The sequence below is a fragment of the Chromobacterium haemolyticum DSM 19808 genome (assembly GCF_000711885.1).
Classification (GTDB): domain Bacteria; phylum Pseudomonadota; class Gammaproteobacteria; order Burkholderiales; family Chromobacteriaceae; genus Chromobacterium; species Chromobacterium haemolyticum.
In genome coordinates this window covers 1-46598 of sequence record NZ_JONK01000035.1, presented here as the reverse complement: position 1 = coordinate 46598, position 46598 = coordinate 1, and the positions used below count along the sequence as shown (strand labels likewise).

41 protein-coding genes and 1 tRNA gene are annotated in these 46598 nt (G+C 63.0%); 30 read left to right on the top strand and 12 right to left on the bottom strand.

Features of this window, described 5'->3' with window-relative positions; all coding sequences use genetic code 11:
* The 7 genes from BR71_RS17490 to BR71_RS17460 all read left to right on the top strand — a co-directional run.
* On the top strand, positions 1-543 hold a 543-nt coding region (locus tag BR71_RS17490; protein ID WP_156039023.1), incomplete at its 5' end, for a condensation domain-containing protein.
* Positions 540-6218 carry an amino acid adenylation domain-containing protein gene (locus BR71_RS17485; RefSeq protein ID WP_208854897.1) on the top strand — a complete coding sequence of 1893 codons (5679 nt, stop codon included), beginning with the start codon at positions 540-542 and terminating at the stop codon, positions 6216-6218. The genes BR71_RS17490 and BR71_RS17485, both read left to right, overlap by 4 nt.
* Positions 6215-7387 carry an acyl-CoA dehydrogenase family protein gene (locus BR71_RS17480; RefSeq protein ID WP_043640535.1) on the top strand — a complete coding sequence of 391 codons (1173 nt, stop codon included), beginning with the start codon at positions 6215-6217 and terminating at the stop codon, positions 7385-7387. The genes BR71_RS17485 and BR71_RS17480 overlap by 4 nt, the downstream gene beginning before the upstream one ends.
* Positions 7384-8349 carry a phosphotransferase family protein gene (locus tag BR71_RS17475; protein WP_043640531.1) on the top strand — a complete coding sequence of 322 codons (966 nt, stop codon included), beginning with the start codon at positions 7384-7386 and terminating at the stop codon, positions 8347-8349. Before BR71_RS17480 ends, BR71_RS17475 begins: the two co-directional genes overlap by 4 nt.
* Positions 8350-8399: 50 nt before the next feature.
* Positions 8400-9305 carry an NAD(P)/FAD-dependent oxidoreductase gene (locus BR71_RS17470; protein WP_081862721.1) on the top strand — a complete coding sequence of 302 codons (906 nt, stop codon included), beginning with the start codon at positions 8400-8402 and terminating at the stop codon, positions 9303-9305.
* 55 nt (positions 9306-9360) lie between these two features.
* Positions 9361-10275, top strand: coding sequence for an alpha/beta hydrolase (locus BR71_RS17465; RefSeq protein ID WP_043640524.1), 915 nt, complete (start codon positions 9361-9363; stop codon positions 10273-10275).
* Positions 10272-11036, top strand: coding sequence for a thioesterase II family protein (locus BR71_RS17460; RefSeq protein ID WP_043640522.1), 765 nt, complete (start codon positions 10272-10274; stop codon positions 11034-11036). Before BR71_RS17465 ends, BR71_RS17460 begins: the two co-directional genes overlap by 4 nt.
* A 68-nt stretch (positions 11037-11104) precedes the next feature.
* On the opposite strand, the gene BR71_RS17455 is transcribed toward BR71_RS17460, so the two are convergent.
* Genes BR71_RS17455 through minC form a run of 4 tightly spaced genes read right to left on the bottom strand, consistent with a single transcriptional unit; the run spans position 11105 to position 13863 of the window.
* Complete coding sequence (locus tag BR71_RS17455; protein WP_019104117.1) at positions 11105-12043, bottom strand: LysR substrate-binding domain-containing protein; 939 nt, start codon at positions 12041-12043, stop codon at positions 11105-11107.
* Between the two features lie 3 nt (positions 12044-12046).
* Positions 12047-12304 (bottom strand): cell division topological specificity factor MinE, encoded by a 258-nt coding sequence (gene minE, locus BR71_RS17450; RefSeq protein WP_019104116.1) that lies wholly within the window; start codon positions 12302-12304, stop codon positions 12047-12049.
* Positions 12305-12307: 3 nt separating this feature from the next.
* Complete coding sequence (gene minD / locus BR71_RS17445; protein ID WP_019104115.1) at positions 12308-13120, bottom strand: septum site-determining protein MinD; 813 nt, start codon at positions 13118-13120, stop codon at positions 12308-12310.
* A 26-nt stretch (positions 13121-13146) separates the two neighbouring features.
* A complete protein-coding gene (minC, locus tag BR71_RS17440; protein ID WP_043640519.1) occupies positions 13147-13863 on the bottom strand; it encodes a septum site-determining protein MinC in 717 nt (238 codons plus the stop codon).
* 382 nt (positions 13864-14245) lie between these two features.
* Between minC and BR71_RS17435 the strand changes: the two genes are divergently transcribed.
* Positions 14246-14812 (top strand): phasin family protein, encoded by a 567-nt coding sequence (locus tag BR71_RS17435; protein ID WP_019104113.1) that lies wholly within the window; start codon positions 14246-14248, stop codon positions 14810-14812.
* 46 nt (positions 14813-14858) lie between these two features.
* Here BR71_RS17435 and BR71_RS17430 read toward each other — a convergent pair whose 3' ends face one another.
* Both BR71_RS17430 and ppa read right to left on the bottom strand, forming a co-directional pair.
* Entirely contained in the window at positions 14859-15587 is a 729-nt protein-coding gene (locus BR71_RS17430) for a hypothetical protein (RefSeq protein WP_043640517.1), read from the bottom strand.
* A gap of 337 nt (positions 15588-15924) precedes the next feature.
* Complete coding sequence (ppa, locus tag BR71_RS17425; RefSeq protein WP_019104111.1) at positions 15925-16452, bottom strand: inorganic diphosphatase; 528 nt, start codon at positions 16450-16452, stop codon at positions 15925-15927.
* A 131-nt stretch (positions 16453-16583) separates the two neighbouring features.
* Here ppa and coq7 point away from each other — a divergent pair, with 131 nt between their 5' ends.
* Positions 16584-17204, top strand: a complete 621-nt coding sequence (coq7, locus tag BR71_RS17420; protein WP_043640513.1) for a 2-polyprenyl-3-methyl-6-methoxy-1,4-benzoquinone monooxygenase — start codon at positions 16584-16586, stop codon at positions 17202-17204.
* Positions 17205-17438: 234 nt separating this feature from the next.
* Here coq7 and BR71_RS17415 read toward each other — a convergent pair whose 3' ends face one another.
* From BR71_RS17415 to BR71_RS17400, 4 genes are all read right to left on the bottom strand, one after another.
* Positions 17439-18473: a DUF475 domain-containing protein gene (locus BR71_RS17415; protein ID WP_043640510.1), complete on the bottom strand. Its 1035-nt coding sequence runs from the start codon at positions 18471-18473 to the stop codon at positions 17439-17441.
* A gap of 120 nt (positions 18474-18593) precedes the next feature.
* On the bottom strand, positions 18594-19802 hold the full coding sequence (locus BR71_RS17410) for a DUF1615 domain-containing protein (RefSeq protein ID WP_043640506.1): 1209 nt from the start codon (positions 19800-19802) through the stop codon (positions 18594-18596).
* A 67-nt stretch (positions 19803-19869) separates the two neighbouring features.
* Positions 19870-20604, bottom strand: coding sequence for a substrate-binding periplasmic protein (locus BR71_RS17405; protein WP_081862720.1), 735 nt, complete (start codon positions 20602-20604; stop codon positions 19870-19872).
* A gap of 133 nt (positions 20605-20737) precedes the next feature.
* Positions 20738-21439 (bottom strand): peptidoglycan DD-metalloendopeptidase family protein, encoded by a 702-nt coding sequence (locus BR71_RS17400; protein ID WP_043640504.1) that lies wholly within the window; start codon positions 21437-21439, stop codon positions 20738-20740.
* Positions 21440-21553: 114 nt separating this feature from the next.
* On the opposite strand from BR71_RS17400, the gene BR71_RS17395 reads away from it, so the two are divergent.
* The 3 genes from BR71_RS17395 (at position 21554) to tdh (ending at position 24749) form a co-directional block, all read left to right on the top strand.
* Positions 21554-22276: a substrate-binding periplasmic protein gene (locus BR71_RS17395; protein ID WP_081555630.1), complete on the top strand. Its 723-nt coding sequence runs from the start codon at positions 21554-21556 to the stop codon at positions 22274-22276.
* A gap of 198 nt (positions 22277-22474) precedes the next feature.
* Entirely contained in the window at positions 22475-23674 is a 1200-nt protein-coding gene (locus BR71_RS17390; protein WP_043640499.1) for a glycine C-acetyltransferase, read from the top strand.
* A 49-nt stretch (positions 23675-23723) separates the two neighbouring features.
* Positions 23724-24749 (top strand): L-threonine 3-dehydrogenase, encoded by a 1026-nt coding sequence (gene tdh, locus BR71_RS17385; protein WP_043640495.1) that lies wholly within the window; start codon positions 23724-23726, stop codon positions 24747-24749.
* 201 nt (positions 24750-24950) lie between these two features.
* Here the strand turns inward: tdh and BR71_RS23075 are convergent, their stop codons facing one another.
* Positions 24951-25757: an SPOR domain-containing protein gene (locus BR71_RS23075; RefSeq protein ID WP_052370756.1), complete on the bottom strand. Its 807-nt coding sequence runs from the start codon at positions 25755-25757 to the stop codon at positions 24951-24953.
* Positions 25758-25893: 136 nt separating this feature from the next.
* Here BR71_RS23075 and ndk point away from each other — a divergent pair, with 136 nt between their 5' ends.
* The 17 genes from ndk to BR71_RS17295 all read left to right on the top strand — a co-directional run bounded on the left by ndk (position 25894) and on the right by BR71_RS17295 (position 43966).
* Positions 25894-26319, top strand: coding sequence for a nucleoside-diphosphate kinase (gene ndk / locus BR71_RS17375; RefSeq protein ID WP_043594449.1), 426 nt, complete (start codon positions 25894-25896; stop codon positions 26317-26319).
* A 98-nt stretch (positions 26320-26417) separates the two neighbouring features.
* Entirely contained in the window at positions 26418-27512 is a 1095-nt protein-coding gene (rlmN, locus tag BR71_RS17370) for a dual-specificity RNA methyltransferase RlmN (RefSeq protein ID WP_019104100.1), read from the top strand.
* A complete protein-coding gene (gene pilW, locus BR71_RS17365; RefSeq protein WP_244269658.1) occupies positions 27509-28252 on the top strand; it encodes a type IV pilus biogenesis/stability protein PilW in 744 nt (247 codons plus the stop codon). Before rlmN ends, pilW begins: the two co-directional genes overlap by 4 nt.
* Positions 28253-28254: 2 nt before the next feature.
* Positions 28255-29187: a RodZ domain-containing protein gene (locus tag BR71_RS17360; protein WP_043640492.1), complete on the top strand. Its 933-nt coding sequence runs from the start codon at positions 28255-28257 to the stop codon at positions 29185-29187.
* Between the two features lie 13 nt (positions 29188-29200).
* On the top strand, positions 29201-30484 hold the full coding sequence (gene ispG, locus BR71_RS17355; RefSeq protein WP_043640484.1) for a flavodoxin-dependent (E)-4-hydroxy-3-methylbut-2-enyl-diphosphate synthase: 1284 nt from the start codon (positions 29201-29203) through the stop codon (positions 30482-30484).
* Between the two features lie 56 nt (positions 30485-30540).
* Positions 30541-31812, top strand: coding sequence for a histidine--tRNA ligase (gene hisS / locus BR71_RS17350; RefSeq protein ID WP_043640481.1), 1272 nt, complete (start codon positions 30541-30543; stop codon positions 31810-31812).
* Between the two features lie 14 nt (positions 31813-31826).
* Positions 31827-32456, top strand: a complete 630-nt coding sequence (locus BR71_RS17345) for a YfgM family protein (RefSeq protein ID WP_019104352.1) — start codon at positions 31827-31829, stop codon at positions 32454-32456.
* A gap of 4 nt (positions 32457-32460) precedes the next feature.
* Complete coding sequence (bamB, locus tag BR71_RS17340; RefSeq protein ID WP_019104353.1) at positions 32461-33600, top strand: outer membrane protein assembly factor BamB; 1140 nt, start codon at positions 32461-32463, stop codon at positions 33598-33600.
* Positions 33601-33613: 13 nt separating this feature from the next.
* Complete coding sequence (der, locus tag BR71_RS17335; RefSeq protein ID WP_043640478.1) at positions 33614-35041, top strand: ribosome biogenesis GTPase Der; 1428 nt, start codon at positions 33614-33616, stop codon at positions 35039-35041.
* 89 nt (positions 35042-35130) lie between these two features.
* A complete protein-coding gene (gene hfq, locus BR71_RS17330; RefSeq protein ID WP_039756760.1) occupies positions 35131-35388 on the top strand; it encodes an RNA chaperone Hfq in 258 nt (85 codons plus the stop codon).
* Between the two features lie 97 nt (positions 35389-35485).
* Positions 35486-36616, top strand: a complete 1131-nt coding sequence (gene hflX, locus BR71_RS17325) for a ribosome rescue GTPase HflX (protein ID WP_043640549.1) — start codon at positions 35486-35488, stop codon at positions 36614-36616.
* Positions 36603-37817: an FtsH protease activity modulator HflK gene (hflK, locus tag BR71_RS17320; RefSeq protein ID WP_052370755.1), complete on the top strand. Its 1215-nt coding sequence runs from the start codon at positions 36603-36605 to the stop codon at positions 37815-37817. Before hflX ends, hflK begins: the two co-directional genes overlap by 14 nt.
* Before the next feature lie 3 nt (positions 37818-37820).
* On the top strand, positions 37821-38702 hold the full coding sequence (gene hflC / locus BR71_RS17315) for a protease modulator HflC (RefSeq protein ID WP_039756762.1): 882 nt from the start codon (positions 37821-37823) through the stop codon (positions 38700-38702).
* A 126-nt stretch (positions 38703-38828) separates the two neighbouring features.
* Complete coding sequence (locus tag BR71_RS17310; protein ID WP_043640475.1) at positions 38829-39980, top strand: ATP phosphoribosyltransferase regulatory subunit; 1152 nt, start codon at positions 38829-38831, stop codon at positions 39978-39980.
* A 34-nt stretch (positions 39981-40014) separates the two neighbouring features.
* Complete coding sequence (locus tag BR71_RS17305; RefSeq protein WP_019104360.1) at positions 40015-41310, top strand: adenylosuccinate synthase; 1296 nt, start codon at positions 40015-40017, stop codon at positions 41308-41310.
* A 102-nt stretch (positions 41311-41412) separates the two neighbouring features.
* Positions 41413-42462 carry an oxidoreductase gene (locus BR71_RS17300; RefSeq protein WP_043640471.1) on the top strand — a complete coding sequence of 350 codons (1050 nt, stop codon included), beginning with the start codon at positions 41413-41415 and terminating at the stop codon, positions 42460-42462.
* A gap of 112 nt (positions 42463-42574) precedes the next feature.
* Positions 42575-43966 carry an MFS transporter gene (locus BR71_RS17295; RefSeq protein ID WP_043640468.1) on the top strand — a complete coding sequence of 464 codons (1392 nt, stop codon included), beginning with the start codon at positions 42575-42577 and terminating at the stop codon, positions 43964-43966.
* A 49-nt stretch (positions 43967-44015) separates the two neighbouring features.
* On the opposite strand, the gene BR71_RS17290 is transcribed toward BR71_RS17295, so the two are convergent.
* Positions 44016-44102 (bottom strand) — tRNA-Leu (locus tag BR71_RS17290).
* A gap of 67 nt (positions 44103-44169) precedes the next feature.
* Between BR71_RS17290 and rnr the strand changes: the two genes are divergently transcribed.
* The coding region (gene rnr, locus BR71_RS17285; RefSeq protein ID WP_425265950.1) for a ribonuclease R at positions 44170-46598 on the top strand (2429 nt) is incomplete at its 3' end.

Below are 46598 nucleotides of genomic sequence, written 5' to 3'. Positions count from 1 at the left end.
GTGTCGCGCACCGTGGGCTGGTTCACCAGCCTGTATCCGCTGCGGCTGCCGCTGAGCGGGGAGCTGTCAGGAGACCTGAAACGGGTGAAGGAGCGGATGCGGAGCGTGCCGGACGGCGGCCTGGCTTACCACGCGCTGCGTTACGGCGGCCGCGGGTCGGAGCTGGGCGGTCACGCGCGCACGGTGTGTTTCAACTACCTGGGCCAATGGCGGCTGGAGGAGGGCGGCGAGCCGCGCTCCACGTGGTTGGGCGAGCCGCCGGGCGGGACGCGCGGGGCGGGGATGACGCGGCGCTACGGGCTGGACGTGGTGGCGCAGGTGCACGAAGGGCGCTTGCGGGTGGACTGGCTGTATAGCGCGGCGCGACAGCGGGAAGACGCGATCAAGGCGCTGGCCGAGGGTTTCCGCGCGGAACTGGACGCGGTGCTGGCGCATTGCCAGTCGCCGGAGTCCGGAGGGCTGACGCCGTCGGACCTGCCGCTTGCTCATCTGGACCAGAACGATATCGACGAAGTGTTACAGCTACTGAACGAACAGTTATGAACCAAACATTATCGAATACCGCACAGCAAGCCCGCTCGAAAGTCGAGACCATGCTGCCGTTGACGCCGACGCAACAGGGCCTGCTGTTTCATACGCTGAAGGCGCCGGAGTCCGGAGTCTATTACGAACAGGTGGCTTGCTCCTTCCACGCCGCGCTCAACGCCGCCGATTACCGGCGCGCGCTGGAGGCGGTGGTCGCGCGGCACGGCGTGCTGCGCACCGGCTTTTTGTGGGACGGCCCGTCCAAGCCGGTGCAAGTGGTCTTCCGCGACGTCGAACTGCCGTGGGTGGAGGAGGACTGGCGGGCGTTTGACCAAGAGGAGCAGCAGCGCCGTCTCGCCGCCTATCGGGACGCGGACCGGCGTCCCGGTTTTCACCTGAGCCGCGCGCCGCTGATGCGTTGCGCCTTATTCCGCACCGGAGAGGAGCGCTACGAGTTCGTGTGGAGCTATCACCATCTGCTGCTGGATGGTTGGTCGGTGCAGATCGTGCTGGGGGAGGCGCTCGCCTTTTACGACACTTACCGGCGCAGCGCCGTTCCGGCTATGCCGCCGCCCCAGCCGTACAGCGCCTTCCTGCGCTGGTTGGACGAACAGGACGGCGCCGAGGCCGAGGCTTTCTGGCGAGCGCGGCTGGGCGATGTGTGCTCGGCCACGCCCCTGCCGTTCGCCGACGACGCGCGTCCGGACCGCGCGCCCGGCCACGGTCTGATAGAACGCGAGCTCGACGCGCGCACGAGCGAGGGTTTGCAGCGTTTGGCGCGAGAGTGCGAGCTCACGCAGAGCACGGTGATCCAGGCCGCCTGGGCCTTGTTGTTGGCGCGCGCGAGCGGCCGCGACGACGTGGTGTTCGGCACCACCGTGTCCGGCCGGCCGGCGGCGCTGCGCGGCGTCGAGCAGATGGTGGGGCTCTTTGTCAACGCGCTGCCGACGCGCGCGTCCGTCGACCTTGAACTGACGCTGGGCGACTGGCTGCGGCGGCTGCATCGCCAGCACGTCGACACCGAAGCCTATGCGTATACCCCGCTGCACGCGATTCCGGGCTGGAGCGGAGTCGCTCCCGGCGCGCCCTTGTTCGAGAGCCTGGTGGTGTTTGAGAACTACCCGGCGCGGGCGGATGCGAAACGCTATCGCGAGCAACTGGGCGTGAGCGATGTCGAGGTGGTCGAGCAGACCAATTACCCGCTGACCGTGGTGGCGATTCCCGGCGAGCGTTTGAGCCTGCGTCTGCATTTCGACCGCCAGCGGATTTCGGCGGCGTCGGCGGAGCGGGTCGTCGAGATGCTGGCGGGGGTGTTGGGCCAGTTCGAACGCGGCGGCCCGGCGCTGAGCGTCGCGCGGGTGTCGCTGTTGGGCGACGAAGCTGGCGGCGCGCTGGCCGCGCGCTGGAACGCGGCGGCCCGTCGCGCGGACGATGCGGAGCGCCAGTGCCTGCATCGCCGTTTTGAGGCGCAAGCGCGCTCGCGGCCGGACGCCGTCGCGCTGAAATGCGACGGCGAGACGCTCACTTACGCGGAACTGGATCGCCGCGCCAACCGGCTGGCCTGGCGGCTGGACGCGGCCGGGGTGCGCGGCAACGCGCCTGTCGCGCTGGCGTTTGGGCGCGGCATGGACAGCGTCGTCGCGATTCTGGCCGTGCTGAAGGCGGGCGCCTTTTACGTGCCGCTGGATCTCGACCATCCCTCGGAACGCCTCGCATGGATGCTGGACGATATCGGCGCCGGCGCGCTGATCTGCGGCGAGGAGGCGCGAGATCGCTTCGGGGACTTCGGCGGGGTTCTGATCGGGATGGGGGATGCGGCGGCGCCCGACGAGCGCGAAGACGCGCCGCCGCCGCGAGACACTTCGCCCGCGGACCTATGCTATGTGATCTACACCTCGGGTTCGACCGGGCAGCCTAAAGGCGTGTGCGTGGAGCACCGCAACGCGGACCATTTGTTCGCGGCCACGCGCCGGAGCTACGGCATTGGACCGTCGGACGTATGGACCTTGTTCCATTCCTATGCCTTCGATTTCTCGGTATGGGAAATCTGGGGCGCCTTGCTGCATGGCGGACGGCTGGAAATCGTGCCTTACCGCTGCTCGCGCACGCCGGACGAATTTCTCGCGCTGCTGGAACGCGAGGGCGTCACGATGCTGAGCCAGACCCCCAGCGCTTTCAAGCAACTGCTGCGCGCGCTGGACGACGCGCGGCGGCCTTTGCCGGCCGGCTTGCGCTATGTGTTCTTTGGCGGCGAGGCGACGATTCCCAGCCAGTTCGCCGCCTGCCTGAACGATGCGGGCGGGGTGGCGCTGGTCAATCTCTACGGCATCACCGAGACCACGGTGCATGTCACCGAGCGCGTATTGGGCCCGGGCGACGCGCAGTCGTCGCGCAGCCCTGTGGGCCGGCCCTTGCCGGGCTACCGCGTCTACCTGCTTGACGCCGCCGGGCATCCGGTGCCGCCGGGCGTGCCGGGCGAAATTCACGTGGGCGGGGAGGGCGTGGCGCGCGGTTACCACAATCGCCCCGAGCTCGACCGCGAGCGTTTCATCGCGGACCCGTTCCTGCCCGGCGAGCGGCTTTATCGCAGCGGAGACCTAGGGCGCTTCGACGCGCGCGGCGAGCTGGACTATCTGGGCCGCATCGACGACCAGGTCAAGATCCGCGGTTTCCGCATCGAGCTGGGCGAAGTGGAGGCGACGCTGGCCGGGCATCCGGATGTCGCCGCGGCGGCGGTCATGGTCGACGACGCGACCATAGACGGCCACGCCCAATTGGCGGGTTTTGTGGTGGCGCGCGGTTCGGCGCGCGTGTCCGGTTCCGCGCTGCGGGACTGGCTTGCCCAGCGCCTGCCGCCGCACGCGGTGCCGGCGCGTGTGGTCGAGATGGACGCGATTCCGCTGACGAGCAACGGCAAGCTGGATCGCCGCAGGCTGGCCGGCGCGCTGGCGGCGGACGCCGACGCGGCGCGTCCGCGCATAGCGCCGCGCAACGCGGTGGAGCAGGCGCTGGTCGGTGTGTTCGAGTCCGTGCTCAAACGCTCGCCTATCGGCGTTACCGACAACTTTTTCGAGCTGGGCGGCGACTCCATCCTGAGCATTCAGATCCTGTCCGCCGCGCACAAGGTCAACATCGATTTTTCGCTGGACGATTTGATGCGCTCGCTGACCATAGAGCGGCTCGCGCCGCGCGTCCGGCAGGCGGACTCGGCGCCGCCGGCCGCGAGCGCACCGCCGCTAGATGCCGTCCACGAGGACGCCTATCCGCTCAGCGCAATGCAGATGGCGATGCTCGCCAACGAGATGCGGCACGGCCAGGACTCGGCTTACCACAACGTCAACGGCCAGCGTCTGGCTCTGCCATTCGACGCTGCCGCGCTAGAGGCGGCGCTCCGCGGCGCCTTTGAACGCCATCCGGCGCTGCGCACCGCTTTCGACCTCGCGGCCGACGAGGAGCCGCTGCAGTACGTGCATCGTCAAGTGCCTTTGCCGCTGACGGTCTGCGATTGGCGAGGCCTGGACCCGGAGCGGCAGGACGCGCGGATTCGAGATTGGCGCGAAGCCGAGCGGGGCCGGCGCTTCGACGTCGAGCGTCCGCCGCTGATCCGCTTCGCCGTGTACCGCTTGAGCGAAGAGGCGATGCACATCGGCGTGACCAAGCACCACGCGATTCTGGACGGCTGGAGTTTCAACCTGCTGCTCTCCGAGCTGATCTCCGACTATTCGGCGCGGCTGGCCGGCCGGCCGCTGACGCTGGCTGCGCCCGCGAGCCGGTTCCGCGATTTCGTCGAGCGGGAGCGCGAGGCGGCGCGTTCGGAATCGCTGCGCGATTGGTGGCGCGCGCGTCTGCAATCCTTGCCGGTCACACGGCTGGCGCGGGAGCCGGGCGGCGACGCGGAGCCGGTCGAAGTGCCCATTTCGGCGGCCCAGTCGGCTGGCCTGGAAGCGCTTGCCGCGAGCGCGGGCGCATCAGTGAAAAGCGTGCTGCTGACAGCCCATCTGCTCGCCTTGTCGCGCATCGCAGGCGCATCCTCGGTGACCAGCGGCGTGGTGTTCAACGGCCGCAGCGAGGGTGTTGACGGCGATCGGGTGCTGGGCCTGTTCCTGAACAGTCTGCCGCTGGGTTTCGACTTTCCGGCCGGCGCCTTCGACGCCGTCGCGTTGGTGCGCGCGGTGCAGTCGGCCGAGCTGGAAGTCTTCAGTCGCCGGCGCTATCCCTTGATCGAATTGCATCGACAGGCCGGCACGGTGTTCGACGCGCTGTTCAACTTCACGCATTTCCGCGCTCTGGAGGAAGCGGTGCGCGACATCGAGGTTTCCGACGGCTATGCGAGCGATATGACTAATGTGCCGCTGGTGGTGCAGAGCAGCTTCGACGGCCGGCAGCGCGCACTGCGGATCACGCTGGTCCCGTCGCGCGGGTATTTCTCTACGGCGACCGTCAACCGCTTCGCGGCTCTCTACGCGGACGCCTTGCGAACGCTGCTAGGCGAGCCCGCGGCAGAGGGCGCAGGCGCCGTCGGCGCGATAAGGGCGGACGGCGGAGAGCGCCGGAGCGGGGCCTCTACCGCCGCGACGCCGGCCGCCGCCGGGAGGGCCGCGGCGGCGCGGCCTAGCGGCGCGGCCCTGCGACGCGAGCTGAGGGCGCTATGGGCAGCCGTGCTCAAGCGCGAACCGCCGTCCGACGACAGCGATTTTGTGGCGTTGGGCGGAGACTCGCTGCTGATGTTGCGGATCTGCTCCCGCGCCGGCCGGGCGTTTGGGCTGAACTCAGCGGTGGTGGCTCGCTTGCTGACGGCACAGACGGTGGCCGAGCAAGCCCGCGTCATTGAGACAGACGGCGCGGGCGAAGACGGCGCCCGGGTCGGCTCGCTCGTCGCCTTGTCCTCGCAGGGCGACGCGCCGCCGCTGTTCTTCGCGCCTGGCGCGGGCGGCCATGTGCCGTATCTGCGCGCGCTCGCGGCCGAGTTGCCGAATGCCTTCTCGGTGTGGGGCATGACGCTGCCCGGCGACGCCGGCAGCGTGGAAGCGATGGCGACGGCGCTGATCGCGGACATCCGGCGGGTGCAGCCTTACGGCCCGTATCGTCTCGGCGGTCATTCCTTTGGAGGTTGGGTCGCTTTTGAGGTTGCCCGGCAATTGGCCGGACAGGGCGAGGCGGTGGACTGGGTCGCGGTGGTGGACAGTTTGCCGCCGGGGCCGGCGGCGCAGTCGCGGAAACAGGATTGGCAAGGCGGCCGTTGGGTCGCGGAGATCGGCAACAGCTTCGCGCGCCTGGCCGACGCCGAACTGGTGTTCGACGAAGGCGAATTCGACGCGCTGGACGATGCGCGGAGAGTCGAACATTTGCGCGAGCGCTTGGTCGAGGCGGGCGCGGTGCCGGAGGCGCTCGGCCTGCCCGAATTCGCGGCGCGCGTGCGCGCCTTCATTGTGCATTCGCTGACCGATTACACACCGGCGACGCCTTATGCGGGAGCCTTGCACGTGATCGTGGCCGCCGACGGGGATGGTGAAGCGCTCATCAACGGCTGGCGTCAGGCGGCTTCGGGCGCGGCGACGGTGGTTCGCCTGGCCGGCGACCATATCGGCATCATGCGCCGCCCGTTCGTCAACGGGCTAGCCGCCGCTTTGCGCGCCGCGGAAGCCGCCGCGCGCCGATCCGTTTCCGTGAAGCAAACCGAGGAAGAACAATGAATACACGAGTGAAGGCATTCGCCGCCGTTGAAGCGGCGCTGGCGGAACCGGAGGCGGCGCTCGCCAACGGCGATTTCGAAACCCTTGAACGGCTGATGAGCGGCATCCGCGAGAGCAACCGGATGAAAGGCGTCTGGCTGCCGCAGGTGCCGCGCGCGGACGGCGGCCTGGGCTTGAGCCTGCTTGAGCTGGTGGAAGTAGGCGAACTGCTGGGCGCCTCGCCGCTGGGCCATTACGCGGTCAACTACCAGGCGCCCGACGCCGGCAATATCGACGTGCTGCTGGAGTACGCGACTCCCGCGCAGCGCCGGCGCTGGCTGGAGCCGCTGCTGCGCGGCGAGCTGCGCAGCTGCTTCGCGGCGACGGAGCCCGAGTCCGCCGGATCCAACCCCTCCTCGCTGAAAACGACGGCGGTGTACAAGGACGGCGGCTGGCACTTGAGCGGCCGCAAATGGTTCGCGTCCGGCGCCGACGGCGCGGGCTTCGCCATCGTGCTGGCCGTCACCGACGAGGCCGCGCCGCTGCACGCGCGCACCAGCACCTTCATTGTGCCGACCGACGCGCCGGGCTTCCACCATGTCCGCAATCTGCGCGTGATGGGCGACGAAGGCTGCGGCTGGGCCAGCCACGGCGAACTGGAGCTGGACGATTGCCGGGTGGGTGAGGATGCGATGCTGGGCAAGCCGGGAGAGGGCTTCGTCGTGTTGCAGGCCCGGCTCGCCACCGGGCGGCTGCATCATTGCGCGCGCTGGATTGGCGTGTGCGAGCGCGCGTTCGCCATCATGTGCAGGCGCGCATGCCGTCGGGAGCTGGCGGCGGGAGAGCTGTTGTCCTCGCGCCAGACCGTGCAGAACTGGATCGCCGAGAGCCGCGCGTCGATAGACGCCGCGCGGCTGCTGGTGACTCAGGCGGCCACGCGGTTGCAAAACCGTCATGAGCGCGCGCAGATCGACATCTCGATCGCGAAATTTTTCGTGGCCGGCGCAACGCAGACCGTGCTCGATCACGCGCTGCAGGTGCAAGGCGCGCTGGGCGTCAGCGGCGACACGATTCTCAACGTGTTGTGGCGGCATGAACGAGCGGGGCGGATTTACGACGGCCCGGACGAAGTCCACAAAGCGCTGGTGGCGCGCCATGCGCTGGCCGGCTTCCGCCGGGAGCTGACATGAGCGCGCGAATAGCGGAGCGGGCGATGGCGGCATTGGGCCGCTCCGGCATGGGCGCGCGCGCGACGCACGTCGGCGGCGGCCGGGCCAGCGAAGTGTTTTTGGTGCAGGGGGGCGACAGCGAGCTCATCGCCTACTGGCTGCCGGAGGGCGGCGCGCGGGAAGCGCGGCGTCGTTTCGCGCTCCTTGAGCGGATGGCTGGCCAGTTCCGGCTCGCGCCCAGGCCGCTGGCGGTTGATGAGGACGGCGACGCCGCCTTGTTGCTGGTCGAAAAACTGGAGGGCGTCGCGCCGGCGGCTTGCGGGCCGCTCGCTCCCGACACGGTGCGCCGGCTCGCGGAAAACTTCATCGGGACGCTGGCGAGCCTGCATGCGCTGGAGGTCGCGCCCGCCGATCGGCCCCCCGACTATCTGCGTCGCATTCTGAGCGAGTGGCGGCGGCGCTGGAACGCGGAGGAGGCGGGCGGGGCGATAGACGCCGACTTCAGCGCCGTGGCCGACTGGCTGACCGAGAGTATGCCCGAGACCGCGCCCGCGGCCTGGCTGCACAACGACTACAAGCTGGACAACATCCTCGTCGATCCGGGCGACCCCGCGCGGGTGGTGGGCGTCGTCGACTGGGAGCTGGCCGCAGTCGGCCATCCGCTGGCCGACCTTGGCGCCGCGCTCGCTTACTGGATAGAGAGCCGGGACTCGTCGCTGTTGCGGCTGGACGCGCCCGGGCCGAGCTGCGCGCCGGGCGCGCCGACGCGCGAGGCGCTGGTCGATTTGTACGCGGCGGCGGCCGGACGCGAGGTGACGGCTCCCGCCTATTGGTATGCCTACGGCCTGCTGCGCTTGGCGGTAATCACGCAGCAACTGGCGCTGCGGCGCCGGGACGAAGGCCAGCGGGTGCCGCGCGCCAAGCTGATCGTGCGCTGGCTGCTGGACCGCGCGGCGGAAGCATGCGGCGGCGGCCGCCTATGAAGGCCGCCCGCGCGCCATCCCATTCATTTCCAATCAAGGACACTCGACCCATGAATTCCGAAACCTCCCCAATGTTGTTCGACGTCGTCGTGATCGGCGGCAGTCACGCCGGACAATCCGCCGCGCTGCAGATCGCGCGCGCGCGCCGCCGCGTGCTGGTGATTGATGCCGGCGCGCGCCGCAACCGCTTCGCCTCTCAATCTCACGGCGTGATCGGCCAGGACGGACGTTCGCCGGACGCGATCGCCGCGGACGGCAAGGCGCAACTACTTGCTTACCCTAACGCGCAATGGCGGGAGGACAGCGTGGTCCGGGCGGAGCGGAGCGACGCCGGCTATACGCTCATCTGCGCATCCGGGCAACACTACAGAGCGCGCCAGCTGGTGCTCGCCTTCGGCGTGGTGGACGAGCTGCCGGAACTGGAGGGCCTGGAGGAACGCTGGGGGAAAAGCGTGTTCCACTGCCCCTACTGCCATGGCTACGAACTGGATGGGGGCCGCATCGGCGTGCTCGGCGGCGGGCCCTTGTCCTATTTGTCGGCGATGTTGATGCCGGAGTGGGGGCAGACCGTTTTTCTGACCGACGCTAGCTTCGAGCCGGACGAGGAGCAGCGCGAGGCGCTGGCGCGGCGGGGCGTTGAGATCGTGCGCGACCGGATCGCGCGCATTGTCGACCGCGCCACCGTCGAACTTGCCGATGGGCGCCGGATCGCGTTCGACGGGCTGTTCACGATGAACCGCATGCGCCTGTCCAGCCCCGTCGCGGAACAACTGGGCTGCGCGATAGAGGAGGGGCCGCTGGGGCCGTATGTGCGGACCGACGACGCAATGGAGACTTCCACGCCGGGCGTGTTCGCTTGCGGCGACATCACGCATCGGGGCGGCACCGTGGCGCTGGCCATCGGCAACGGCGCGCTGGCGGGCATCGCCGCGCATCGCAAGTTGGTGTTCGGGTGAGGCGCGCGCGGGGCGTGGCGGCGCGTTTCTCTTTCTAGCTACCGGAAATAGATCAATGAGTTGGCAAAACCTATGTTTTTCGTGGCTGTTGCGCAGAACGGCCAAATCTCTGACCCGCAAACCCGGCCTGACCGCTCAGGAAATGCGCGAGCGCAGCGCGAAATGGGCTCGCGGCGAAGCAAAGCCGCCGCGCGGATGGCGGGTGCGCAAGCTGGACGCGCAGGCGTTGCGAGGCGAGTGGATAGAGCCGGAGGCCGCCGAGCGGCGCGAGGCGACCGGGCGGGTCATTCTGTATCTGCACGGCGGCGGCTATTGCTTCTGCTCCCCGGTCACGCACCGGGGCGTGGCCGCCGCGCTGGCGCGGGAAGCGGACGCACGGGCGTTTTCGCTGGATTACCGGCTTGCGCCGGAACATCCGTTCCCCGCCGCCGTCGACGACGCGCTGGCGGCGTATCAGGCGCTGCTGGACGAGGGCGTGGCGGCGGACCGGATCGTGATCGCCGGCGATTCGTCGGGGGGCGGGCTGGCGCTCGCCTTGCTGCTGTCGCTGCGCGACGCGGGCGCGCCCTTGCCGGCCGGGGCGGTGCTGTTCTCGCCGTGGACGGATTTGGCGGCGACCGGAGCGTCACTGGAAGCGAACGATGCGTCCGACGTGATGCTGAGCGCGGTTGCGGTGAGGAATTTCTCGCGTTACTACCTTGGCGACGCCGCGGCCGATCATCCCATCGCCTCGCCGCTCTACGGCGATTACGCTGGCCTGCCCGATTTGTTCATCCAGGCCAGCGACACCGAGGTGCTGCTGGACGACGCCGCGCGCGTGGCTCGCAAGGCGAGCGCGGCCGGCGTCGCGGTGGACTTCAAGGTGTGGCGGCGGCTGCCGCACGCATGGGCCACCTTGGCGCCCATGCTGCCGGAGGCGAGGGCGGCGATCAAAGAGGCCGGCGGTTTCGTTCGCAAGGTGGCGCCATGAACCGCGAATGGAAGCCGGCGCCGGGCGGCGCGTGGGTGGACGCCGCGCCGGCGGGCCGGCATGCGGCGCTGCGCCTGTTTTGCTTTCCGTATGCGGGCGGCGGCGCGGCGGTGTTCCGGGGCTGGGAGGAGCGGCTTCCGGCCGAGGTGGATGTCCGTCCGATGCATCCGCCGGGGCGGGGGCGGCGGTTTCACGATGCGCTGCGCTACCGGCTGGATCAGCTGGCCGACGAGGCGACGGACGCGATTGCGCCGTTTCTGGACCGGCCTTACGCCTTGTTCGGGCACAGCATGGGCGCGAGCCTGGCGTTTGAAGTGGCTCAACGGGCGCTGGCGCGAGGCCTGCCGTCGCCGTCGTGTTTGATCGTTTCCGGTCGCGCAGCGCCGCACTTGCCCGCGAGGGATCGGCCGATCCACGCTTTGCCGGACGAGCAGTTTCTGGACGAGGTGATGAGGATGAACGGCACGCCGGCGGAAGTGCTGGAGCACCCGGAGCTGGTTCAGATCATTCTGCCGGTGCTGCATGCCGATTTCGAGGCGATAGAGACCTACCATCCCGAGCCGCGTCCTCCGCTGAGCTGCCGCATCCTTGCCCTTGGCGGCAGCGAAGAGGTCCGGGGCGCGGAGGCGGCGGCTTCATGGCGAGGCTACACCACCGGCGGCTTCCGCAGCGAGATCCTTCCCGGCGATCACTTCTTTCTGAATGGGAGGCCGGACAGTTTGTTCGCGATACTGAACGAGGAGCTTGGCCGATTTTTGTGACCAGTGGCTGGGCGGAAAAAAACCGCTGAGGCACGGGGCGCAGCGGTTGGGGCGGTTTGGGCACCGGCTCAGGGCGTTGGCGTTGCGCCTTCCAGCATGGAAACGCCTTCCAGCCCGGAGCGGAACACCGCCTGTTGCAGGGTGTCGATCGCCTTCTTGCGGAAGAACTGCTTGCGAGTCACCAACAGCACGCGGCGCTGCGGCGCCGGCGTCTTGAACGGCACCACCGACAGCAGCGACTCATCGGTCGGGCCTATCGAGGTCGACGGCATCACCGTGACGCCCATGCCGCTGGCCACCATGTGGCGGATGGTGTTGAGCGAGCTGCCTTGCAGATTGGCCGCCAGCGTGCCGCCATGGCTTTGCCGGCTGGCGAGGTCGCTGCAGGCTTGCAGCACCTGGTCGCGGAAGCAATTGCCCTGGGTCAGCAGCAAGACGCTCTCGTCTGCCAGTTGATTGGCGGCGATGGCGCCCAGCTTTTCCCAGGGGTGGCCCTTGGGCGTGGCCACGACGAAGGGCTCGTCGTACAACGGGCTCGCCACGGTGCCGGCTTCGTCGAAGGGATCGGCGACGATGATGGCGTCCACCTCGCCCCGCTTGAGCATTTCCGAGAGCCGTGAGGTGTAGTTCTCCTCCAGGATCAAGGGCATGTCAGGCGCCAGGATGCGCAAGGCCGGGATCAGGCGCGGAAGCAGATAGGGGCTGATGGTGAAAATCACCCCCAGCTTCAGCGGGCCCACCAGCTCGTTCTGATGCTCGCCGGCCAGGCGTTTGACGGTTTCGGCTTCTTCCAGCACGCGCTGCGATTGCTCGATGATGCGCTCGCCGATCTCGGTGACGCTGACTTCCTGGCCGCCGCGCTCAAACAGCGTGACGCCCAGTTCGTCCTCCAGCTTCTTGATGGCGATGGACAACGTCGGCTGGCTGACGAAGCAGCTTTGCGCGGCGCGGCCGAAGTGGCGCTCCCGCGCCACCGCGACGATATAGCGAAGTTCGGTCAGCGTCATGGCTCAGCGCTGGTGCTCCGGCAGCACGATATTGACTTCCAGCACTTCAAAATCGTCCTGACGCTCCACCTGTACTTTGATGTCGTCCAGATTGACCGCGACGTATTTGGAGATCACTTCCATCAGCTCGCGCTGCAGCGCCGGCAGATAGTCGGGCGCGCTGCGGCCGTTGCGTTCGTGGGCCAGGATGATTTGCAGCCGTTCTCTGGCAATGGCCGCGGTTTTCTGGCGCTTGCCAAAGATCATTTCGATCAGGGACATGACTTAACCTCCAAAGAGGCGTTTCAGAATGCCCACCTTGGGGGCATCGAGGAAACGCATCGGGCGCTCTTCGCCCAGGAAACGGGCCACCACGTCGGAATAGGCGTCGGCAACGTCCGAGCCTTTCAGGTGGATGGCCGGGGTGCCGGAGTTGGAGGCTTGCAGAACGGTCTGCGACTCCGGAATCACGCCCAGCAGCGGCACGCGCAGAATCTCCTTCACATCGTCCACAGACAGCATTTCGCCCTTGTCGACGCGGCCGGCGGAGTAGCGGGTGATGAGCAGGTGTTCCTTGACCGGCTCGCGGCTTTCTTCCGCGCGCTTGGACTTGGAGGACAGAATGCCCAGGATGCGGTCGGAGTCGCGCACAGAGGAGACTTCCGGATTGGTGACGATCAGCGCTTCGTCGGCGAAGTACAGCGCCATCAGCGCGCCTTTTTCGATGCCGGCCGGAGAGTCGCAGACGATGTATTCGAAGCCGGCTTCGGCCAGGTCCTTCAATACCTTCTCCACGCCGTCCAGCGTCAGCGCGTCTTTGTCGCGGGTTTGCGAGGCGGGGATGATGTAAAGGTTGTCGCAGTTCTTGTCCTTGATCAGCGCCTGGTTCAGGCTGGCTTCGCCGTTGACGACATTGATCAGGTCATAGACCACGCGGCGTTCGCAACCCATGATCAGGTCCAGGTTGCGCAGGCCGACGTCGAAGTCGATGACGACGGTTTTGTGACCGCGCAACGCCAGGCCGGAGGAGAAGCTGGCACTGGTAGTGGTTTTACCGACGCCACCCTTGCCGGACGTCACAACGATGATTTTTGCCACAGTCGATCCCTTTGAATAATGGCTTGTTACTCGCCGAGCGCGGACATGACCAGGCGCTCGTTCTCGAGATAGATTTGAGTCGGCTTGCCCAGAATGCTGTCGGGCAAGGCTTGTTCGATAGTTCGATAGACCCCGGCGATGGACACCAGTTCGGCTTCCATGCTGCGGGCGAAAATGCGGGCGCCGGCGTTGCCGCGGGCGCCGGCGAGAGCGCGACCGCGCAAGGGCGCGTAGATATGGATGTTGCCGTCGGCGATGACTTCAGCGCCGGCGCTGACCATGGCCAGCACGATCAGGTCGCAGCCCTTGGCGTAAATCTGCTGACCGGCGCGCACGGGACGGTCCACGATCATGGCGCCGGTCGCCTGGGCGGGTTCCGGCGCGGCGGGTTTGTCGGCAGGCTCCGGCGCGTTCTGCGCCGAGCGCGGCGGCGTGGCGCTGCTGGTGTAGCCGAGGCCGAACTGGCTGGCGACGCCGGCCAGCGCGGTGCTGGGGTGGCGCAGGGCCACCGCGCGGATGCCGCGGCGGCTCAGCATGGGCAGCAGGCGGCCGTAATCCAGTTCGGCCGGGGCGGGCAAGGCTTCCACGTCGAGGACGAAGGCTTCTACCGGCGCGTCGTGGCCGGTGCCGAAGCGCGCATCCAGCGCCTGGCTCAGCTCATCCAGGTCGTCGGTGCGCAGCAAGAGCGCCAGCAGATCCAGGCTGGCGGATTTTATGTCGAATGCGTTGGCCGCAGGGCTCATTGTACTTGGCTTTATGTAGATAGATTTATTCTATGGGGCGAGTGTACTGGGTTGCTGACGGGCTTTCAATGGCGTTGCTCGGCTTGGGGCCAAAAGGTGGAAATCGGCTAGCGTAACGGGCTTGGGCGCGGGCAAGTGTTGCAATTGCGGGAAACATTGCTAGAAGCGGGAGGGAAGGGCCTTGCTGTCATGTCCCTGGAATGTTTGTGTTGTAAAAATCCATGAAAAATAGTGGTTTAGCGGCTTGTGCGTTGCAACATTTTCTTGACTCGAGAAAGACGAGTCGCCACAATGGCAATTGTTGCGATGCAACATCAAGAGCGCAGGTTAAGTTCGCTGTCGTTGCTGAGCTGTCAATTTTGGATATTTTTTAGGAGTCGTCATGTTTACCACTACTCAAGAATTCTCCGCTCTCGGCCAGTCGCAGTTCGACAAGGCCGTGCGTTTCTCCTCCATCGTGCTGGCCGGCGCTGAGCGTTTGGCCGCGCTGCAACTGGATCTGTCGCGCAAGCTGCTGGCAGACAACGCCCAGGCAATCAAGGCGCTGAGCGAAGCCAAGGATCCCAAGGCTTTCGCGGAAGTGCAGAGCAGCCTGGCACAGCCGTCCATCGACCAGGCTTTCTCCGTGGCGCGCAATGTGTACGACGCCGCGCTGGCCACTCAGAATGAACTGGCCGCTTTTGTCGAAGAGCAGATCGCCGAAGGCAACCAAACCCTGCTGAGCAATCTGGATCGTTTGTCCAAGAACGCGCCGGCGGGTTCCGATGCCGCGGTGACGGCTCTGAAAAGCCTGGTGAACACTTCCAACGCCGCTTTTGAAAGCGTGTCCAAGACCGCCAAGAAAGTCAGCGCGGAAATCGCCGAAGCCAGCGTTGAAGCCGCCACCAACTCCGCCAAGGCCGCCAGCGCCGCTGTTGCCCGCGGCAAGAAGGCGACCAGCGCCGCCTGATTCCGGCCCTTGTCGTTAAAAAAAGCCCGCATTCGTGCGGGCTTTTTTAGTTTTCGGGAGCCAGAGGCGACTGGGTCGCAAAGTCGCTCCACAGCCGCTCCCAGGCGTGTCGGCAGCCGTTTGCCTGGAGAATCAGCGAGGCAAGGCTGGCGGCGTAGTGGTTTTGCTGCCGAGGAGGCTCGGCGAAGTCCTGACGCGCCGTCGCGCTGTCCGCGGTCAGGTTTTGTTCCGTCAGATAGCGCTGAGACAGGCGCACCAGCTGTTCCCATAGCTGCCACTGTTCTCGCAGCGAGGCTTCCCAGTCCGGCACGGGCTGAGTCACCGGGCTGGGCGGTGCATGTCGTCTCAGCATGAACAGCAAGGCCTCCCAGACTTGACGGGTATAGCGCGCGCTGCCCGCCGGGCCACAACGCAGCCAGGCGGCCGGCAGCGGAGCCAGCGCGTCCAGCAAGGTCAGGGCGGCGGGCGGCGGAGCGGGTTCGGCCCCCAGCAAAAGCATGAAGCCGAAGTCGGCGCCCAGGGGCTGCCAGGCGCCATCCAGCTCCAGCAAGGAGATGCCTTGTTCGAAACAGAGCCGCAGCCGGGATGGCAAGGGAGCTTGATGCAGGGGGTCGATATTGATCCAGCAGCCGGAGGACAGGTAAAACCCTTGCCAGTCGGAAGGCAGCCAAGACGGCAGTCCGCTTGCGTCCGCGGTCGCGGACACTCCTCGGCTGGCCAGGCGTTGCTGGAGCCAGTGGAGTTGCGGTGCTGAGCCTTGGGCGATATAGGTCACTATGGTTCCGGTTGGGCTGCCCGACGCGATGACGGCGGGCGGCGGGGTGTTGGGCGAGCGACTGCGGCATCGCCGTCCTGAGCGCGCCCCGGCGCTCCTCATTGAACGATACCTGCAATGCGGCGATGGGTAAAAGAATTATTTATGGTATTTAGTAACAATCACTTGCTTTACTAACCGGATGCGGAAAAGGCGTCCAAGCTTGAGCGATTGTAGCAAATAATAATGGCATATTGCGTTGCAATATCAGCGTAGGCGAATGTGCGCGGATGGGAAGAACGGGCATGAAAAAACCGGCGACCCGCGCCGGTTGTCTTTCAGGGCAAGCGTCGCGCGCTTATTTTTCGAAGCGGGCGATGCCGTCGACCAGTTCGGCCTTGGCGTCGTCCAGCGTGCCCCAGCCTTGCACCTTGACCCACTTGCCTTTTTCCAGGTCTTTGTAGTGCTCGAAGAAGTGAACCATCTGGTTGCGCAGCAGTTCCGGCAGGTCTTCCAGCTTCTGGATGGACTTGTACATCGGGCACAGTTTTTCCACCGGTACGGCCACCAGCTTGGCGTCAACGCCGGATTCGTCTTCCATCTTGATCAGGCCCAGCGCGCGACAGCGCACCACCACGCCCGGCGGCAGCGGGAACGGCGTTACCACCAGCACGTCAACCGGGTCGCCGTCGCCGGCCAGGGTTTGCGGCACGAAACCGTAGTTGGCCGGATACATCATGGACGTGCCCATGAAGCGGTCAACCACCAGCGCGTTCCAGTCTTTGTCGAATTCGTACTTGATCGGGGCGGCGTTGGCGGAGATTTCGATGACGACGTTGAAGTCGCCCGGCATGTCTTTGCCCGGGCCGATGCTAGCGAGATCCATCAGGGAATCCTTGTTGAACGTGTTGAACACAATGTTTCGATAAACCGCGCAATTATAGCAGTAGCTGCCGCGCTGCGTATCAGGCGGGTATAATCGCCGGCGATTGTGTTAGCGCGAGAAAGAATGGATTGATGCTGGACAAATGGATCGTCGAGTTCGACAAGGGGCTGCGCACCCTGTTCGCTTCCGCGCAAAGCCTGAGGCCGCATCCGGACGCGGCGCTGGACGAGGCGGAGCTGGCGGCGGAGGAAAAGAAACACGCGCTGGGGCTGATGCGGGTGAACCATTGCGGCGAGGTGTGCGCTCAGGCTTTGTACCAGGGGCAGGCGCTGACGGCGCGCACGCCTCAGGCGCGCGAGGCCTTGCGCCAGGCGGCGCAGGAAGAGGTGGAGCATCTGGCCTGGACCGAGAGGCGCATCCGCGAATTGGGCGGCCGGCCCAGCGTGTTCAATCCGCTGTGGTATACCGGCTCGCTGGCGATAGGCGTGGCCGCCGGGGTGCTGGGCGACAAATGGAACCTGGGTTTTCTGGAGGAAACCGAGCAGCAGGTGGGCGCGCATCTGGACAGCCATCTGAGCCGTTTGCCGGCGGCGGATGTCAAGAGCCGCGCGATTGTCCAGCAGATGCGTGACGACGAGTTGAAGCATGCGGACATGGCCCATGGCCTGGGCGCCGCGCAATTGCCGGCCCCGGTGAAGGGCGTGATGAAGTTGTCCGCCAAGGTGATGACGGGCGCCAGCTACCGGCTTTGACAGAGCGGTCTTTAAAAAAGAACAGGCCTGGACTTCAGGCCTGTTCGCATTTCGGCGCGGGCCTCTTGGAACCTGATTACGATCTAGCGAGCAAGAGCGAGACAAGGCGAAAGCGGCTGAAAAAGCGAAATGTACGCGTGGTGCATGAGCATTTTGAGCTTGTTTTTAACGCCGCATCGCCGACGCGCAGCAGATCGTAAACAGGTTCTAAGCGAAACGGCTCCTAAAACAGGTTTAGTCGCGATGGCGTTTGCGCCCCGGCAAGCTGGTGACAATGCCCAAGCCGATGATGGCGACGCTGATCAGGCCTGTGAGCACTTCTCCGAGTTCGATGTGGAGCGCTGCGGCGAACATGATGGCCACCAGGGCGCCGATGGCCCAGAACGCGGACGTTTCCAGGTATTTGAATTGGCCGATGATGTTGCGCTCCACCAGCAGGATGGTCATCGAGCGGACGAACATTGCGCCGATGCCGAGCCCGGCGGCGATCAGCCAGAAATTGTTGGTGATGGCGAAGGCGGCGATCACGCCGTCCATGGAGAAGCTGGCGTCCAGCGTTTCCAAATAGACGAAACCGATCAGGCCGTTCTTGGCGGCGGCGGTTTGAATGTCCATGCCGCCGAACAGCTGCTTGAACACGTGCAGCGTCATGAATACCACGTAACCCCAGAAGCAACTGCTGAGAAACTCCATCTTTTGCCCGGCGGGAATGGCGGCGGCCACCAGCGCAATCAGCAGGATGGCGATCAGCGACTGGGCGTTTTCAACCGAGCCCAATCGGGCCAGCAGCGGCTCAATGGCCGGCAGCCAGTGTTCGTCCTTTTCCTTTTTGACGAAGTATTCCACCACCACCATCAGCAGGAAGGTGGCCCCGAAGCCCATGATCATCAGGTGCGAGTCATGCATGATCCGCTGGTAGCGCTGCGGTTCGCGGGTGGCGATGGAGAAGGCCTCAAGCAAGGGCGTGTCGCCGGCGACGGCGACGATGAGCAGCGGGAATAGTATGCGCATGCCGAACACCGCGACGGCGACGCCCACCGTCATGAAAAGCTTGCGCCACAGCGAGCTCATCGCCTGCAGCACGCTGGCGTTGACGACCGCGTTGTCGAAGGACACGCTGGTTTCCAGAATCGCCAGCGCCAGGGCGGTGACCAGAAAAGAGCCGGCCATGGCGGGGCCGCCCAGTTGGAAGCCGTACCAGCCGGCGGCGGCCAGCACGACGGCGCTGAACAGCAGCGAACCGGTAAAGTAGGAGAGCGTGGTGCGCATGAATGGATTTGCCTTATTGTGCGGAGGGCCCTAGCCCGCCCGCCGCTCGCATCGGAAGTGCGAGCGGTGAATGACGTGGAATTATAAGCGCGGCGCTTTGGCGAAGCGCCGCCCGCTGGATCAACGCGCGCGGGCCAGGCAACTCTGATAGCGGCCGTCGACGCGCTTGGCGAACCATTCTGTGGTCAGCTTGCGGGTGATCTTGGGGCTTTTCAGGTCGATTTGCGGCAGCAGCTCGCGCGCCGCGGGTTTGCCGAAGCGCTGGTCCGCCAGAGCGTAGGTTTTGCGGTAGAGCTCGCTTTGGCCGAACGCCGCGCTTTTCTCCAGTTTCAGGTCGCGCAGAATCTCGCCCTGGCCCATGCCCAATTTACCGCCCTGGCTAAGGACCGCGCTTTGGGTGGCGCTGGCGTAGGCCTTGCCGTCCTTGTAGCTGAGCAGGTCGCCGTCCAGCGTCAAATCCTTGCCGCTGAGTTTTTCCATGACGGCTTGAAAAGCCGCGTTGCGGCTGCTGTAGCGGCCGGCGTTGAAGTCGGCGAAGCGGTACAGCATCTGGCTGTATGGCGCAGGATATTGCAGCAGGATGGCCGCGCCGAAGTAGACGCCGCCGCGGCGGGTGAACACTTCCTGGCGGATGCTGCCGCTGCGCGGGTAGGGGTAGGGCCAGACTTTGACATGCCCTTCGGCGAATTCGACGCTGACTTGCATCGGTCCGCCGGTGCGTATCGGGTTCTTCATGCTCATCGGCAGCCCCAGCTTGCCGGCTTCACGGGCCATGTCTTCGAACAGATCGTTCATTTCCCGTTCAGTGCGCAGGCTGTCGATGCGCGCCTTATAGCTTTTTCCGTTGGGCGACGTCTTCATCAACCCGGCTTTGACCACCGGCAGCGGGATCAGGTAGCCGTGAGCCCGCTCGGCGATTTTGTCCCAGACGATGGCGGGCAGATTGGGCACGGTGGGGTCGGCTTGCCAACTGGACTCTTGCTCGATCACCGCCGCCAGCGCGCAGAAATTCTCCGCGGTATAGGGAATCTTCAGGTGAGTGAAGGCTGCGAGCATGTCGTTGCTCCAGCCCTGGCGGTCGCGGATTTTTGCCGGCAGCAGACGGTTGAGCAGCAGGCGGCCGGCTTGAGGGTCGTTGTAGGCGGGCCTGAGCGGCGGCGCGGTCACGGGAGGGGGCGAGGGCGGCGTTTCGACCGCCGGCGGCTGGGTTTCCGGTTCGGCGGGGACGGGGGCGACAACGGGCGCGGCGACAGGCGCGGGGGGGCTGACGTTGGCGCAGGCGCTCAGCAGCGCGGGCAATAGGGCAAACAGCAAGCGGGACGGTTTCACGGTGCGCGGGAGGATGCGGAATCAAACCGTGAAGGTTAGGCTATCTTGCTGTCATCGGCAATCGCGCTCAGAGGTTCTGGTAACGATTCACGATTTGTTTGTAGACCCCGCTTTTTTGAATCGCGCGCAGGCCCTGGTTGAATTCGTCCCTCAAAGGGGCGCTGCGGAAAGCCATCCGGTAAACGGTGGGCGGGAACAACCGGTGGATGTCCACCGGCGCGGTTTTTTCCTTGAATTGGGTGGCGAGCTTGTGGTTCATCCAAGCGAAGATGTTGCGATCGGCCACCACCACGTCCACGGAGCCGCGGAACAGCAGCCGGTTTTGATCCACCTGGTTGGCGGTTTCGGCGTAGTTGGGGTTGTTTTTGGCCATGTCCTTGAAAGCTTCGCCCAGATATTGCTTGGCCAGGGAAAAAGCCAGCACCCGGTAAGCGCCCAGTTCCTTGGTTTGGTGCAATTGGATCCGACGGCTGCTGAGGGTGATGGCCACATCCTCGTAACTGATGTAGATGTCGGAATACTCGGCTTGCAATCCGGCCTGTTCGCCGACGGTGGCCACCGCGTCGATATCCTTGTTCTTCAACGCCATCGGCAGGCGGGGCTGGGAAAAGAAGACCGGCTCAATCCGGTAGCCGCGTTCTTGCAGGGCTGCGCGCACGATCTCAAGCTCCAGCCCGTTTTGGCCGCTCTCCATCACATAAGGCTCCAGCGATTCGCCAAACGCCACCTTGACGAGCTTGTGTGCGTGAGCGTTGGCGCCGAGGGCCAGCAGCAAGCTGCCTAGTAACAGTAATCTCCCCATTGGCTTGCCTTTTCAACTTCCTCGCTTCTGGCCCGCGCAGCGGAAACCATGCTGTCCGGGCGATAGAGTTGCGCATGATGCATGAAATGTATTTTGCGCGTTCGTCGCCGGCGCTGACAAGCGGCCGTGCGGCTTAGTCCGTCAGATAAGGCATGGGGTCGACCGCCGAGGAGCGGACGCGCAGTTCAAAGTGGAGCTTGACCCGAGTGGTGCCGGAGCTGCCCATGGTGGCGATGGCGTCGCCGGCTTTGACCGCCTGCCCCTCTTTGACCAGCAATGACTGATTGTGAGCATAGACGGTGAGGTGGGCGTTGTCATGCTGGATGATCAACAGATTGCCGTAGCTGCGGATGCCCTTGCCGGCGTAGGTAACCTTGCCGTTGGCCGCCGCGCGGACGGGGGAGCCAGCTTCGCCGGCGATGTCTATGCCCTTGCTGCCCTGGCCGTTGAATTTAGCAATGATGGGACCTTTGGCCGGCCAGACCAGCTTGATGTTGGCCACCGGGCGAGCCGCGGGCTTGCTGGGTTCCGAAGCGGAAGGCTTGGTTGCGGGCCGGCTGGGCTGTGGGCGCTTGGCGGGGGCTTGAGCGGCGCCGGCGGGCGGGGAGACGCGCAGCAACTGACCGGCGTTGATGCTGCCGGGGTCTTTCAGTCCGTTCCAGCGCACCAGGTTCGCCACGCTGACCCGGTGGTTCTGGGCAATGCGGAACAAGGTGTCTCCCGGCTTGACGCGGTAAAAGCCGGCGGACTCCACCGCGGCGGGTTGCGAGGTGCTGGCGCAGGCGGCAAGCAGCAGGGGCAGGGAAACGGAAATAAGACGGGCGGACAAGGACATGGCGCAGATTCTAGCATCGCCGCCGGCGGCTGCGCGGTTTCTATGCGCAAACGCCGGCGGCTGGACTAAAAATCATGTTAAGGACTGTGATAGGCATTGGGCGGAGGCAACGGGATGAAACTGGGGTGGATGATGATTGGCTTGTGGAGCCTGGCGGCGCTGGCGGCGGAACCGTCGACGCTTTCCATCTACAGCGTGGAGTACCCGCCGCTGGTGTTGAAGGGGGAGGGCGGAAAATTGAGCGGCATCGCCGCGGAGGCGGTGGCTCAGGCGGTGCAATTGGCCGGCATGGGCGTGCGCATGCCGGAGATCCCCTGGAAGCGGGCTCAAATGCAGGTGCAGCAAGACGCGGACAGTTGCTTGGTGCCTTTTACGCGTTCCTTTGAGAGAGAGAAGATGTACCGCTGGGTGGGCTTGGTGATGGAAAGCAATCAATCCTTGTTCATCAACAGCCATCACCCGGTCGTCTTGAATTCGCTGGACGACGCCAAGGGCAAGCGTGTTGTGGTGTTGCTGGGGTCGTCGATGGCGGATTATTTGAAAAAGAACAATATCGCCTATTCCGTCAGGCCCACTCCAGAGGAAGCCGAGCGCGAACTGGCTGCCGGCGTGGCGGATGTGTGGGCGGTGCATGACGTGGTGGCCAACTACACCATCAAACAAGTGGGTACGCCAACCGATAATATCCGTGAGGCCTTGCAGGTCCAAACCACCAGCATCTATATGGCCTGCAGCCCGAAAATGTCGGATGCGACCGCGTTGAAGTTGAGCAGAGCGTTTCAACAACTGCGCGAAAGCGGAAAGCTGGAGAAAATTGTCGCCAAATATATGAAGTAACGATTGTCGGCACGCAGTATTTTATGGTGACAGTGTCTACTCGTATTAATTTTTCAAGGGTACAGTATCTTGGAAAAACAAGTTGAACTGTCACTGATGGCTGCGAAATGACTGGGCTAGAATGGTGCCAGTTTTTGGGTCGCCACGCATCTGGCGGCGCAATGGTGATTCTTTTGTCATCCCTGGACAAGGACAGTCATGAACCGAACCTACTTAGCCCATCTTGAAGCCACGCTGGCGCAGATTCGCGCCGATGGTTTTGAAAAGCCCGAGCGCGTGATCGCCACGCCGCAGCGCGCCGACATCGCCTTGAGCAACGGCAGCAATGTGCTGAATTTTTGCGCCAACAATTACCTGGGCCTGGCCGACGACCCGCGTTTGATCGAGGCGGCGAAGAAGGGCATGGACGACTTCGGCTACGGCTGCGCCTCGGTTCGCTTCATCTGCGGCACCCAGCAAGTGCACAAGGATTTGGAGCAGGCGATTTCCGGCTTTTTGGGCACTGATGACACTATTTTGTATTCCAGCTGCTTCGACGCCAACGGCGGCGTGTTCGAAACCTTGCTGGGCGAAGAGGACGCGGTGATTTCCGACGAGCTGAATCACGCCTCCATCATAGACGGCGTGCGCTTGTCCAAGGCCAAGCGTTTCCGTTACAAGAACAACGATATGGCCGATCTGGAGGCGCAGTTGATAGCCGCGGAACAGGCCGGCGCGCGGTTCAAGCTGATCGTTACCGACGGCGTGTTCTCCATGGATGGCATCATCGCCGATCTGAAAACTCTGTGCGAAGTGGCGGAACGTCATGGCGCGCTGGTGATGGTGGATGATTCCCACGCCGTAGGCTTCATCGGCGATAGCGGCGCGGGCACGCCGGAATTGTGCGGGGTTGCCGATCGCGTCGACATCTACACCGGCACCTTGGGCAAAGCCCTGGGCGGCGCGTCCGGCGGCTATGTGTCCGGCCGCAAAGCCATCATCGATCTGCTGCGTCAGCGCTCGCGCCCGTACCTGTTCTCCAACACTCTGGCTCCGGCCATCGCCGCCGCCAGCCTGGAAGTGCTGAACATCCTCAAGGGCGGAGAGGGCGCGGAACTGCGCGCCAAAGTGCGCCGCAACGCCGAACTGTTTCGTCAGGAAATGAGCGCGGCCGGCTTCACCCTGGTGCCGGGTCAGCACCCCATCGTTCCTGTGATGCTGGGCGATGCCAAGCTGGCGGGCGAGATGGCGGCCAAGCTGCTGGAGGAGGGCGTGTACGTGATCGGCTTCTCCTTCCCGGTGGTGCCCAAGGGCAAGGCGCGCATTCGTACTCAGATGTCGGCGCGCCACAGCGAAGAACAGGTTCGCCTGGCGGTGGCGGCTTTCATCAAAGTGGGCCGCGAACTCGGCGTGATCTGAGGCGTAGCGCCGCGCGCCCATGAGGGCGCCGCGGCGGATAGGAACAGCAATGAAAGCATTATCCAAACTGAAGGCTGAGCGCGGCCTGTGGATGACCGATGTGGCCAAGCCGGAAATCGGCCATAACGATCTATTGATCCGGATTCGCAAGACCGCGATCTGCGGTACCGATATTCATATCTGGAACTGGGACGACTGGGCTCAGAAGACCATCCCGGTGCCCATGCACGTTGGCCACGAATACGTCGGCGTGGTGGAAGCGATCGGCTCGGAAGTGCAGGGCTTCAGCGTCGGCCAGCGTGTATCGGGCGAAGGGCATATCACCTGTGGCCACTGTCGCAACTGTCGAGCCGGCCGCCGTCACCTATGCCGCAACACCTTCGGCGTGGGCGTCAACCGCGAGGGCGCGTTCGCCGAGTATCTGGTGATCCCGGCCTTCAACGCCTTCCCGATTCCGGACGACATCTCCGATGACTTGGCGTCCATCTTCGATCCCTTCGGCAATGCGGTGCACACCGCGCTCAGCTTCAACCTGGTGGGCGAGGATGTGCTGATCACCGGCGCGGGTCCGATCGGCATCATGGCGGTGGCTATCGCGCGCCATGTCGGCGCTCGTCATGTGGTGATCACCGACGTGAACGAATACCGTTTGGAGCTGGCGCGCAAGATGGGCGCCACCCGCGCGGTGAACGTGGCCAAGCAGGACCTCAAGCAGGTGATGGCCGAGCTGCATATGACCGAGGGCTTTGATGTCGGCCTGGAAATGTCGGGCAATCCACAGGCCTTCCGCCAGATGCTGGATACCATGAATCATGGCGGCAAAGTGGCGCTGCTGGGTATCCCGCCGGCCGATACCGCCATCGATTGGAACCATGTCATTTTCAAGGGCCTGGAAATCAAGGGCATCTACGGCCGGGAGATGTTCGAGACCTGGTACAAGATGGTGGCGCTGATCCAGTCAGGCTTGGACATCACCCCCATCATCACTCATCATTTCCCCGTGGCGGAATTCCAGCAAGGTTTTGAAGCCATGTTGTCGGGCCAGAGCGGCAAGGTGATTCTGGACTGGAGCTGATGGCAGGGAATGGCCTGACGAAAAAACCCTCTTCGCTGGCGAAGAGGGTTTTTTATATGTCCAATGCGTTCTCGCTCTCGCGAGAGAATGCGAGACAAAGCGACAACCGCTGAGTAAAGCGGAGCCTATACATTGTCAATGAGCATTCCGGAGTTGTGCTCCCGTGCGGCGCACGATGCGCGGCAGATCGTAAACAGGTTCTTATTGTCCGGAGGGAGCCAGCAGCGGCGCATAACCCAGGCCGCGCAACTTCTCCATGGTTTCGTCTGCTTCGGCGCGGCTCTTGAACGGGCCGACCTGCACGCGGGTCACGGTATGGGCTGGGATGCCGTGCTGTTTCAGCTCCTTCACCAGTTTTTCGGCGTTGCCGATGCTGGAGAACAGGCCCAGCTGGACTTGATAGCCGATAGAGCTGCCTGCCGGCTTGGCTTTGACAGCGGCCTCCCTGGCTGGAGCAACAGGCTTGTCCGTCGCGATGGCGGCGGCGGGCGGGGGGGCTTTGACGGGTTCGGCCGGCGAGGCTTTGGCGGCTGCCGTCTGCGGCGGAGCCGCTGCCGGGCTAGGGGCGGGAGGCGCTTTCGCCGCCGCGCGCTCATGGGCCGGCGCTGGGGCCGCAGCGTGGACGGGCGGGCGGCTGTTGACCACGGCAGGGGTCTTGTCTAGATCGGGGCTGGCCGGGCTGGCCGGGCTGGCGGCGCTGGGCGCTTGCGGCGCGCCGGCGGCTTCCGTCGCGGGCGCGCTGCTTTCCGCTGCCGGCGCGCTGGCTGGAGCGGGCGCCGGCGCCGCTTCCGCCGGGGCGGAGGCGGGCTTGATGATTTTGCCGGAGCTGGGGCTCTGACTGCTGGCGGTCATTTCCACCTTGGGTTTATTGAGGCTGTCGGTCAGCGGAATGGCGGCCAGCGCCACGGCGACCAGGCCGCCGGCGATCATCAACCGCTTTTTCAGCTTGCTGTTGAGGTCGGCCTCGCCGCCGGTCTTATCGGGGTCTTGTTGATTTTGTTCGCGCATGGTCCGTGAGACTGAGAAATGTGCAGCACATGGTTGAAAACACTGCTAAAATATCGGGTTCGTCAAAATTGGGTAACCCGAGTGGCTGCATAATACTCAAGTTTAGCCACTTGTCTTGATGTTTGGGAGAATTTATATGGCAATTGAACGCACCTTGTCCATCGTTAAGCCGGACGCCGTTGGTAAAAACGTCATCGGCAAAATCTACGATCGTTTCGAATCCGCCGGCCTGAAAATCGTGGCCGCCAAGATGAAGCAACTGTCCCGCGCCGAAGCCGAAGGCTTCTACGCCGTGCACAAAGACCGTCCGTTCTTCAAGGATCTGGTTGATTTCATGGTGTCCGGCCCGGTGATGATCCAGGCGCTGCAAGGCGAAAACGCCGTGCTGAAAAACCGCGAACTGATGGGCGCGACCGATCCGAAGAAGGCTGAAGCCGGCACCATCCGCGCCGATTTCGCCGACTCCATCGACGCCAACGCCGTTCATGGTTCCGACAGCGTGGAAAACGCCGCGATCGAAGTGGCTTATTTCTTTGCTGCATCCGAGATCAGCGCCCGCTAATCTCATAGTACTCCGTTGTTTGCGGAGCCTGTCGTCATGGACGGGCTCCGTCGAAAAGGCGGTCGTCCACACCGCCTTTGCTTTATCCCGAGGAATGCATGAAAACCAACCTGCTCGACTTCAATCTGGACCAGCTGACCCGGCATTTCGCCGAAATGGGCGAGAAGCCGTTTCGCGCCAAGCAAGTGATGCGCTGGATGCACCAGATGGCGGAAGCCGACTTCGACGCGATGACAGACCTGGCCAAAAGCTTGCGCGCCAAGCTGCATGAACGCGCCGAAGTAAAGGTTCCCTCGCTGATGACCGGGCAGGCGTCCAGTGATGGCACCCGCAAGTGGCTGCTCGACGTCGGTACCGGCAACGGCGTCGAAACCGTCTTCATCCCCGAGGATGAACGCGGCACCTTGTGCGTGTCATCCCAAGTGGGCTGCGCGCTGGAGTGCACTTTTTGCTCCACCGGCCGCCAGGGCTTCAATCGCAATCTGTCCACCGCCGAGATCATCGGCCAGCTGTGGTGGGCCAATAAGGCGATGGGCGTGACGCCCAAGAACGAGCGAGTCGTGTCCAATGTGGTGATGATGGGCATGGGCGAGCCGCTGGCCAATTTCGATAATGTGGTCAGCGCGATGCAGATCATGCTGGACGATCATGGCTACGGCCTGTCCCGCAGGCGAGTGACCTTGTCCACTTCCGGCCTGGTGCCGCAGATGGACCGGTTGCGCGAAGAGTGCCCCGTGGCGCTGGCGGTGTCGCTGCACGCGCCCAACGACGCCATTCGCGACGTGATTGTGCCTATAAACAAGAAATACCCGTTGGCGCAGTTGATGGCGGCCTGTCAGCGCTATCTGGAAAAGGCGCCGCGCGACTTCATCACTTTCGAGTACGTGATGCTTGACGGTGTCAACGATAGACCGGAACATGCTCGCCAACTGCTGGAACTGGTGCGGGACGTGCCGTGCAAGTTCAATCTGATACCGTTCAATCCGTTCCCGAACTCGGGTTATGAGCGTTCCAGCAACAATGCGATTCGCGCGTTCCGTGAAATTCTGCAGGAACGCGGTTACGTGGTGACGGTGCGGAAAACGCGCGGCGACGACATCGACGCCGCCTGTGGCCAGCTGGCAGGCCAAGTGATGGACAAAACCCGCCGTCAAGCCAAATGGATGCAGCTCGTAGAGGACAATAAGCAATGACGATACGGCAAATGGGGTTGATGGCCTGTTTATGGATGGCTGTGAGTTCAACCGCATTTGCCGCCGATGCCGAGGTGTCGCGCGAGTTGGCGACGATACGCAGCCAGCTGGCGATTGAATACGCCAAGATCGGCAATTACAAAGTGGCGCTCGAAACGGCGGATCAGGCCGTCGCCGCGGACCCGGCCTATGTCCCGGCCTATGTGTCCCGAGCTTATGTTTTGACCCAGTTGCGCGAGGACGGGCCCGCCGAAGCCAATTACCGCAAGGCCCTGCAACTGGATCCAAGCAACCCCGAGGCCAACAATAATTACGGTTTGTTTTTGTGCGATCGAAACCGGCTGCAGGATTCTTTGTCCTATTTTCAGAAAGCGCTGGCCAACCCGCTGTATGATTCGCCTCAGACGGCTTATTTGAACCTGGGGCATTGCAGCGCCAAGGCCGGCAATCAAGAGCAGGCCAACGATTACTTGCTGGCGGCGCTGCGCGCCGCGCCCAATTTCGCGCCCGCGCTGCGGGAATTAGCACAGTTGCATCTTGGGCTGGGTAATGCCAAATTGGCTGCTTTCTATTTCGAACGGATAGGCAAGAGCGCGGCGCTGCAAGCCGACGACCTGTGGCTTGGCGTGCAGATTGGGCGCAAGAGCGGCAACAGGACGTTGGAAAGCGAATGTTCCGCCGCGCTCAAGAACCGTTATCCGGATTCCAAAGAAACACAACTGCTGTTGAGTGGAAGCTGAGGATGGAGCAACAATTCGAACAACAGGGACAACCGACGGAATCCAGCGTCGGCGCCCGGCTGAAGGCCGCTCGCGAAGCGGCCGGCATGGGTTTGGGGGAAGTCGCGGATAGGCTGAAACTGTCGATGCGGCAGTTGGAAGCGATAGAGCGCGACGATTTCACGATCTTGCCGGGCGCGACCTTCGTGCGCGGCTTTGTGCGTAATTACGCCCGGTTTTTGCAGATTGATCCCGAACCGTTGATGCATGCGCTGGACAGGCAGTTTCCTTCCGCCGTCAACGACGTCGCCAATCTGGTGCGCGACGGCGCGCATGAGGCTCCGGGGCATGTCGGCGAGCCAGCGGCGTTGGAGGAGGGCGGCTCTTCCGGCAAGTGGATTGTAGGCCTGCTGGTGGTGGCGGCCCTGGGCGGCGGCGTCGCATGGCTGGCCAGCAACCACGGCGGCGACAGCCGGCCGGCTGCAGACGCTTCTTCCGCCATCGCGACTGAGCTGTCTTCAGCGCCGATGGACGAAGCCTCCGCTCCCGCCGCATTCTCCGTGGAGACGCCGGCTTCGGCGCCGGCAGCCATCGTCGCGCCTTCTCCGGCTTCCGCGCCGCAGCCGGTCAAGGCGGCCAGCGTGGCCAGCGCGCCGCTTCCGTCGGCGCCGCCGCTTGCCAAGCCGCAGGCCAGCGCCGCCGCGGCGGCGGCCGCCAGCGGCAAGCTGGTGTTGACGGTCAAGGAGGCTGAAGCCTGGGTGTCCGTGGTGGACGCCACGGGCAAGAAGCTGGTATTCCAGACCTTGCAGCCGGGCAGTACCCAGGAAGCGGTCGGCACGCCGCCGTTCAAGCTGGTGATCGGCAACGCCTCGCAAGTGGCAGTGAATTTCAATGGCCAAGCGGTGGACCTCTCGGACAAGATCCGCGGCACCACGGCAAAGCTGGAACTCAAGTAATTCAAGGTAGCGAATGGATAGCGTGAACATCGCGCGACGCCCCACCCTGCAGGCTCGGGTGGGGCATGTCATTGTAGGGTCGGATGCTCCGGTGGTGGTGCAGTCCATGACCAATACCGATACCGCCGACGCCGCGGCCACGGTGCGGCAAGTGCTGGAACTGGCGGAAGCCGGATCCGAGCTGGTGCGCATCACCGTCAACTCCCCGGAGGCGGCGGCCAAGGTGGCGGAAATCCGCCAGCGCCTGGACGACGCCGGCTGTGCCGTCCCCTTGGTTGGCGATTTTCATTTCAATGGCGATCGCCTGCTTAGGGAATATCCCGACTGCGCGCAGGCCTTGGCCAAGTACCGGATCAATCCGGGCAATGTGGGCAAGGGCGCCAAGGGCGATGACAAGTTCGCCTTCATGATCCGCACCGCCATCGAGTACGGCAAGCCCGTGCGCATCGGCGTCAACTGGGGCAGCCTGGATCAGGCTTTGCTGGCCAGAATGATGGACGCCAACAACCGCGTCGCCCAGCCGCTGCCCCTGGAGCAACTGATGCGCGAAGCGTTGATCGTTTCCGCGCTGGAGTCCGCCGACAAAGCGATGGAACTGGGGTTGCCGGCCGAGCAAATCCTGCTGTCCTGCAAGGTCAGCAATGTTCAGGATCTGATCACCGTGTACCGCGATCTGGGCAGCCGCTGCAACTTCCCCTTGCACCTGGGGCTGACCGAGGCCGGCATGGGTTCCAAGGGCATCGTCGCATCCAGCGCGGCGCTGGCGATCTTGCTGCAGCAAGGCATCGGCGACACTATTCGCATCTCGCTGACGCCGCAGCCGGGCGAGGCGCGCACCAAGGAAGTGGTGGTGGCGCAAGAGTTGCTGCAAACCATGGGTCTGCGCAGCTTCACCCCGTTGGTGACCGCTTGTCCGGGTTGCGGCCGCACCACCAGTACCTTTTTCCAGGAGCTGGCGGACCAGATCCAGAATTATCTGCGCACCCAGATGCCGGTATGGCGTTTGCAGTACCCGGGCGTAGAGGACATGAAGGTGGCGGTGATGGGCTGCGTTGTCAACGGCCCGGGAGAGAGCAAGTTGGCCGATATCGGCATCTCGCTGCCCGGCACCGGCGAGGTGCCGGTGGCGCCGGTTTACGTCGACGGTCAAAAGGATGTTACCCTCAAGGGCGACAACATCGCCGCCGAGTTCACCGCCTTGGTTGATCGCTACGTGCAAAGCCGTTATGGCGAAGGCGGCGCTAAGCGCCGCGAGGGCGGCAGCCGCACCATTCCGATTCGTCCGGTAGGCGTTTGAGCGCGTTTGGCGCAATGACCGGGCATTGATTCAAGCGATATACAAGAAAACAAGCAATGGCTCAAAAATATCAAGCGGTCAAAGGCATGAATGACGTGCTGCCGGCCGAGTCCTACCAGTGGGAATTTTTTGAAGGCAAACTCCGCGAGCTGCTGGCCGACTACGGTTACCAGAATATCCGCACCCCCATCGTCGAAACCACGCCGCTGTTTGTTCGCGCCATCGGCGAAGTCACCGACGTGGTGGAGAAGGAGATGTACACCTTCATCGACAGCCTGAACGGCGACAGCCTGACGCTGCGTCCCGAAGGCACCGCGGGCACCCTGCGCGCGGTGGTCGAGCACAACCTTCTGTACAATGCCACCCAGAAGCTGTGGTACATGGGGCCGATGTTCCGTCATGAACGCCCGCAGAAAGGCCGTTATCGCCAGTTCCACCAGATGGGCGTGGAGGCGTTGGGCTTTGGCGGTCCGGACATTGATGCCGAAATCATCGCGATGACTGCCGATTTGTGGCGTCGCCTGGGCCTGTCCCAGTATGTGCGCCTGGAAATCAATTCGCTGGGCAACCAGGAGGAACGCGCCGCGCATCGTCAGGCGCTGATCGCCTATCTGGAAAAGCACGTGGATATTCTGGACGAAGACGGCAAGCGTCGCATGTACAGCAACCCCCTGCGCGTGCTTGACACCAAAAACCCTGCCTTGCAGCAGATGGCCAACGAGGCTCCCAAGCTGTCCGACTATCTGGGCGAGGCGTCCCGCGCGCATTACGAAGGCTGGAAGGCGATGATCCGCGAGCTGGGCGTCGACTTCGTGGAAAACCCGCGACTGGTGCGTGGGCTGGATTACTACAACCAGTCGGTGTTTGAGTGGGTGACCAGCGAGCTTGGCGCGCAAGGCACGATTTGCGCCGGCGGCCGCTATGACGGCCTGATCGAACAACTGGGCGGCAAGCCCGCCGCCGGCATTGGTTTCGGCATGGGCTTGGAGCGCGTGGTGCTGTTGCTGCAGGACAAGCAACTGCTGCCGGCGCAACGCAGCGTCGACATTTATCTGGTGAACCAAGGCGAAGGCGCGGCGCTGTATGCGATGAAGCTGGCGCAAAGCCTTCGCGCAGCCGGCCTTTCGGTGGTGCAGCACTTGGGCGAAGGCAGTTTCAAGTCGCAAATGAAAAAAGCCGACGGCAGCGGCGCGCAGTTCGCCGTCATCGTCGGCGAAAATGAAATCAAGACGGGTCAGGCGGTGATCAAGGCGCTGCGCGCCGAGATGGACCAACAAACTGTGGCGGCGGAAGCGGTGGCCGCCACGCTGATCTCACTGAAAGCTTAAGGGAGAGGGGCGCAATGGCGTTCGACTTGCAGGAACAAGAACAGATTGATTCGATCAAGGCCTTCTGGCAGCAGTGGGGCAAGCTGATCGCCGGCGTGCTGGCGGCGTCCGCCATTGCCTATCTGGGTTTCAAAGGCTACCGCTATCATCAGGAGCAGCAGGCGCAAAAAGCGGCGGCCGCGTACGAGAACATCGACGCGGCGGTAGCCGCCAAGGACATCGCCAAGTTGAAGTCGGCGGTAACCCTGTTGCAGAACGACTTCGGCTCCTCGGCCTATGCCACGCGGGGCTCGCTGATTCTGGCCAAGGCCGCTTTCGACAAGAGCGACCTTGCGTTGGCCAAGAGTCAGTTGGAGTGGGTGCTGGCCAATAGCAAGGACGAATCGGTAAGCGCCATCGCCCGCCTGCGCCTGGCTTCCTTACTGCTGGATCTGAAAACTTACGACGCCGCGATCGCCGAACTGAACAAGGAACACCCCGCCGGTTTCGACGCGTTGTTCCTGGATTTGAAGGGCGATGTGCTGGTCGCCAAGGGCGACGCCGCAGCCGCGCGCGACGCCTACAAATCGGCGCTGGCCAAGTTGGTGGGCGATTCGCCCAACCGCCAGTTCATCCAGACCAAACTTGATGCGCTGGGAGGCTGATCGCATGCGCCGCCAATTGTTGCTGACCGCTGTGCTGTCCTCCTCGCTGCTGGCCGGTTGCGCCAGCTGGTTTGAAGGCAATACCCAGTTCAAGCCCACTCCGCTTGCCGCGATCAAACCCTTGCAGGGTTTGGACGTTAAATGGACAGCGACTCAGGCCGCGCCGGCTGCCGGCTTCCTGCCGGTATACGCCAACGGCCTGGTGGTGAGCGCCGACGCTGACGGCCGCGTGCGCAGCATCGACGCCCTTAGCGGCCGCGTTAGCGCGGACGTGGACCTGAAGCGCAAGCTGAGCGCAGGAGTCGCCGTGGCTGGCGATATGGTGCTGGTGGGCACTCAGGACGCCAAGTTGTTGGCGGTGGAGCGCGCCAGCGGCAAAGTGCTGTGGCAACAGCCACTGACCAGCTTGATGCTGGAGGCTCCGCAGGTGGCCGGAGACATGGTGCTGGTGCGCACCAACGACGCGCGCCTGACCGGGTTCTCCCTGAGCGACGGCGGCAAGCAGCTGTGGTCCAGCGGCAATGTGCTGCCGCAGCTGACCGTGCGCAACAACGGCTCGATGCAGGCGGTGGGCAAGGAAGCGGTGATGGTGGGGCAAGCCGGCGGCCGCCTGGACATCATCAACCCGCAGACCGGCAACGCCTTGTGGCAGGGCGCGGTGGCCAATCCGCGCGGCGCCACCGAACTGGAACGGATGACCGACGTGACTTCGCGGCCGGTGTTCGACGCCGGCCAGGTGTGCGCGGTGGCCTATCAGGGACGAGTGGCCTGCTTCGAGGCGCGTTCCGGCAATTTGCTGTGGGCGCGTGAAATTTCCTCCAGCCGTGGCCTGGCCGTGGATGGACGCAATGTCTACGTGACCGCGGAAGACGGCTCTGTCTGGGCGTTTGACCGCGGCACCGGCCGCAATATTTGGAAAACCGACGACCTGAAATATCGGGACGTCACCGGCCCCGCGTTGTTGGGCCGCTTCGTGTTGGTTGGCGATGGCGAAGGTTACGCCCATCTGCTATCCAATGAGAGCGGCAGCATCGTAGGCCGAGTCAAGGTCGGGTCCGCCCTGGCCAATCAACCGGTGTCGCTGGGTTCGTCCGCCTTGATGCAAGGCAAGGACGGGCGTCTGGCGATGCTGACTTTGGGATAATAAAGCAGTATTCATGAAACCTACCGTAGCTCTGGTCGGCCGCCCCAATGTGGGCAAGTCGACCTTATTCAACCGGCTGACCCGCAGCCGCGACGCCCTGGTCGCCGACCAGCCCGGCCTGACGCGCGATCGCCACTATGGCCATGGCCGCGTGGGCGAGAAGCCGTATCTGGTGGTCGATACCGGCGGCTTCGAGCCGGTGGTGGACGAAGGCATCTTGTTTGAGATGGCCAAGCAGACGCTGCAGGCCGTGGACGAAGCCGATGCCGTGGTGTTCCTGGTGGATGGTCGAAACGGCCTGACGCCGCAAGATAAAATCATCGCCAACCGTTTGCGCCAGTTGCAGCGTCCGGTTTTCCTCGCCGTCAACAAGGCGGAAGGGATGCGCCACGCCATCGCCGGCGCGGAATTCCACGAGCTCGCGCTGGGCGAGCCGTTGGTGATCTCCGCCGCTCATGGCGACGGCGTGCGCGAATTGATGGAATTGGTGCTGGCGGACTTCCCCGAAGAAGTGGAAGAAGAAGCCTCGCGCCACCCCAAATTCGCGGTGATCGGCCGGCCCAATGTCGGCAAGTCCACCCTGGTCAACGCCATCTTGGGCGAAGAGCGCGTCATCGCCTTTGACCAGGCGGGCACCACTCGCGACAGTATATATATTGATTTTGAGCGAGATGGCCATACCTACACCGTCATTGACACCGCCGGCGTGCGTCGTCGGGCCAAGGTCAGCGAGATGCTGGAGAAGTTCTCGGTGATCAAGACCATGAAGGCGATCGAAGACGCCAACGTGGCGGTGCTGGTGCTGGATGCCCAACTGGATATCTCCGAGCAGGATGCCACCATCGCCGGTTTTGCGTTGGAAGCGGGCCGGGCACTGGTGGTGGCGGTGAACAAATGGGACAACCTGGACGGGGAGCAAAAGGAAACAGTGCGCCGCGAGATCGCGCGCAAACTGAACTTCCTGGATTTTGCAAAGTTCCATTACATCTCCGCCATTGAAGGCCGCGGCGTGGCAGACTTGTTCAAGTCCATCGACGAGGCCTACAAGGCGGCCATGGCCAAACTGGCCACGCCCAAGCTGACCCGAGTGCTGCAAGTGGCGCTGGAACGTCAGCAGCCTCCGCGCTCAGGCCTGATTCGCCCGAAGATGCGCTATGCGCACCAGGGGGGGCAGAATCCGCCCATTATTGTTGTGCACGGCAATGCGCTGGATGCGGTGCCGAACAGTTATACCCGCTATCTGGAACATACTTTCCGGAAAGTGTTCAAGCTGCAGGGCACGCCGTTGCGCGTGCAGTACAAGTCTTCGGAAAATCCGTTCGACACCGACGACGGCAAGGAGAAGTCCCGAGCCAAGCCCAAGCCGATGTCCAAAATGCGCGGACGCGAAAAAGAAGTGCGTTACGGCAAGAACGGCAAGGGCAGCAGCAGTAAAAAATAGTACGCCGGGATGTTTTCTGCTAATAATAAGCAGACAACCGGGCTGTAAGGTTCAGTTAATACAACAATCAACGATTCGGAGAATAACGAATGAGCTCTAAAGGGCAAATGTTACAAGACCCGTTCCTGAACATCCTGCGTAAGGAACATGTGCCGGTGTCCATCTACCTGGTGAACGGCATTAAACTTCAGGGTCAGGTAGAATCCTTTGACCAGTACGTGGTGCTGTTGAAAAACACGGTGACCCAGATGGTGTACAAACACGCCATTTCCACCGTTGTGCCCGCCCGTCCGGTCAATCTTCCCCATGAACACCCGGTGCAAAAGCAGGAGCAGCAAGACGCCTAAAGCGTTGCTGTGCTTGTAACCGGGCCGATCGGCCGCGCCAATCAGGCGCGGCTTGTCGGCCTTTTATCTTTTGCGCCCCAACTATGGTTTCCGAATAGTGTTTGATCGTCCCGACTTAGGCGACCAGGCGGTTCTGGTCTGCCTGGATTTTGGAGATGCCGATTACCAGGAAAACATCGCCGAGTGCGCCGAGCTGGTCAAGAGCGCCGGCGTCGAGGTGATGGGCGTGGTGCAGGGCAAGCGGCAGCGCCCGGACGCCGCGTTGTTCGCGGGCAAGGGCAAGGTTGAGGAAATCGGCCTGCTGGTGCGCGCCACTGATGCCAATGTAGTGATATTCAACCATGCCTTGGCGCCTGGTCAGGAGCGCAATCTGGAGCGGGCGCTGCAGTGTCGCGTTATCGACCGCAACAGTCTGATTCTGGATATTTTCGCGCAGCGCGCGCGCAGCCATGAGGGCAAGCTGCAAGTCGAATTGGCCCAGCTGTCCCATATGTCTACCCGCCTGGTGCGCGGCTGGACCCACTTGGAGCGGCAAAAGGGCGGCATCGGCCTGCGCGGCCCCGGTGAAACCCAGCTTGAAACCGACCGTCGGCTGCTGGGCATCCGCGTCAAGGCGCTGAAAGAGCGTCTGGCCCAAGTGCAAAAACAACGCAATACTCAGCGCAAAGGACGCGGACGAGCCGGCATTGCTTCGGTGTCCATCGTCGGCTACACCAACGCCGGCAAGTCCACTTTGTTCAATGCGCTGACCAAGGCGCGGATCTATGCCGCGGACCAGCTGTTCGCTACGCTGGACACCACCAGTCGCAAGCTGTTTCTTAACCACGAGACATCCATCGTGATTTCCGATACGGTGGGCTTTATCCGCGATCTGCCCCACACTCTGGTGGCCGCGTTCCGCGCGACCCTGGAAGAAACCGTGCGTGCGGACCTCTTGTTGCATGTGGTGGATTGCTCCAGCGATATGCGCGATGTGCAGATCGAGGAAGTCAACAAAGTGTTGACGGAGATCGGCGCGGACGGCATTCCGCAATTGCTGGTCTGGAACAAGTGCGATCTGCGCGAAATGGAGCCGGAGATTGAGCGCGACGCGACGGGCCGTCCGGTTTCTGTGCGGGTTTCGGCCCTGACCGGCGCCGGCCTGGAACTCTTGCGCGCGGCGGTTGCCGAATGCGTGCATCCTTCCCAAAACAACCATAAAGACTATTACGAGCATGTCGCAGAATGACCCTAACCGAGGCCGCCGAGGCAATGAAGGGCCGCCGGACCTCGATGAAGTATTCCGCAACCTAAATCAGAAGCTGTCGAGGCTGCTGGGCGCCAAGGGCAGCGGCGCCGGCGGAGGCCCGGCGTCCAGCGCCAAGCCGCCGTTCAAAGGCGGCGCTGTCGCCGTGGTCGGTGTATTGGCCGCGCTGTGGCTGGCCAGCGGTTTCTACGTGGTGGACGCGCGCGAGCAAGGCGTGGTGCTGCGTCTGGGCAGCTTCAACCGGGTAACAGAGCCGGGGCTGCAATGGCACGCGCCGTTCCCGATTGAAAAGGTGGAGATCGTTAACCTGACCGAAGTGCGCAGCGTGGAAGTCGGCTACCGCAATACCGCCCAAACGCGGGTTGCGGAAGAGTCGCTGATGCTGACCTCGGACCAGAACATCATCGATGTCCAACTGTCGGTGCAATACGACATCAAGGACGCGCGCGCCTTCCTGTTCAACAACGCCTCGCGCGAGCGCGACGCGAAGGACATCGTCAAGCAAGCGACCGAAACCGCGATCCGTGAAGTGGTGGGACGCAACAAGGTCGATTTCGTGCTGAACGAAGGGCGAACCCAGATCGCGGTGGAAACTCAGAAGTTGATTCAGGAAGTGCTGGATCGCTACTCTCTGGGCGTGCGCATCGCCAAAGTCAACATCAATGCGGTGCAGCCTCCCGAGCAAGTGTTGGCGGCCTTCGACGACGCGGTGAAGGCGGGTCAGGACAAGGACAAGCTGCGCAACGAAGGCTTGGCTTACGCCAACGAGGTGCTGCCCAAGGCCCAGGGCCTGGCCGCGCGTCTGCAGCAGGAGGCCGAGGCCTACGAGCAGAAAGTCGTCTCCCGCGCGGAAGGCGACGCATCGCGCTTCAAGCAAGTGTTGTCTGAATACAACAAGGCGCCCAAAGTCATGCGCGATCGCCTGTATCTGGACATGATGCAGCAGATCATGAGCAGCACCACCAAGGTGGTGGTGGATCAGAAGGGCGGCAATAATCTGTTGTACTTGCCCTTGGACAAACTGATTCAGCAAAGCAGTCCGGGAGCCTCCGGCGCCGCGGCCCCCGCCGCCGGCACGGCGCCACAGCCGCCGGAGCCTACGCCGCCGGCCGCTCAGGCCGGCAGTGGCAAAGGGGGGCGGGACGTGACCCGCGGTCGTGATTTTTTTGGGGCGGAGCGATAAGCAATGGATAGACTGATTCCGACTGTAGTTGCCATAGCCGGTGTGCTATTTGTTGCCAGCCTGTCGCTGTTCACCGTGGATCAGCGCCAGTACGCGTTGGTTTTCCAGTTTGGCGAAGTGGTGCGCATCATCAAGGAGCCGGGCATCCAGTTCAAGGTGCCGCTGTTGCAGAACGTGCGTTATTTCGACCGCCGCGTGCAGACCATCGACGCCGAGGCGCCGGAATTGTTCAATACCCGCGAGAAAAAGAACGTGTTGGTGGACAGTTTCGTCAAATGGCGCGTGGTGGACGTTGAGCAGTTCTATAAGAGCGTGGGCTCCGAGGCGGCCGCTGTGGCGCGTTTGAAACAGACCATCAATGACGGCCTGCGCGCGGAATTCGGCCAAAAGATGGTTGCCGACGTCATTTCCGGCAAGCGCGACCAGGTGATGGATACGGTTCGCAAGCGCGCTGACGCGGATGCGCGTAAAATAGGCGTACAAATTCTCGACGTGCGCTTAAAACGAGTCGATTTTCCGGATAAAATAAGCAGTTCGGTTTTCGATCGCATGCAGTCCGAGCGCCGCACCGTAGCCAGCCAGTTGCGCAGCGAGGGCGCCGCGGACGCAGAGCGTATCCGGGCTGAAGCGGATAAGCAGCGCGAAGTGGTTCTGGCCGAAGCGTATCGCCAAGCTCAGGACTTGAAGGGCAAGGGCGATGCCAAGGCGGCGGCGATCTACGCCGAGGCTTACGGCAGGAACCCGGACTTCTACGCCTTCTGGCGCAGCATGGACGCCTACAAGGAGTCGTTCAAGAACAAGAGCGACGTGTTGGTGCTGGAGCCGAGCAGCGAGTTCTTCAAGTATTTCAAGAACCCGCAGTCTGGAGCGGCCAAGGCCAAGTAAACGGTCAAGGCTGGCGAAAGACGCCGCGCAAAACAATCGGAGTATGGAACACTGGCCGGGGCGACCTGGCCAGTTTGCTGATAACAAGGCGGGGGCTTCCCGCCTTTTATTCTGTTGAAAAGAATCATGCGTAATTGGCTGTTACCGGAATACATCGCGGATATTCTGCCCGCCACCGCGCGCCAGGTGGAGTCCGCCAAGGCGGCGATGCTGGAAGGCTTTCGCGTGGCGGGCTACGAGTTGGTGCTGCCGCCGCTGATCGAGTACATCGATTCACTGGTCAGCGAGGAAGACGCTTCGCTCGAGCTCAAAACCTTCAAGCTGGACGATCAGTTGTCCGGCCGGCAAATGGGCTTGCGCGCCGACATCACGCCCCAAGTGTCGCGCATTGATGCGCATCTGCTTGGCGAGCGCACCGGCGTCACTCGGCTGTGCTACGCCGGCAGCGTGGTGCATACCCGGCCGGACGGCCTGGCCAGCTCCCGCGAGCCGCTGCAAGTGGGGGCGGAGTTGTACGGCTACGCCGGCATCGAGGCTGACCTGGAAATCATCGAATTGATGCTGGGCACCTTGGAGCGCGCCGGCGTGTCCGGCCTGCGGCTGGACATCGGGCATATGGCGATTTATCGCGGCATTGCCGCCACCGCCGGTTTGTCGGGGGAGACCAGCCGGGCGCTGTTCGCCAAGCTGCAGAGCAAGGACTTAGCCAGCATTCGCGAGTTGGTCCGCGATGTCGCCGAACCGTACCGCAGCGCTTTTCTGGCCTTGCCGGAATTGTATGGTCCGATCGAAGAGCTGGACCGGGCGCGCTCCCGTCTACCGTCCTTGCCCGAGGTGGAACTTGGCTTGATGCAGCTGTCCGCGGTAGCCAAGGCGCTGGAGGGCCGGGTGGCCCTGAGTTTCGACCTGACCGAATTGCGCGGCACTCAGTATCACAACGGTCTGCTGTTCGCAGCCTATGCTGAGGGCTGGGCCGAGGAGCTGGCGCGCGGCGGGCGCTACGATAATGTCGGCCGCCGTTTTGGCCGCGCCCGACCAGCGACAGGCTTCAGTCTGGATTTGCGCGACTTGATCCGCATCCTGCCCGAGCAAGGCTCGGTCAGGGGGATTCGCCTGGCCGGCAAGTACTGGCCCCAGGCGCGGGCCGAAGTGGCTCGCCTGCGCGAGGCGGGCGAGATGGTGGTGATTGATTATCTGGGCGAGTCCGCCCAGGCTTTGAATTGTGATCGCGAGCTGACCCCGGACGGCTCGGATTGGCATGTGGTTTCATTTAACTGATTTTTGAATCTGACTGAAGAAGAGGTTTTTTCCAATGTCCAAGAACGTTGTCGTGATCGGTACCCAGTGGGGTGATGAAGGCAAGGGCAAGATCGTTGACTGGCTGACCGACCACGCGCGTGCCGTGGTTCGCTTCCAAGGCGGCCACAACGCGGGCCACACTCTGGTGGTGGGCGGCAAGAAAACTGTGCTGCGCCTGATTCCGTCCGGCATTCTGCGTGATGATGTCGAGTGCTTTATCGGCAATGGCGTGGTGTTGTCCCCTGAAGCCTTGCTCAAGGAGATCGACGAGCTGGAAACCGCCGGCGTTAACGTCGCCGCTCGCCTGAAAATTTCCGAAGGCTGCCCGCTGATCCTGCCGTACCACGTCGCTTTGGATCAGGCTCGCGAAGCCGCCAAGGGCGCCGGCAAGATCGGCACCACCGGCCGCGGCATCGGCCCCTGCTATGAAGACAAGGTGGCGCGCCGCGCCTTGAAGGTGATCGACCTGTTCGACACCGCCCGCTTTGCCGAGAAGTTGAAGGAAAACGTCGAATACTACAACTTCATGCTGACCAAGCTGTTCCAGGCTGAGCCGGTGAGCTTCGACGCCATCCTGGCCGACACCTTGAAACTGGCCGAGCGCATCAAGCCGATGGTGGCCGATGTATCCCGCACCCTGTACGACATGAACCAGGCGGATATCCCGCTGCTGTTCGAAGGCGCGCAAGGCACCCTGCTGGACATCGACCACGGCACCTATCCGTACGTGACCTCGTCCAACTGCGTGGCCGGCGCCGCAGCGCCGGGCGCCGGCGTGGCACCGCAAATGCTCAACTATGTGCTGGGCATCGTGAAGGGCTACACCACCCGCGTGGGTTCTGGTCCGTTCCCGACCGAGCAAGAGAACGATATCGGCATGTTCCTGGCCAAGCGCGGCAATGAATTCGGTTCGGTCACCGGCCGCCCGCGCCGCTGTGGCTGGTTCGACGCCGCCGCGCTCAAGCGTTCTATCCAGATCAACGGTGTGTCCGGCTTGTGCGTGACTAAGCTGGATGTGATGGATGGTCTGGAAGAGATCAAACTGTGCGTGGGTTACACCCTGGACGGTGAAAAGGTGGATATCCTGCCGTTTGGCTCCGACGCGGTCAGCAAGTGCGTGCCGGTATATGAAACCATGCCCGGCTGGAGCGAAAGCACCTTCGGCGCCAAGCGCTGGGAAGATCTGCCGGCCAACGCCCAGGCTTACCTGACCCGTATCGCCGAAGTGTGCGGCGCGCCGGTGGACATCATCTCCACTGGTCCTGACCGTGAAGAAACCATCGTGATGCGTCATCCCTTCGGTCTGTAAGTCCGATTTGGCTCATCGCCGGAAACCCGCCTGCCAGGCGGGTTTTTTCATGCTCGCGGCGGGCGTAGACTGTTTGGATTCTGGTTTCCGAAAGCAAAACACATGCAGCCATTGAATGTCGCCTTGGTGGGCTACGGCTATGCAGGCAAGACTTTTCACGCGCCCTTGATCTCCGCCACGCCCGAGCTGAAGCTGGCCGCCGTGGTCAGCAGCCGGCCGGACGGGGTGAGGGCGGATTGGCCGCAGGTGCCGGTGCTGGCCGGTTTAGAGCAGGCCTTGCTTGACCCCGCCATCGATATGCTTGTTATCGCCAGCCCCAACCGATTGCATTATCCGCAGGCGCGCTCGGGTTTGATGTCAGGTAAGCACGTGGTGGTGGACAAGCCGTTCACAGTGACGCAGGCGGAGGCGCGGGAGCTGTGCTTGATGGCTGAGCGGCCGGGCAGCCCGCTGTTATCGGTGTTTCACAATCGACGTTGGGATGCTGATTTTCTGGCGCTCAAGGCCTTGTTGGCTGGCGGTGAGCTGGGGGCGCTCAGCCATTTCGAGTCCCATTTCAACCGTTATCGGCCGCAGGTCCGCGCGCGTTGGCGCGAGCAGGACCAACCGGGAGCAGGGCTGTGGTACGACCTGGGACCGCACTTGCTCGATCAGGCCTTGCAGTTGCTGGGCTGGCCGCAGACGATTTATGCAAGCTTGTTCAAACAAAGGGCAGGGGCGCAGGCGACGGACTACTTTCACGTACAGCTGGGCTATGCGGAGTATCAGGCGGTGCTGCACGGTTCCTGCTTGGTCAGCGGCGGCGTTCCGCGCTTTAGTTTGCACGGCGCGCTCGCCAGTTACGTCAAGTTCGGCCTGGATAGCCAGGAAGACTATTTGAAGCGTGGCGGCCGCCCTGGCGAAGCGGGCTGGGGCGTGGACCTTGAGCCGGGCATCTTGTTCCGTCTGCGGGACGACGGAGAAATACGGGAGCCCCGGCCATCGCCTTTGGGGGATTATCGCGATTTCTACTGTGAGGTGGCTCGCGCCGCGCAAGGCTTGGGGCCTAATCCGGTGACGGCGAGGGACGCGTGGAGGGTGATAGCCTTGTTGGAACAAGGAGAGCGGAGCGCGCGGGAAGGGCGACGCCTGTTTTGCCTCTCGGTCGCTTGAGAGAGGCCCCGGCTTTCGCTTTACGTTTCGACATCATTTGCGCCGCCCTGTCTCCTTGTCCCAGCGGCAGCCGGTGCTACACTGGCGTTTCCTTTCCTGAAATTTTATCGTCATGCAGCTTAAGCTCGCCGCCGGCATGGTGACCCCGTTGATCGTGGCCACCGCCTTGTTCATGGAGAACATGGACGCCACAGTGATCTCCACCTCTTTGCCGGCTATCGCGCGCGACCTGTTGGTGGAGCCGATTGGTTTGAAGTTGGCGCTGACGTCTTATCTGGTCAGCTTGGCCGTGTTTATCCCCATTAGCGGCTGGATGGCGGACCGGTTTGGCTCGCGGCGTATTTTCCGCGCTGCCATCGGCGTTTTTGTATTGGGTTCGGTGTTGTGCGCGCTTGGCAATACATTGGGCGGCTTTGTGCTGGCGCGCTTTGTGCAAGGTATCGGCGGCGCAATGATGGTGCCGGTGGGGCGTTTAGTGATTTTACGCACCACGGCGAAAGCGGATTTGGTGCGGGCGCTCAGTTATTTGACGGTTCCCGCTTTGCTGGGGCCGGTCATCGGGCCGCCCTTGGGCGGTTTCATCAGCACCTATCTGCATTGGCGCTGGATATTCTTGATCAATATTCCTATTGGCGTGCTGGGCTGGGTGCTTGCCAAGCGTCACATCGAAGACTTGAAGGACGAACAAGTGCCGCCGCTGGACTGGTTGGGCTTTGCCTTGAGCGGAGTTGGTTTGTCCTTGTTGATGCTGGGTCTGGCTTCCGAAGGCAAGCATTTGATCTCGGTGCAATGGTCGGCGCTGCTAGCGGTGATTGGCGCCGGCTTGCTGTGGCTTTATCTGCTGCATTATCGTCGCGCGGCTCATCCCTTGCTGGACTTGTCCTTGTTGCGCTTGCCCACTTTTCATGCAGGCGTGGTGGGCGGCTTCGTGTTCCGAGTCGGCATTGGAGTCACGCCCTTCTTGTTGCCGCTGATGTTGCAACTGGGCCTGGGTCTCAATCCTTTTGTCTCTGGTTTGTTGACCTGTTCTACCGCGGTGGGCGCCATTTTCATGAAGACGCTGGTGATGCGCATACTGCGGCGTTACGGCTTCCGCAGGGTATTGATGGTTAATAGCATGCTGGCGGGCCTTTCCATCGCGGCGTACGCCTTGTTCTACGAGGCGCCGAGTTATGTTTGGATGTTGCTGGTCTTCGTATTGGGAGGTTGTCTCCGCTCTTTGCAGTTCACCAGCCTGAACGCGATTTCTTTTGCCGAGGTTGAGTCGGGACGCATGAGTCATGCCACCAGTCTTTCAGGGGTGGCGCAGCAGTTGGCTGCGGGTTGCGGGGTGACGGCAGGGGCTTTTGTCTTGCAGGGAGTGAGCGGAATGCAGGGGCATGCGGTCTTGACCGTGGTCGATTTTGCCTGGACTTTCGCCATTATGGGCGCCTTGACCATGTTGTCCAGCCTGATGTTTGCCACGCTGGATCCGCGAGCCGGGGAAGAGTTGGCCTCGCGCTGAGGAGAGAAATGCAAAAGCCCCGTTGATCATAGATCAACGGGGCTTTATTTGGTGCCCAGGAGAAGACTCGAACTTCCACACCCTTGCGGGCGCTAGGACCTGAACCTAGTGCGTCTACCAATTCCGCCACCTGGGCTTCGCTTTGCTGTATTATTTCGCTGCATCTCTGCAACGAGATGCGAATTATAGACATATTCTTGAGGGTGTCAATGGCTAGAACACAAAAAAAACAAAAGACCCTGTCCCTCCGCGAACAGGACCCCTTCCTGGAACGGGAAAAACTTAAATATTCCAATCCCTTGCCGAGCCGAGAGTTCGTTTTAAAAATTTTGGCCGAGCAGGGGGTGCCGCTATTTCCTGATGAATTGGCGCGCATGTTGTCGATTACGCGAGCCGAATCTATTTATTTCGAACGCCGCTTGCGGGCAATGGAGCGAGACGGCGAAGTCATCATCAATCGCAAAGGCGCAGTCTGCGTCGCTCAAAAGCTGGACTTGATCAAGTGCAAAGTGTCCGGTCACCGCGATGGCTACGGTTTTGCCATCCCGGATGAAAGCGAAGGCCAGGGCGGAGATATTTTCCTGCCCGAGCGGGAAATGAAAAAAGCGATGCATGGCGATCGGGTGATGGTCCGCCCGTCGGGCCTTGATCGCCGAGGCCGGCAGGAAGGCAAGATCGTCGAGGTGTTGGATCATGTGGTGACGCGGCTGGTCGGCCGCATCAACCGCGTCCGGGGCGTGTGGGTGGTGACGGCGGAAGACCGCCGCATCAACCACGACATTCTGATTGAGCCGGGCGGAGAGGCGGGCGCCAAGGATGGCCAGGTTGTCATGGTGGAAATCCTTCAATACCCGGATGCCTACCGTCAGCCTGTTGGCCAAGTAGTGGAAGTGCTGGGCAACTACGCCGACCCAGGCATGGAAATCGAAATTGCGCTGCGCAAGCACGATCTGCCTCATCAATTCCCTGAGGCAGCGCTGGCGCAAGCAAAGGCGACACCGAAAAAGGTGCGCAAGAAAGATTGGACCAAGGATCGAGTCGACCTGCGTGATCTGCCCTTGGTGACGATAGACGGCGAAACCGCGCGCGACTTTGATGATGCCGTATATGCCGAGAAGCAGGGCAAGGGCTTCCGTTTGATCGTGGCGATTGCCGACGTCAGCTTTTACGTAGAGCCCGGTGACGCTTTGGATCAGGAAGCGCTTAACCGTGGCACTTCGGTCTATTTTCCGCGCCGCGTCATTCCGATGCTGCCGGAAGCCCTGTCCAACGGGATCTGCTCGCTGAATCCGGATGTGGAGCGGATGTGTATGGTCTGCGATATGCAGATCAACGCCAAGGGCGTGGTCAAACGCTATCAGTTCTATCCGGCGGTGATGCTGTCCAAGGCGAGGTTGACCTACAACCAGGTTTGGGAGTGGATTCAGAAGGGAAGCGACAGCCCGGTGTTGCCGCAGATCCAGACCTTGTACTCGTTGTTCAAGGTGTTGCTTGCGGCGCGCAGTCAGCGCGGGGCGATCGAGTTCGACTCGGTGGAAACCCAGATGATCTTCAATGACGCGGGCAAGATCGAACGCATCGTGCCCGTTGTGCGCAACGACGCGCACCGCCTGATTGAAGAGTGCATGCTGGCGGCCAACGTTTGTGCCGCTGATTTCCTGGAGAAGAACGGGCACAAAGCCTTGTATCGGGTGCATGAAGGGCCGACTGAAGAGAAGCTGGAGAATCTGCGCAACTATCTGCGCCTGGTCGGCTTGAGCTTGGGCGGCGGTGAAAAACCCACCGCTAAAGACTATGCCAAATTGGCCGAGCAGATTCATGGACGGCCCGACGCGCCGGTGCTGCAGACCATGTTGCTGCGCTCCATGCAGCAAGCGGTTTATACCCCGGACAATAACGGCCACTTTGGTCTGGCTTACGAGGCCTACGCTCATTTCACTTCTCCGATTCGCCGCTACCCGGACCTGTTGGTGCATCGCTCGATCAAGGCTGTGCTTAAAGGCGGTAAATACAAGCCTGGCAAGTGGGCGCAACTGGGCGTGCATTGTTCAATGACCGAACGCCGGGCCGACGATGCCAGCCGTGATGTGGAGTCCTGGCTGAAAACCTACTATATGCGAGACAAGGTGGGTGAGATCTTCAAGGGCAAGATCTGTGCGGTGACCAGCTTTGGCGTATTCGTGTTGTTGGATGATGTGTATGTCGAGGGTTTGGTGCATATCTCGGAGTTGGGCAAGGACTACTTCCACTTCAAGAAGGACGTCCAGGCGATCGTAGGGGAGAAAAGCGGCATGCAATACCGCTTGGGCGATACTCTGACTGTGAAGGTGATGAGCGCTAACCTGGAAAGTGCCCAAGTCGACTTCGCTCTGGTCAAGGAGGGGGACCTGCAGGTTCCTAGGCCGGTTCCCGCACGTAGTGTTGGGGCGCGCCCAGCTGGTCCGCGTAGGGGCTCCGAGTCCAAGCCCGTGGAAGCGAAGCCTTCTGCATTGCCGGCTGCGCCCAAGGGACGAAGCCGGGGGACTGTCCAATCGCCGGCGCCGAAGCCAGTGGTGAGTCAGCCCGTAGCAAGCAAGCCAGTAGCAAGCAAGCCAGTAGCGAGCAAGCCAGTAGCGAGCAAGCCAGTAGCGAG

Coding starts and splice junctions, on each gene's coding strand:
- BR71_RS17390 (WP_043640499.1), top strand. CDS start 22,475: ATGAACCGAACCTACTTAGCCCATCTTGAAGCCACGCTGGCGCAGATT.
- BR71_RS17345 (WP_019104352.1), top strand. CDS start 31,827: ATGGCGTTCGACTTGCAGGAACAAGAACAGATTGATTCGATCAAGGCC.
- BR71_RS17415 (WP_043640510.1), bottom strand. CDS start 18,473: ATGCGCACCACGCTCTCCTACTTTACCGGTTCGCTGCTGTTCAGCGCC.
- BR71_RS17455 (WP_019104117.1), bottom strand. CDS start 12,043: ATGACGCTGACCGAACTTCGCTATATCGTCGCGGTGGCGCGGGAGCGC.
- BR71_RS17480 (WP_043640535.1), top strand. CDS start 6,215: ATGAATACACGAGTGAAGGCATTCGCCGCCGTTGAAGCGGCGCTGGCG.
- BR71_RS17360 (WP_043640492.1), top strand. CDS start 28,255: ATGGAGCAACAATTCGAACAACAGGGACAACCGACGGAATCCAGCGTC.
- pilW (WP_244269658.1), top strand. CDS start 27,509: ATGACGATACGGCAAATGGGGTTGATGGCCTGTTTATGGATGGCTGTG.
- BR71_RS23075 (WP_052370756.1), bottom strand. CDS start 25,757: ATGCGCGAACAAAATCAACAAGACCCCGATAAGACCGGCGGCGAGGCC.
- tdh (WP_043640495.1), top strand. CDS start 23,724: ATGAAAGCATTATCCAAACTGAAGGCTGAGCGCGGCCTGTGGATGACC.
- hflK (WP_052370755.1), top strand. CDS start 36,603: ATGTCGCAGAATGACCCTAACCGAGGCCGCCGAGGCAATGAAGGGCCG.
- ispG (WP_043640484.1), top strand. CDS start 29,201: ATGGATAGCGTGAACATCGCGCGACGCCCCACCCTGCAGGCTCGGGTG.
- BR71_RS17405 (WP_081862720.1), bottom strand. CDS start 20,604: ATGGGGAGATTACTGTTACTAGGCAGCTTGCTGCTGGCCCTCGGCGCC.
- BR71_RS17395 (WP_081555630.1), top strand. CDS start 21,554: ATGAAACTGGGGTGGATGATGATTGGCTTGTGGAGCCTGGCGGCGCTG.
- BR71_RS17300 (WP_043640471.1), top strand. CDS start 41,413: ATGCAGCCATTGAATGTCGCCTTGGTGGGCTACGGCTATGCAGGCAAG.
- ppa (WP_019104111.1), bottom strand. CDS start 16,452: ATGGATCTCGCTAGCATCGGCCCGGGCAAAGACATGCCGGGCGACTTC.
- hfq (WP_039756760.1), top strand. CDS start 35,131: ATGAGCTCTAAAGGGCAAATGTTACAAGACCCGTTCCTGAACATCCTG.
- BR71_RS17305 (WP_019104360.1), top strand. CDS start 40,015: ATGTCCAAGAACGTTGTCGTGATCGGTACCCAGTGGGGTGATGAAGGC.
- BR71_RS17435 (WP_019104113.1), top strand. CDS start 14,246: ATGTTTACCACTACTCAAGAATTCTCCGCTCTCGGCCAGTCGCAGTTC.
- BR71_RS17295 (WP_043640468.1), top strand. CDS start 42,575: ATGCAGCTTAAGCTCGCCGCCGGCATGGTGACCCCGTTGATCGTGGCC.
- minE (WP_019104116.1), bottom strand. CDS start 12,304: ATGTCCCTGATCGAAATGATCTTTGGCAAGCGCCAGAAAACCGCGGCC.
- hflC (WP_039756762.1), top strand. CDS start 37,821: ATGGATAGACTGATTCCGACTGTAGTTGCCATAGCCGGTGTGCTATTT.
- BR71_RS17485 (WP_208854897.1), top strand. CDS start 540: ATGAACCAAACATTATCGAATACCGCACAGCAAGCCCGCTCGAAAGTC.
- der (WP_043640478.1), top strand. CDS start 33,614: ATGAAACCTACCGTAGCTCTGGTCGGCCGCCCCAATGTGGGCAAGTCG.
- BR71_RS17310 (WP_043640475.1), top strand. CDS start 38,829: ATGCGTAATTGGCTGTTACCGGAATACATCGCGGATATTCTGCCCGCC.
- BR71_RS17465 (WP_043640524.1), top strand. CDS start 9,361: ATGAGTTGGCAAAACCTATGTTTTTCGTGGCTGTTGCGCAGAACGGCC.
- ndk (WP_043594449.1), top strand. CDS start 25,894: ATGGCAATTGAACGCACCTTGTCCATCGTTAAGCCGGACGCCGTTGGT.
- BR71_RS17475 (WP_043640531.1), top strand. CDS start 7,384: ATGAGCGCGCGAATAGCGGAGCGGGCGATGGCGGCATTGGGCCGCTCC.
- BR71_RS17400 (WP_043640504.1), bottom strand. CDS start 21,439: ATGTCCTTGTCCGCCCGTCTTATTTCCGTTTCCCTGCCCCTGCTGCTT.
- rlmN (WP_019104100.1), top strand. CDS start 26,418: ATGAAAACCAACCTGCTCGACTTCAATCTGGACCAGCTGACCCGGCAT.
- BR71_RS17470 (WP_081862721.1), top strand. CDS start 8,400: ATGAATTCCGAAACCTCCCCAATGTTGTTCGACGTCGTCGTGATCGGC.
- bamB (WP_019104353.1), top strand. CDS start 32,461: ATGCGCCGCCAATTGTTGCTGACCGCTGTGCTGTCCTCCTCGCTGCTG.
- hisS (WP_043640481.1), top strand. CDS start 30,541: ATGGCTCAAAAATATCAAGCGGTCAAAGGCATGAATGACGTGCTGCCG.
- minC (WP_043640519.1), bottom strand. CDS start 13,863: ATGAGCCCTGCGGCCAACGCATTCGACATAAAATCCGCCAGCCTGGAT.
- coq7 (WP_043640513.1), top strand. CDS start 16,584: ATGCTGGACAAATGGATCGTCGAGTTCGACAAGGGGCTGCGCACCCTG.
- BR71_RS17460 (WP_043640522.1), top strand. CDS start 10,272: ATGAACCGCGAATGGAAGCCGGCGCCGGGCGGCGCGTGGGTGGACGCC.